46 protein-coding genes (2 of these 46 cut by a window edge) are annotated in these 57,671 nt (G+C 55.0%); 13 read left to right on the top strand and 33 right to left on the bottom strand.

Features of this window, described 5'->3' with window-relative positions:
* The 12 genes from hypF to hybO all read right to left on the bottom strand — a co-directional run.
* A protein-coding gene (gene hypF, locus WN53_RS18840) for a carbamoyltransferase HypF (protein WP_046808166.1) crosses the window boundary here: on the bottom strand, positions 1 to 574 show its beginning. Its footprint begins 1,763 nt before the window's first position; the window shows 574 of its 2,337 coding nt (coding positions 1–574); the start codon lies at positions 572 to 574; the stop codon falls past the left edge of the window.
* A gap of 220 nt (positions 575 to 794) precedes the next feature.
* Positions 795 to 1,763, bottom strand: coding sequence for a hydrogenase expression/formation protein HypE (hypE, locus tag WN53_RS18835; RefSeq protein ID WP_024486884.1), 969 nt, complete (start codon positions 1,761 to 1,763; stop codon positions 795 to 797).
* A gap of 59 nt (positions 1,764 to 1,822) precedes the next feature.
* Positions 1,823 to 2,938 carry a hydrogenase formation protein HypD gene (hypD, locus tag WN53_RS18830; RefSeq protein ID WP_024486885.1) on the bottom strand — a complete coding sequence of 372 codons (1,116 nt, stop codon included), beginning with the start codon at positions 2,936 to 2,938 and terminating at the stop codon, positions 1,823 to 1,825.
* The gene (gene hybG, locus WN53_RS18825; RefSeq protein ID WP_024486886.1) at positions 2,925 to 3,200 is read right to left on the bottom strand and encodes a hydrogenase maturation factor HybG; all 276 of its coding nucleotides are present in this window, start codon (positions 3,198 to 3,200) and stop codon (positions 2,925 to 2,927) included. The genes hypD and hybG overlap by 14 nt, the downstream gene beginning before the upstream one ends.
* The gene (hypB, locus tag WN53_RS18820; protein ID WP_024486887.1) at positions 3,200 to 4,165 is read right to left on the bottom strand and encodes a hydrogenase nickel incorporation protein HypB; all 966 of its coding nucleotides are present in this window, start codon (positions 4,163 to 4,165) and stop codon (positions 3,200 to 3,202) included. The genes hybG and hypB overlap by 1 nt, the downstream gene beginning before the upstream one ends.
* Before the next feature lie 19 nt (positions 4,166 to 4,184).
* Complete coding sequence (gene hypA / locus WN53_RS18815) at positions 4,185 to 4,526, bottom strand: hydrogenase maturation nickel metallochaperone HypA (RefSeq protein ID WP_024486888.1); 342 nt, start codon at positions 4,524 to 4,526, stop codon at positions 4,185 to 4,187.
* Complete coding sequence (gene hybE, locus WN53_RS18810; RefSeq protein WP_024486889.1) at positions 4,527 to 5,012, bottom strand: hydrogenase-2 assembly chaperone; 486 nt, start codon at positions 5,010 to 5,012, stop codon at positions 4,527 to 4,529.
* Positions 4,996 to 5,496 carry a HyaD/HybD family hydrogenase maturation endopeptidase gene (locus WN53_RS18805; RefSeq protein ID WP_024486890.1) on the bottom strand — a complete coding sequence of 167 codons (501 nt, stop codon included), beginning with the start codon at positions 5,494 to 5,496 and terminating at the stop codon, positions 4,996 to 4,998. The genes hybE and WN53_RS18805 overlap by 17 nt, the downstream gene beginning before the upstream one ends.
* Positions 5,496 to 7,190 carry a hydrogenase 2 large subunit gene (gene hybC / locus WN53_RS18800; protein ID WP_046808165.1) on the bottom strand — a complete coding sequence of 565 codons (1,695 nt, stop codon included), beginning with the start codon at positions 7,188 to 7,190 and terminating at the stop codon, positions 5,496 to 5,498. The genes WN53_RS18805 and hybC overlap by 1 nt, the downstream gene beginning before the upstream one ends.
* Positions 7,168 to 8,367, bottom strand: a complete 1,200-nt coding sequence (gene hybB, locus WN53_RS18795) for a Ni/Fe-hydrogenase cytochrome b subunit (RefSeq protein WP_021804782.1) — start codon at positions 8,365 to 8,367, stop codon at positions 7,168 to 7,170. Before hybB ends, hybC begins: the two co-directional genes overlap by 23 nt.
* Positions 8,354 to 9,364 carry a hydrogenase 2 operon protein HybA gene (gene hybA, locus WN53_RS18790; protein ID WP_046808164.1) on the bottom strand — a complete coding sequence of 337 codons (1,011 nt, stop codon included), beginning with the start codon at positions 9,362 to 9,364 and terminating at the stop codon, positions 8,354 to 8,356. Before hybA ends, hybB begins: the two co-directional genes overlap by 14 nt.
* A gap of 3 nt (positions 9,365 to 9,367) precedes the next feature.
* Positions 9,368 to 10,501: a hydrogenase 2 small subunit gene (gene hybO, locus WN53_RS18785; protein WP_024487114.1), complete on the bottom strand. Its 1,134-nt coding sequence runs from the start codon at positions 10,499 to 10,501 to the stop codon at positions 9,368 to 9,370.
* Between the two features lie 1,053 nt (positions 10,502 to 11,554).
* Here hybO and ynfF point away from each other — a divergent pair.
* Positions 11,555 to 13,993, top strand: a complete 2,439-nt coding sequence (gene ynfF, locus WN53_RS18780; RefSeq protein WP_024486301.1) for a selenate/tellurate reductase subunit YnfF — start codon at positions 11,555 to 11,557, stop codon at positions 13,991 to 13,993.
* Between the two features lie 74 nt (positions 13,994 to 14,067).
* Here the strand turns inward: ynfF and WN53_RS18775 are convergent, their stop codons facing one another.
* Genes WN53_RS18775 through WN53_RS18755 form a run of 5 tightly spaced genes read right to left on the bottom strand, consistent with a single transcriptional unit; the run spans position 14,068 to position 19,400 of the window.
* A complete protein-coding gene (locus WN53_RS18775) occupies positions 14,068 to 15,204 on the bottom strand; it encodes an alginate lyase family protein (RefSeq protein WP_024486302.1) in 1,137 nt (378 codons plus the stop codon).
* Positions 15,205 to 15,216: 12 nt separating this feature from the next.
* Positions 15,217 to 16,311: an ABC transporter ATP-binding protein gene (locus WN53_RS18770; RefSeq protein WP_024486303.1), complete on the bottom strand. Its 1,095-nt coding sequence runs from the start codon at positions 16,309 to 16,311 to the stop codon at positions 15,217 to 15,219.
* 10 nt (positions 16,312 to 16,321) lie between these two features.
* On the bottom strand, positions 16,322 to 17,161 hold the full coding sequence (locus tag WN53_RS18765) for a carbohydrate ABC transporter permease (RefSeq protein ID WP_024486304.1): 840 nt from the start codon (positions 17,159 to 17,161) through the stop codon (positions 16,322 to 16,324).
* Positions 17,162 to 17,170: 9 nt separating this feature from the next.
* Positions 17,171 to 18,058, bottom strand: a complete 888-nt coding sequence (locus WN53_RS18760) for a carbohydrate ABC transporter permease (protein WP_024486305.1) — start codon at positions 18,056 to 18,058, stop codon at positions 17,171 to 17,173.
* Positions 18,059 to 18,107: 49 nt separating this feature from the next.
* Positions 18,108 to 19,400: an ABC transporter substrate-binding protein gene (locus WN53_RS18755; RefSeq protein WP_024486306.1), complete on the bottom strand. Its 1,293-nt coding sequence runs from the start codon at positions 19,398 to 19,400 to the stop codon at positions 18,108 to 18,110.
* A gap of 522 nt (positions 19,401 to 19,922) precedes the next feature.
* On the opposite strand from WN53_RS18755, the gene WN53_RS18750 reads away from it, so the two are divergent.
* On the top strand, positions 19,923 to 21,143 hold the full coding sequence (locus tag WN53_RS18750) for an alginate lyase family protein (protein ID WP_024486307.1): 1,221 nt from the start codon (positions 19,923 to 19,925) through the stop codon (positions 21,141 to 21,143).
* Positions 21,144 to 21,169: 26 nt separating this feature from the next.
* Positions 21,170 to 23,188: a heparinase II/III domain-containing protein gene (locus WN53_RS18745; protein WP_024486308.1), complete on the top strand. Its 2,019-nt coding sequence runs from the start codon at positions 21,170 to 21,172 to the stop codon at positions 23,186 to 23,188.
* Positions 23,189 to 23,564: 376 nt separating this feature from the next.
* Here the strand turns inward: WN53_RS18745 and WN53_RS28705 are convergent, their stop codons facing one another.
* Positions 23,565 to 23,780, bottom strand: coding sequence for a hypothetical protein (locus tag WN53_RS28705; RefSeq protein WP_152526644.1), 216 nt, complete (start codon positions 23,778 to 23,780; stop codon positions 23,565 to 23,567).
* Positions 23,781 to 24,543: 763 nt separating this feature from the next.
* Between WN53_RS28705 and yahO the strand changes: the two genes are divergently transcribed.
* The 4 genes from yahO to xdhC all read left to right on the top strand — a co-directional run bounded on the left by yahO (position 24,544) and on the right by xdhC (position 28,822).
* Positions 24,544 to 24,813, top strand: a complete 270-nt coding sequence (gene yahO, locus WN53_RS18735) for a DUF1471 family periplasmic protein YahO (RefSeq protein WP_037413937.1) — start codon at positions 24,544 to 24,546, stop codon at positions 24,811 to 24,813.
* 359 nt (positions 24,814 to 25,172) lie between these two features.
* Positions 25,173 to 27,458: a xanthine dehydrogenase molybdenum-binding subunit XdhA gene (gene xdhA / locus WN53_RS18730; RefSeq protein WP_046808479.1), complete on the top strand. Its 2,286-nt coding sequence runs from the start codon at positions 25,173 to 25,175 to the stop codon at positions 27,456 to 27,458.
* Between the two features lie 12 nt (positions 27,459 to 27,470).
* On the top strand, positions 27,471 to 28,352 hold the full coding sequence (xdhB, locus tag WN53_RS18725) for a xanthine dehydrogenase FAD-binding subunit XdhB (protein ID WP_024485727.1): 882 nt from the start codon (positions 27,471 to 27,473) through the stop codon (positions 28,350 to 28,352).
* Complete coding sequence (gene xdhC / locus WN53_RS18720) at positions 28,346 to 28,822, top strand: xanthine dehydrogenase iron sulfur-binding subunit XdhC (protein WP_024485728.1); 477 nt, start codon at positions 28,346 to 28,348, stop codon at positions 28,820 to 28,822. Before xdhB ends, xdhC begins: the two co-directional genes overlap by 7 nt.
* 16 nt (positions 28,823 to 28,838) lie before the next feature.
* On the opposite strand, the gene WN53_RS18715 is transcribed toward xdhC, so the two are convergent.
* The 8 genes from WN53_RS18715 to ygfK form a co-directional block, all read right to left on the bottom strand.
* Positions 28,839 to 29,780 (bottom strand): Rpn family recombination-promoting nuclease/putative transposase, encoded by a 942-nt coding sequence (locus WN53_RS18715; RefSeq protein WP_037412847.1) that lies wholly within the window; start codon positions 29,778 to 29,780, stop codon positions 28,839 to 28,841.
* 176 nt (positions 29,781 to 29,956) lie between these two features.
* Positions 29,957 to 31,321 (bottom strand): NCS2 family permease, encoded by a 1,365-nt coding sequence (locus WN53_RS18710; protein WP_024485730.1) that lies wholly within the window; start codon positions 31,319 to 31,321, stop codon positions 29,957 to 29,959.
* Between the two features lie 101 nt (positions 31,322 to 31,422).
* Positions 31,423 to 32,739 (bottom strand): guanine deaminase, encoded by a 1,317-nt coding sequence (gene guaD, locus WN53_RS18705; protein WP_024485731.1) that lies wholly within the window; start codon positions 32,737 to 32,739, stop codon positions 31,423 to 31,425.
* Positions 32,740 to 32,823: 84 nt separating this feature from the next.
* Positions 32,824 to 34,239 (bottom strand): nucleobase:cation symporter-2 family protein, encoded by a 1,416-nt coding sequence (locus tag WN53_RS18700; RefSeq protein ID WP_024485732.1) that lies wholly within the window; start codon positions 34,237 to 34,239, stop codon positions 32,824 to 32,826.
* 250 nt (positions 34,240 to 34,489) lie between these two features.
* Positions 34,490 to 37,369 carry a molybdopterin-dependent oxidoreductase Mo/Fe-S-binding subunit gene (locus WN53_RS18695; RefSeq protein ID WP_024485733.1) on the bottom strand — a complete coding sequence of 960 codons (2,880 nt, stop codon included), beginning with the start codon at positions 37,367 to 37,369 and terminating at the stop codon, positions 34,490 to 34,492.
* Complete coding sequence (gene ygfM, locus WN53_RS18690; protein ID WP_024485734.1) at positions 37,369 to 38,142, bottom strand: molybdopterin-dependent oxidoreductase FAD-binding subunit; 774 nt, start codon at positions 38,140 to 38,142, stop codon at positions 37,369 to 37,371. The genes WN53_RS18695 and ygfM overlap by 1 nt, the downstream gene beginning before the upstream one ends.
* 54 nt (positions 38,143 to 38,196) lie before the next feature.
* Positions 38,197 to 39,525, bottom strand: coding sequence for a putative aminohydrolase SsnA (ssnA, locus tag WN53_RS18685; protein ID WP_024485735.1), 1,329 nt, complete (start codon positions 39,523 to 39,525; stop codon positions 38,197 to 38,199).
* 2 nt (positions 39,526 to 39,527) lie between these two features.
* Positions 39,528 to 42,635, bottom strand: coding sequence for a putative selenate reductase subunit YgfK (ygfK, locus tag WN53_RS18680; protein WP_024485736.1), 3,108 nt, complete (start codon positions 42,633 to 42,635; stop codon positions 39,528 to 39,530).
* 468 nt (positions 42,636 to 43,103) lie between these two features.
* Between ygfK and yqeC the strand changes: the two genes are divergently transcribed.
* Complete coding sequence (gene yqeC, locus WN53_RS18675; protein ID WP_024485737.1) at positions 43,104 to 43,880, top strand: selenium cofactor biosynthesis protein YqeC; 777 nt, start codon at positions 43,104 to 43,106, stop codon at positions 43,878 to 43,880.
* 28 nt (positions 43,881 to 43,908) lie between these two features.
* Positions 43,909 to 45,498: a selenium-dependent molybdenum cofactor biosynthesis protein YqeB gene (gene yqeB, locus WN53_RS18670; RefSeq protein ID WP_024485738.1), complete on the top strand. Its 1,590-nt coding sequence runs from the start codon at positions 43,909 to 43,911 to the stop codon at positions 45,496 to 45,498.
* Positions 45,499 to 45,558: 60 nt separating this feature from the next.
* On the opposite strand, the gene arcC is transcribed toward yqeB, so the two are convergent.
* From arcC to ygeW, 5 genes are all read right to left on the bottom strand, one after another.
* A complete protein-coding gene (gene arcC, locus WN53_RS18665; protein ID WP_024485739.1) occupies positions 45,559 to 46,491 on the bottom strand; it encodes a carbamate kinase in 933 nt (310 codons plus the stop codon).
* 185 nt (positions 46,492 to 46,676) lie between these two features.
* Complete coding sequence (gene hydA, locus WN53_RS18660) at positions 46,677 to 48,077, bottom strand: dihydropyrimidinase (protein ID WP_024485740.1); 1,401 nt, start codon at positions 48,075 to 48,077, stop codon at positions 46,677 to 46,679.
* 375 nt (positions 48,078 to 48,452) lie between these two features.
* Complete coding sequence (locus WN53_RS18655; protein ID WP_046808163.1) at positions 48,453 to 49,670, bottom strand: YgeY family selenium metabolism-linked hydrolase; 1,218 nt, start codon at positions 49,668 to 49,670, stop codon at positions 48,453 to 48,455.
* A gap of 200 nt (positions 49,671 to 49,870) precedes the next feature.
* Positions 49,871 to 51,064, bottom strand: coding sequence for a diaminopropionate ammonia-lyase (gene dpaL, locus WN53_RS18650; protein ID WP_024486333.1), 1,194 nt, complete (start codon positions 51,062 to 51,064; stop codon positions 49,871 to 49,873).
* Positions 51,065 to 51,137: 73 nt separating this feature from the next.
* Positions 51,138 to 52,325 (bottom strand): knotted carbamoyltransferase YgeW, encoded by a 1,188-nt coding sequence (gene ygeW, locus WN53_RS18645; protein WP_024486332.1) that lies wholly within the window; start codon positions 52,323 to 52,325, stop codon positions 51,138 to 51,140.
* A gap of 482 nt (positions 52,326 to 52,807) precedes the next feature.
* On the opposite strand from ygeW, the gene WN53_RS18640 reads away from it, so the two are divergent.
* The 4 genes from WN53_RS18640 (at position 52,808) to WN53_RS18625 (ending at position 55,839) form a co-directional block, all read left to right on the top strand.
* Positions 52,808 to 54,556 (top strand): sigma-54 interaction domain-containing protein, encoded by a 1,749-nt coding sequence (locus WN53_RS18640; protein ID WP_037413151.1) that lies wholly within the window; start codon positions 52,808 to 52,810, stop codon positions 54,554 to 54,556.
* A 272-nt stretch (positions 54,557 to 54,828) separates the two neighbouring features.
* Positions 54,829 to 55,194, top strand: coding sequence for a helix-turn-helix domain-containing protein (locus tag WN53_RS18635; protein ID WP_024486330.1), 366 nt, complete (start codon positions 54,829 to 54,831; stop codon positions 55,192 to 55,194).
* A 76-nt stretch (positions 55,195 to 55,270) separates the two neighbouring features.
* A complete protein-coding gene (locus tag WN53_RS18630) occupies positions 55,271 to 55,495 on the top strand; it encodes a SymE family type I addiction module toxin (protein WP_024486329.1) in 225 nt (74 codons plus the stop codon).
* Positions 55,492 to 55,839: a SymE family type I addiction module toxin gene (locus tag WN53_RS18625; protein ID WP_024486328.1), complete on the top strand. Its 348-nt coding sequence runs from the start codon at positions 55,492 to 55,494 to the stop codon at positions 55,837 to 55,839. The genes WN53_RS18630 and WN53_RS18625 overlap by 4 nt, the downstream gene beginning before the upstream one ends.
* Before the next feature lie 89 nt (positions 55,840 to 55,928).
* On the opposite strand, the gene WN53_RS18620 is transcribed toward WN53_RS18625, so the two are convergent.
* Both WN53_RS18620 and WN53_RS18615 read right to left on the bottom strand, forming a co-directional pair.
* The gene (locus WN53_RS18620) at positions 55,929 to 56,450 is read right to left on the bottom strand and encodes a hypothetical protein (RefSeq protein ID WP_046808162.1); all 522 of its coding nucleotides are present in this window, start codon (positions 56,448 to 56,450) and stop codon (positions 55,929 to 55,931) included.
* Positions 56,450 to 57,671, bottom strand: partial view of an AHH domain-containing protein gene (locus WN53_RS18615; RefSeq protein ID WP_046808161.1) — the end only. Its footprint extends 3,242 nt past the window's final position; only the last 1,222 of its 4,464 coding nucleotides appear in the window; its start codon lies off the right edge, out of view; it ends in the stop codon at positions 56,450 to 56,452. Before WN53_RS18615 ends, WN53_RS18620 begins: the two co-directional genes overlap by 1 nt.

Here is a 57,671-nt window from a genome sequence, read left to right as displayed (position 1 = left end):
ACTCCGGGCAGGCGGTAGGCTGTGCATGAAAACGACGGTCGGCAGGATCCTGATACTCCGCCAGGCACTGCGGGCACAGCGGAAAAGGCTGCATTGAGGTATTGGGCCGATCGTAGGGCATCCGGCGAATGATGGTAAATCGCGGGCCGCAGTGGGTGCAGTTGATAAACGGATAGTGATAGCGCCGGTTATGCGGCGAGTTCAGCTCTGCCAGGCAGGCATCGCAGGTGGCCGCATCCGCCACGATATGGGTATCCACTTGCCCCGCGCCGCTGCTGGCAATGGTGAAACTCGCTGGCTGTTGCGGCCAGTTAAACGGTGTAGAGGTGACGCTATCGATCCGCGCCAGGGGTGGACACTCTTGCGGCAGTACCCGCAAAAAATCCGTTATGGCAGACGATTGCCATAACTGGACGATCACCCCGGCGCCGTCATTGCTGACCTCGCCGCACAGGTTAAAGCGCCGGGCCAGCAGCCAAACGTAGGGACGAAATCCGACCCCTTGCACCTTGCCCTTGATCCGCAGGCGAAGGCCGTTGCTGCTGGCGATATTCTCCGGCTCAAAATCTGCCATGTTGTCTCGACTCTCCTGTTAGTCCAGCGATCAATCTGTATCTCCTATCTCCCTCACCCCAACCCTCTCCCCAAGGAGAGGGAGCCTGTTCGGCGTTGTGGTCAGATACGGTGATCAAATACTGACTCCAAAACTAATCACGAACTCGGTCGGTCCCCTCTCCCTGTGGGAGAGGGTTAGGGTGAGGGGCAAAACCACACTCAACCCCACAACCAAACCACTAGCAGATCCGCGGCAAAGGCTCATCCAGCGGCAGATCCAGCCGCCGGGAAACCCCGAACAGCCCGGTGAGACTCACCTGCTGGCGCTCGGTGGTATGGCCAATCACCGCCGCATCGCGGCCCAGCGGATGACTATGCAACGCAGCTAACACTTCAGCTTCAGCCTCGGCTGCCACCACCAATACCAGCTTGCCTTCGTTGGCAAAGTTGAGCGCATCCAGCCCCAGCAGTTCGCAAATCCCCCGCACCGCCGGTTTCAACGGTAACGCCGCCTCGGAAATCGCCATGCCACAGCCGCTAGCAGCGGCAAACTCATGCAGCACCGCCGTCACGCCGCCACGAGTCGCATCGCGTAAAGCGCGCACTCCGGCAATCGGTAATAGTGGAGCAATCAGCGGGGCCAGCAGCGCGCAATCGCTGCTTAATTCACTCTCCAACCCCAGCCCTTCACGCAGGTTCAGAATGGTTGCGCCATGATCGCCCAAGGTGCCGCTGACGATAATGCTGTCCCCCAGGCGGATGTTCGCAGCCCCCCAATTGACGCCAGCCGGGATGGTTCCCAAGCCGGTGGTATTGATAAAGATTTTGTCTGCCGCACCACGGGGCACCACTTTGGTATCGCCGGTCACAATCTGGATCCCGGCCTGCTGCGCCGTGCTAGCCATCGATTGGACGATGCGTTCCAGCGTGGCATAAGGTAACCCTTCCTCCAGGATCATGGCGCAGCTCAGATAACGCGGCTGGGCGCCACTGACGGCTACGTCGTTAGCGGTGCCGCAAACCGCCAGTTTGCCGATATCACCACCGGGGAAGAAAATGGGATCGATAACGTAACTGTCGGTCGATACCGCCAAGCGGTCGCCCGAGGTAGCAAGCTCATCCAGTGAGATTCGTGCCTGATCTTCTCGGGCATTTAATGCCGGATTGGCAAAGGCGGGTAGCATGAGTTCTTCAATCAGGGATTGCATGGCGCGGCCACCGCTGCCATGGGCCAGGGTGATTTCCCGCCCGTTGTTCTCTTCACGCATTATGCGTTCTCCCTGCGATACTGATAGTAAGCCGAGCAGGCCCCTTCCGAGGACACCATCAGGGCACCAAAGGCGTTCTCCGGCGTACATTGCTTGCCAAACAGCGGGCAGGCATCCGGTTTGCAGCGCCCGGTCAACACTTCGCCACAGCGTGAGCGCGGATCGTCAGCCACCCGCTGCGCCTGCGGTTTAAACCGCAGCTCTGCATCAAAATCCGCATACTCAGGTTTGATCTGCACGCCAGAGTGGGCAATCTCGCCCAGCCCGCGCCATTCGCTGCTGTCTTTCAGGCCAAACACCTCTGCCATCGCCCGCTGGGCCAGAAGATTGCCCTGTTCAGGCACGATGCGCCGGTATTGGTTTTCTACCGCACGGCGGCCATCACGCAGCTGTTCCAGCAGCATCACCAAACCTTGCAGAATGTCCAACGGTTCAAAGCCGGTCACCACCAGCGGCTTATGATAATCCGCAGCGATAAACTGATAAGGCGCGTTGCCGATCACCATGCTGACGTGGCCCGGCGCCAGGAAGCCGTCGATGCGCACATCGGGCTGCTGCAACAGGCTGCGTAAGGTGGGGATCAGAGTGATATGTTGGCAAAACAGGGTGAAATTTTTCAGCTGCCGCTGGCGGGCTTGCTGCAACGTCAAGGCGCTGGCGGGCATGGTGGTTTCAAAACCCAGGCCAAAAAATACCACTTCACGCTGAGGGTTATCCGCTGCCAGCTGTAGCGCATCCAGCGGCGAATAAACGACCCGGATATCGGCACCACGGCGACGGGCATCCAACAGTGACCCATTGCGGCCAGGAACCCGCATCGCATCACCGTAGGTGCAGAAAATCACCTCCGGATGGGCGGCAATCTCCAGGCAACTATCAATGCGCCCCATCGGCAATACGCAAACCGGGCAGCCGGGGCCGTGGACAAATTCCAGGCTGTCCGGCAACAGTTGGTCAAGACCAAACTTGAAGATCGCGTGGGTGTGGCCACCGCAGACTTCCATCACCTGTAGCGGCAGGCGCTGCGACTGGGGAATGGCTAACATCAACGTTTCGATGCGCCGTAACAGCGCCTGACATAGCGCCGGATCGCGGAATTCATCAACGTAGCGCATTGGCATCCTCGTCATCCCGTGCCAACCCGACGGCGCGCATATGCTGCAATGCCGCCAGCGTCTCCAGCGCTTCCTGTTCATCGAGCAGGCTCATGGCAAAGCCGACGTGCACCAACACCCACTGGCCGATCAGCTCCTGCGGTGAACCTTCACAGACCAGCGCAATATTGATCCTGACCGCCACTCCGCACACGTCGGCCCAGGCCAGTTGGTGGATATCCTCCCCCACTGCGGTCACCTTGCCGGGCACACCGAGGCACATTATTGTTCCCCCAGCCAGTTCAGCCAGAGATCCATTCCCTCACCGCTGGTGGCCGACAATGCGATCACCTGGATTGACGGATTAACCTGGCGGGCAAACTCGATGCATTTCTCTACAGAGAAATTAACGTAAGGCAGCAAATCGATCTTGTTGATAATCATCAGCGTTGCGGCAGCAAACATATGAGGATACTTCAGCGGCTTGTCTTCCCCTTCCGTCACCGACAGCACTGCGACCTTATGTCGTTCGCCCAGATCGAAGCTGGCCGGGCAGACCAGGTTGCCGACGTTCTCGATAAACAGCAGGCTGTGATCCTGCAAATCCAGGCGGTGTGCCGCGTCGTGTACCATCTGCGCGTCCAGATGGCAGCCCTTGCCGGTATTAACCTGAATAGCCGGTACGCCGGTGGCGCGAATACGCTCGGCATCGTTAGTGGTTTGCTGGTCGCCCTCAATCACCGCGCAGGGTAATTTGCCCGCCAATCGTTCCAGCGTGGCCGTTAGCAAGGTCGTTTTGCCCGAGCCGGGGCTGGAAACCAGGTTCAGCACCAGAATATGTTGCGCGGAAAAGTGTTCGCGGTTGTGGGCCGCCAGATGGTTGTTCTTGCTCAGGACATCCTGTTCAATCTGCACCAGACGGCGCTGTCCGATACCCGGTGCATGGCTCCCCGCCTCGCCGTGCCCATAGTGCAGGTCTTGCGAATGCGGTTGCACCTCTGGCGTAAAGCGTTCCGCCGCTGCGACACCCGCGTAATGGTGATGCACATCGCCCTGGTGGTAATAGTGATGATGGTGATGGATCACCACGCCTGCCGGTGCTTGATGTTCTCCGTCGTGGTGGTGGTGATGATCAGGATGATGGTGGTGAGCATCATGATGGTCGTGATGATGGTGGTCGTCATGGTGATGATGTTCGTCACCCTCGATGGTTTTTTCGCCACTGGCGCAACCGCAAGTCGTACACATCGTTATTCACTCCTCAAAATTATTCCACTTCCAGCTGCTTTAACCGCAGGCTGTCACCGCTCTCGACGCGCAGCTGGTGGCTGCCGCACTGTGGGCAACCTTCATCATGTTTTTCAATCAACACGCTCATGCTGCAACTCCAGCACCAGGCGCGGGCCGCTTGGTAGTCCAGCAATAGCTGGCACCCCTCTGCCAGCGTATTGCGGGATGCGGAGGCAAAGCTGAAACGCAGCGCGTGCTCTTCAATACAAGAGAGCGCCCCAATTTCCAGCCACACCGCCGTCACCCGTTTAGCTCCGTGCTGCCGAGCCTGCTGTTCTATCAATTCCATCGTGCTCAGGCACAGGCTGATTTCATGCATCTACGCCGTTCTCTGTGAAAGACCAAATAGCGCCCTGCGCCCCGGATTACTGGGGATGTTGCCATCCGCTACCGGTAGCGAAAGCGCCATCCGCGCGCTCTGTTGTGCCAACGCCAGCGCCTGCTCGGCCCCCAGATGGCGATCCAACGGAGACATCAGCGAACAGGCCAGGTATTGCCCGCAACCCACAATCTCACCGACGATAAACCGCACGCTGCCGCAAGGCAGGCTCAACGCCAGCTTGTCTCCCACCGCATAGGGTTGCCAAACCTGTTCAGGACCGGGCAACACCAGCAGGCTGAGCATCCACGGCGTGAGAATGGTGCCGACCCACTGCCGTTCAAACAGCTGAAAGCCACAGGCACGCACCGGAATTTGCGGTTGGAAAAACGGCAAACCCTGCATCTCACCATCGGCGATCGCCTGAAAGGCGGTTTCCAACAGCGCGCTGGGGTTGAGCTGAAAACCGTTAGTCACAGTCTGCATTGGCCACCTCTTTTGGCTCCGCCACCACGCCGCTCTCTTGCAGCGCCAGCAACACCTGGGCTAACGCTGGTTCAATCGCCTGGCTAACCACGGCGGTCAGACCTATTCCAGGCTCCAGCGACTCTGGCACCACGCCCACCAGGGTGAGCCGACGGGGAAACTCATCCGTCAGCCGCAGCGCCATCAGCACGTCGGAAAGCCCCAGTTGATGAGGCGAAACCTTACGGGTAAACAGCGCCGGGATATCTTCGTCATACAGCACGGCGACGCTACCCGGTGCAGCACCGGTCAACACCGCATCCGCCACAATCAGATGATCGCGATCGGCCATCATTTCCATCAGTTCCATCCCCGAGGTGCCACCGTCCAGCACCTCAACATGGGCCGGTAAGCGATAGCGCTGCTCAAGGGCTTCGACGATGCGCACGCCCACCGCTTCATCGCCCAATAACAGATTACCTATGCCTAATACCAAGATTCTCATTACAGCACCTTGACCCTGGTCACTTCATTGCCAGTGGTGTCTACAATATGTACCGCACAGGACATGCACGGGTCGAACGAGTGGATAGTTCGCACCACCTCCAGCGGTTTGCTCGGATCGGCCACCGGCGTGCCAACCAGCGAGCGTTCGTAAGGACCGGGCTCATCGTTAAAGTTGCGTGGCCCGGCGTTCCAGGTTGAGGGCACTACCGCCTGATAGTTGGCGATCTTGCCGTCCTTGATCACCACCCAGTGAGACAATGCACCGCGCGGAGCTTCGATAAAGCCCACGCCCCGGATCTCACCGGTCAACGGAATATTCGGTTGGATAAAGGTTTCGTGGTCGCCGCTGCCAATATTGCTCACCAACGCCTGCCACTGCTGGCCCAGGGTTTCATGCAGCACACAGGCATGTACCGTGCGCCCGACAATGCGGCCCAGGGTCGACGGCAACTGATCGGCGGTTAACGCTTTGCCGGTCAGGGCCTGGTAATTGCTGTTGACCTTGGCAAAATATTTCTGGGTTGGCGGGTGCTCGGCTTGCAGGGTACACATCAGCCAGGCCAACGGCCCCATCTCTACCGCTTTGCCGTAGAAGGTTGGCGCTTTTACCCAAGAGTATTTGCCATCTTCCTGCCAGCCGGTGTATTTAGGCCGGGTCAGCCCTTCCCACGGTGCCAGCGGTTCATCGTCCTGATACCAGGCGTGTTTACCGCTCTCCTGAATACCCTTGATCAGATACTCATCGCGCTGGTTGGCGATTGGCCGGAACTTGCCGTTCTCCAGATAGCCACCCGGCATCAGGAACTGGTCGCCTTTACGATCGATCGGCAGCTCCGGCACGCAGAGATAGCAGTCTGAGCCTTTGCCAAGGGTTAGCCACTCAGGGTAATGCGCCGCGATCACCGCGCTGTCCACCAGATAAACCTGCTCGATAAAGTCGCCCAGGCGATCGATAAAGGTTTTCAGGTACATCAGGCGCTCGAGGTTCAACACGCTAGGGGCATCGAGGTTGATCGGGTTAGCCACCCCGCCCACCGCCAGGTTCTGGATATGCGGCGTTTTGCCGCCCAGTATTGCCACCACGCGGTTGGCATCACGCTGGCATTCCAGCGCCTGCAGATAGTGGGCAACGGCGATCAGGTTAATCTCCGGCGGTAACGCCATGGCCGGGTGTCCCCAGTAGCCATTGGCGAAGATGCCCAGTTGGCCGCTGGCGACCAGATCCTTGATCTTCTGCTGCACCCGGGTGAACTCGGCAGCGCTGTTCAACGGCCAGCTAGACAGGCCACTGAGCAAATCGGCAGCCTTCTGCGGGTCGGCCTTCAGCGCCGAGGTGACGTCCACCCAGTCCAGCGCCGAGAGCTGGTAGAAATGCACAATATGGTCGTGAATGCTGTGGGCGGCGGCAATGATATTGCGGATATACTGGGCATTGACCGGGATCTCCATGCCCAGCGCATTTTCCACCGTCCGCACCGAGGCTAACGCGTGAATGGTGGTGCACACGCCGCAGATCCGCTGGACGATCATCCACGCGTCACGCGGGTCATTACCTTGCAGGATCTCTTCCATTCCGCGCCACATGGTGCCGGAGGACCAGGCTTTAACCACCTTGCCGTCTTCGATTTCACAGTCGATGCGCAGGTGGCCCTCAATGCGGGTGACGGGATCAATGGTGATGCGTTGGCTCATGCTCTACCTCTAACTGGTTGTTTTCATTCTTATGTTGATGCGCAGGCAGCACCGGTAACAACCGGATCAACAGGATGTACGCACAAACTTCAATTGCCACAAAGCCGATGGAGATCAGCAGTTCGCTGGCCGTCGGGAAATAGTGGTAGCCATTGCCAGGGTCGTAGGCCAGCAACGCGTAATTCAGCCGCCAGAACGAAGCTCCGCAAACCATGCTCAGCGCACCGAGAAACAGCAGGCGTGAGTTGCGGCGGTTGCGTTTCCAGCGGAACATCACCAGCGGCACCAACATCAACAGCGTTTCCACCCAGAACGAGATGGCAAACCGATCGAGATGCCACAGATAGTCCGTTTTGCCGCGCCAGATCAGTTCCCCAAAGCGCAGCACAATAAACAGCAGTAAGAACCCATCGATGATGTAGGTCATGCGGGCAAACAGCGGCGTTTCCTCTGGCCCTTTCCCCCGCAGCCCGGCCTGCACCAGCGAGCCTTCAAATATCACTATCGAGAAGCCCAGAATGCCCGCCGTCAACAGAGAGAACAGCGGTAGCATTTCGTAGCTTTGCCACAGCGGGTGGATTTTGATCCCCGCCGCAATCATCAGCGAACCCATCGAGGATTGGTGCATGGTTGGCAGCAATGCGCCCAGGGCGATCACCAGGAACATCACCTTGTTGAGCCGTTTGAGCGACACCTTCCAGCCCAGCCGTTCCAGCAGCGCCGGGGCAAACTCCAGCGCCACGATGCCGACATAGATCGTCATACAGACCGCGGTTTCAAACAGCACCGACGAGGTGTTGAAATGGCCGGGGATATAGAAGTAAGGCAGGTTCCAGTAACGGCCGACGTCGATGGTGATCGACAGCCCGCCCAGCGAATAGCCGAACAGGCTGGCCAACAGCGCAGGCCGCACCAGCGGGTGATATTCTCCCCGGTTGAACACATACACCGCCCAGGCCAACGCCCAGCCGCCGCAGGCTAAACCTGTGCCTACCAACAGATCGAACGCGATCCAGATCCCCCAGGGATAGCCGCCGTTCAAATCGGAAACATCGCCCAACCCCAACACCAGACGTTTGAGGATCAGCAACAGGCACAGCACCACAAACGGTGCCAGCATCATCACCGGCCAGCTCACCAGCCGCCCGCCGAGTGGCTGCGTTTTATGCGTCGTCATGTTTATCTTCCTTCTTGTCCTGACGCTCGTTACGCTGGTTGCGCTGCACCAGGAAGGTGATCCCGGCCAGAGCGGCAAACGGCAACACCATGCCTTTGTACAGCGTGTGCTGGATATGCTCGGAACGCGCACCGGTTGACAACTCCTCCAGTGCTGGCAAGCCGAGATCCTCGAAAGGCACGCCAGTCAGCACCAGCACCTGCGTTCCGCCGCCCTCATGCTCGCCATACAGGTGCGGTTGGTAATGCGGCACCGGGTGTTCGTAATGGTCGTTGCCTTGCAGGGTTTGGCGCGGGTAACGGTAATTTTCACCGGGCTTACTGGCCAGACGCTGTTTGGCTTCGGCCATTAATTGCTCGCGAGTGCCAAAGATCACCGCCCCGGTTGGGCAGACTTCGACACAGCCTGGCAACCCGCCCTGATCCAGCCGGGCAACGCCTTTCTGGTTACAGAGCTCGCATTTGTGGATCTTGCCGAACGGGTTGTCGTAGTCGTATTTCGGCACGTTGAACGGGCAACCCACCATGCAGTAGCGGCAGCCGGTACAGACATCCGGGTTGTAATGCACGATGCCGGTTTTGGCATCTTTGTGCAGCGCCTGAACCGGGCAGACGGATACGCAGTTGGGATCGACACAGTGCATGCACTGCTTTTTGATATAGGCGTAGCCGTTGTCCACCTGGTCTTTGTGCTTGCCGTCTCCGCTGGTCCACACCTGAATAATGTTGTTGGTATAGGGGCTGAGCTTGTCGTTGTTCGACCAGGTCGCTTCGGTACCCGCGTAAGCATAGGTTTCGCCATGCGGTTCATCGGTATGGTTGATACGTTGGCATTTGCTGACACAGGCCTGGCAACCCACGCACAGGGTCGAGTCATACAGCATGCCCAGCGAGTTGGGGATGGGCTGCTTGTTCTCCGGCCCGGCCTGCGCCGCAGGGGCAACCCCTGCCAACATCGCGCCACCGCAGGTCAGTTTTAGAAAGTTACGTCGATTCACGGCTTACTCCTTGCTTGGCGGCTGCTCATCGTCTTTACGCTGCGTTTTTTGCTGCCGCCCCAGCTCTTTCACCGCCATCAGGCTGACCCCGGCAACCAGGCCGACGACACCGCCAAGCAATCCCATCGCCGTTGGGCTGACATGCCCGCCTTCGACGATACCCACTTCGGGTTTGGCGTTTCGTGGGGTAGGATTTTCGACGCTAGCCAACTGGGCGATCCCTTTGGTAAAGCCGATGCCCTCCTCGTTACAGCCGTAGCATGGGTGGCCGATCCCGACCGGCCAGATGCCACCGCCCACGTCGCAGAACTCCAGCGTTGAGCAGTTGCCGTAGGTTTCTGGCCCCTTGCAGCCAAGGTGATACAGGCACCAGCCTTGCCGATGGCCGTCATCACCAAACTGTTTGGCGAAACGCCCGGCGTCAAAGTGCGGACGGCGCTCACAGTTTTCATGGATCAGGCGGGCATAGGCGAACTCGGGGCGATTTTTCGCGTCCAGCGCCGGTGGCCGTTGATAGGTGATGATATGGGCCACCGTCGCCAGGAAGTTGTGCGGGTTAGGTGGGCAGCCGGGAATGTTGATGACGGTTTTGCCGGGTAAAATATCCTGCAGGCTGACCGCGCCGGTCGGGTTAGGTCCGCTGGCCGCGACGCCGCCCCAGGCGGCACAGGAGCCGATGGCGATCACCGCAGCGGCGTGCTCTGCCGCATTACGGATATGTTCAACGATCGGCTTACCGGCCACCATGCAGTAGACGCCGCCATCCTTCATCGGAATGGAGCCGTCGACCACCAGCACGTATTTCCCTTTGTATTGCTCAATCGCGCGGTGCTTGTTTTCTTCCGCCTGTTCGCCGAACGCAGCAGAGAGGACTTCGTGGTATTCCATGGAAACCACGTCAAGCAACAGGTTCTCGATCGTTGGGTGAGTGGCCCGTAACAAGGACTCCGTACAGCCGGTACATTCCTGAGCCCCGATCCAGATGACCGGTGGCCGCTGTGGCGAACCTACCGAGTGGGCTATTTCGGCGGCGGCTTTGGTGCTGAGCCCCATGGTGGCGGCCAATGCCGCACATAACTTCATAAAATCGCGGCGATTCACGCCATCCCGGAAAAATGTTTGATTTTCCCTTATCATTATTATCTATCCCCTGTTGATGACCGACATGCAAGCCCGTAAACACAGTATGCGGGTGGTTAATATATTGTTATTTTCCGGCTACCCTGAGTTGATCTTTATCAACCTTTGCAGAGGTAACGGTTAATATTTGCGTAACATGAGAAAAATCGCTTCAGCAAAAAATATTTTTCTTGCATATTTTTCTGGCTAGATTTATTCGCGCACGCATTTAAATAACAATAACTCTCATTACCTTTTAAATAAAAATCCTAACCCCGTTAAATAAGCCACCGAGCAAACAACAAGAATAATAATGTATTCACCTGAATCGTTTTGTAACAATTAATATCCCCCCTGCCTCAGCATAAGCTTTACGACACAATCAAGCGTGATGAGTATAGAAAAGGCCGGGGCAGGAAAACACGTAATATGCCGTTTTAGTTTATAATTTTATTGCAGAGTCATCAGCGGGGTCGTGCTTGGTAATGGTGTTGCAAGATGTCGAACTTTTACCCGATTTTCCTACCACTGTGACGGCTGGCGGGGATTGGTCATCATGCAATACATCGGGGATTAAGCAATGAATGACTTTGCTAATCCCTCTAACACGCGCGTAACGGGGGGCTTATGTTGCACGAGGCCATAACAATATTGTATCGACGCTGGATTTAATTCACCAACATCCCTTAATCCTGCCAACCAAATATGCTATAGATTGAGATACCGGCCTCAACACAACGCTTGCCGCTGTGAAAAGAAACAACCAGCCCGCTTTATTCGCTTGCTAAAAGCTAAAACTTGACCTCAAGCAAACTTCATCTGCCCCGTGCACGAGTATACTTATTAAGAGGTAATCCAATTATCAAGCTCAGAGATAACTTTGCATGGCGAATATTACCAATGCAAATTCATTAATGCAGACGGTTCTATTCGCTACAGGTTAGCACTTTTAATAGTTCACGCCACCGTTGCCTGACTTAAAACGTCTTGCCAAGAGACATCATAGGTTAATAGCAAACCAGACATCAGGCGTTATCGGCACCGAAATAGGCCAGCACAGGGAGCACTATCATGAACGATAACAACAACCCGGACCTGCTTCATCACCCGTTCAGCCGTCGTAAGCTAATCAAAACCGGCTCGGCTACCGGCTGTTTACTGGCCGCCACTTCGGGGCTGGTGTTACCCTTCCGTAAAATCGCTGCCGCCGAGCCGCTGCCAAATGCCCAACAGCCGGAAGACAAGGTGGTCTGGAGTTCTTGCACCGTAAACTGCGGCAGCCGCTGTGCGCTGCGCCTGCACGTGCGGGATGACGAAGTCTACTGGGTGGAAACCGACAACACCGGCAACGATCAATATGGCAACCATCAGGTGCGGGCCTGCCTGCGCGGGCGCTCTATCCGCCGCCGTATGAACCACCCGGACCGTCTGAAATACCCGATGAAACGCGTCGGCAAACGCGGCGAAGGCAAGTTCAAACGCATCAGTTGGGAAGAAGCGCTGGATACCATCAGCGGCCAGTTGAAGCACACCCTGGCGCAATACGGTAATGAAGCGGTGCACGTGCTGTACGGTACCGGGGTCGACGGCGGCAATATCACCAACTCCAACGTGCCTTATCGCCTGATGAACTCCTGCGGCGGCTTCCTCAGCCGCTATGGCAGTTACAGCACCGCGCAGATCACCGCCGCCATGCCCTATCTGTACGGCGCACAGCAGGGCAACAGCCCGGATGATATCGCCAACAGCAAGCTGGTGGTACTGTTTGGCAACAATCCGGCGGAAACCCGCATGAGCGGTGGTGGCGTGACCTACTATCTGGAACAAGCCAGGGCTATCTCTAACGCCAAGATGATTGTCATTGATCCGCGCTATACCGATACCGCTGGTGGCCGTGAAGATCAATGGGTACCGATCCGCCCGGGCACCGATGCTGCGTTGGTTGCAGGCATCGCCCACGTGTTGATCAGCGAAAACCTGGTGGACCAGCCGTTCCTGGATAAATACTGCGTAGGCTATGATGAAACCACCCTACCCAGCAGCGCGCCAAAAAACGGCCATTACAAAGCCTATATCCTCGGCCAGGGTGACGATGGCATCGCCAAAACGCCAGAGTGGGCGGCTCGTATCACCGGGATACTGACCAACACCATTATCCAACTGGCCCGCGAAATCGGCATGACCAAACCGGCCTATATCTGCCAAGGCTGGGGGCCGCAGCGTCACGCCAACGGTGAACAAACCGCCAGGGCCATAGCCATGTTACCGATCCTGACCGGTAACGTCGGTATCAACGGCGGTAATACCGGCTGCCGCGAAGGTAGCTTCGATCTGGGCGTGGAATGGTTCGACATGCTGACCAACCCGGTGCAGACCAAGATTTCGGTGTTTACCTGGACCGACGCCATCATGCGCGGCCCGGAAATGACCGCCAAACGTGACGGCATCCGTGGCAAAGACAAGCTGGACGTGCCGATCAAGTTTATTTGGTGCTACGCCAGTAATACGTTGATCAACCAGCATGGCGATATCAGCCGTACCCACCAGATCCTGCAAGACGACAGCAAGTGTGAAATGATCGTCGGCATCGAGCACTTTATGACCTCGTCGGCCAAATACTGCGACATCCTGCTGCCCGATCTGATGCCAACCGAGCAGGAAGACCTAATCTCTCATGAGTCCGCAGGCAATATGGGCTATGTGATCCTGGGCCAGCCCGCCACCACGCGCAAGTTTGAACGCCGCCCGATTTACGAGATCCTTTCCGAGGTGGCCAAACGGGTTGGGCCACAGGCCGAAGCAACCTTCACCGAGGGGCGCAACCAGCAACAGTGGATCGAATACCTGTGTGAGAAAACCCGCGAACGCAATCCGGAGATGCCAAGCTATCAAGAGATGAAAAGCGCCGGTATTTATAAGCGCAAATGCCCGGAAGAGCACGTGGTGGCCTTCAAGGAGTTCAGAGAAGATCCGCAGGCCAACCCACTGAAAACGCCATCGGGCAAGATTGAAATTTATTCCGAACGGCTGGCGGAAATCGCTGCTACCTGGGAGTTGGCGCCAGAAGATGTGATCCACCCGTTACCTGTCTATGCCGCCGGGTTCGAAGGTTGGGAAGATCCGCTGAGCAGCCAATATCCGCTGCAATTGTTTGGTTACCACTACAAGGCCAGAACCCATTCCAGCTACGGTAATATCGACGTATTGCAGCAGGCTTGCCCGCAGGAGGTGTGGATCAACACGCTGGATGCGCAGGCGCGCGGCATCAAGAACGGCGATCGGGTGAAGGTCTTTAACGGCCGGGGCGAAACGCAGATCCAGGCGAAGGTAACGCCACGCATTATGCCCGGCGTCACCGCGATGGGCCAAGGCGCCTGGCTGGCGGCGGATATGTTTGGTGATAAGGTCGATCACGGCGGCAGCGTGAATATTCTGACCCACCATCGCCCTTCCCCGCTGGCCAAGGGCAACCCGCAACACACCAATCTGGTGCAGATTGTGAAGCTGTAGGTGGATTTGAGGCTGGTTGCAGGAGCCTGTTCGGCCTAGTGAGGGGAACAGCGACTCCCGACTTAAAAAATCGGCTAGCAACACCACATCAGCCGTTCGCGTAAGCCGAGCGTTTCTTCTGGGAGATCCTCCAGCACGGCTTTATAACGCGGAGCATCCTGCGGATAGCCACGGATCGATTGTAGCAACAGCCGCAGCGCGCTATCCCAGACAATTCCCTGCAAATCGCTATACGGCCAAAGTTCGGGATCGGCGATAAATGGCACCAGATAGTCGATCCCCAGCTTAACGCTCCTGCCGTCACGCACCTCGTTCCAGCGATCGAACTCCACATGCTCGGCATAACGGTTCAGCAACAGATGGGCTTCCAGGTTAAAAAGCGAATAGTGGAACGGCACCGGCCGCTCCAGCTCCATGGTCTGCTTGCCATCCTGGTCGATCTGCGCCGCCATCCGCTGGGTGATGCCCTGCTGGATAATCCGCGCCACCAGCCCTTTGTCACCATAAAACAACGCGTTCACCGTGCGCTGTGCGTCATACCAGGTACCGTGATTGTTGTGCCAGACATACTCGGAATGCCCGACCTCGCTGTGATACATCCAGTGGTTAAAATCCCGGAACCACTGATGCAGGCCGATAATATCGTCGGTATCCAGCACGCCCGCCGGGCTGATCAGGCCAATGGTGTCGATCACCATCCACATCAGCCGCGTGTCGATAAGCCCCGTGCCACGCCCAGAAACAATTCCCGGTATCGCCTGGCCGTAGTTCAGGTGCGGGTTCATCAGCGTTTCGCCATTGAGAAACCAACAGCGGATCTGTTCGGCGGCGGCCAGCGCATAATTGCGCTGGCCAGTGAAGTACCAAGCCAATCCCAACGTCAAACAGCGCTCACACATGCGGATGATCCGCGTGGTGTCGGTATCATTATTCTGACACTGCGGATTGGTATGCCCATCGCGCCGAATATAGGGCAACCCGTTGGGCCGCCGCGGGTTCGGCCACCAGTAGGTGCCCAGGCTGTAATAATCATGGGGATCGCCACTGACCGGGCGCAGCTTTTTGTTGATCACCGTTTCCAGCGGCTGCCTGCGCAGCTTGTCGGCATCGCTCACCAGTTGGCTCAGCGCAACCTGTAGCGGAGAAAAAGGCTGCTGCAACCGACGTTGAGCACTCTCCAGGCAGGCAATGTCCAGGGTATACAGCTTCATCCATCCCTCCTGTTAACTGACACGGTAAGGCACACGCAGCCCGCTTGCGGCGTCAAAAATATGGATCCCGGCGAGCTTCGGCTGTAGCCAGACCGTCTCCCCTTCCTGCACAGCAAGACGCTGCTTGAATACCGAAGTGAAGGCTCCGCCGCCAGTGTTGCAGAACAGCTGCATATCCGAGCCGGTATTTTCGATGGCGGTAATGGTCGCCTGTAACGCCCCGTGCTGCTCGTTCTCGCCCACCACGTTAACCTGCTCTGGGCGAATGGCGTACACCACCTTTTGCCCCACCTGTACCTGCAAGCCCGCAGGCAGGCGCAGATGCGAATCATCCGCCAGACGTAGCAGAGTTTCATCGCCCGCTATCACAATTTCACCCTTTAACTGATTGATTTCCGGCGAGCCAATAAACCCGGCCACAAACAGGTTAGCCGGACGATCGTACAGCTCCAACGGTGTGCCGACCTGCTCAATGCGCCCGTCGCGCAGCACCACAATCATCTGCCCCATCGTCATCGCTTCAATCTGATCGTGGGTGACGTAAACCGAGGTAGTTTTCAACCGGCGGTGCAGCTCACGGATCTCGCCACGCACCTGAGTGCGCAGTTTGGCATCCAGGTTAGAGAGCGGCTCGTCGAACAGGAATACCTGCGGGTTACGCACAATGGCCCGCCCCATCGCCACCCGCTGGCGCTGACCACCGGAGAGATCCTTCGGTAACCGATCCAGCAACACGCCAAGCCCAAGCAACTCCGCTGCATCTTCGACCTTGCGGTTAATCTCCGCTTTCGGCAGCTTGGCCATTTTCAGCGCGAAGCCCATATTTTCCCGCACCGACATCTGCGGATACAGCGCGTAGCTCTGGAACACCATCGCGATATCCCGCAGTTTTGGCTCTACGTCGGTGACGTCTTTTTCATTTATCGCGACCGTACCGCCGGTGATCTCCTCCAGCCCGGCAATCATCCGCAGCAGCGTCGATTTGCCGCAGCCACTGGGGCCGACCAACACACAAAACTCGCCTTCCGGGATAGTCAGAGAGACGTCTTTGATGACGTGCACATCGCCATAAGATTTACAGACATTATTCAGTACCACGGAACCCATAGGTCGCTCCTTATCCTTTGACCGCGCCGGACATAATCCCGCGGTTGAAATGTTTTTGCAGGCCGAGATAAACGATGATGCTAGGCAGCATCGCCAGTAAGGTGATGGCAATAAAGATGTTCGGGGTGATGCTCTCGTCGGTACGCAACGTGCCAAGGATCACCGGAATGGTGTTCAGACTGTCGCGGTTGATGACGATCAGTGGCAGCAGATACTGATCCCAGATCATGATGAAGCCGAAGGTCACCACCGTCCCCAGCGCCGGCTTCACTAGCGGTAAAATCACGTGGAAGAAAATCTGCCATTCATTGGCCCCGTCGATGCGCGCCGCCTCTTCCAGCTCTTTGGGGATAGCGGCCATAAACTCGCTAAGCACAAAGATGGAGAACGCCCAGCCCACTACAGGCATGATCATGCCGAGATAGGTGTTGTAGAGCGAAGCGTCGATCACCGGCAACTTCCAGTTGATGATCATATACAGCGGAATGGCGATCACCTCTTCCGGCAGCATCATGGTGGAAAGGATCACCAGGCTGACCAACGACACGCCAACAAACTTCTTACGTGCCAGCGCATAGGCTGCCAACGCGCTGACCGACACTTGCAGAATGGTGCCAAAGAACACCACCACCATAGAGTTCAACAGGTATTGCCAAACGCCAATGTCGTTCCAGGCGAAGATAAAGTTTTCCAGCGAAAACTGATTCGGCCATGCCAGCAATTCCCCCGGTTTAACCGGTGCGCCGCTGAACGCGGTGGCCACAATGCCCCAGAACGGGCCGACAAATACCACCAGCAGCAGAGCGTAAATCATCCAGCGGCCAAAGGTATCCCAACGTTTACCTAACATGAGGGCTCCTTAATAACGTGCGATGCGTTTTTTCAGCGTGAGATGACAAATGGTCAACAGCACGGTGAAGGCGAACAACAGGAACGACACCGCCGAGGCATAGCCGTAGTCAAACTGCTCAAAACCGAGCTTGTAGATGTGCGTCATGATCATTTCGGTGGAGTTGGAAGGCCCGCCGCCGGTGGTGGCATACACTTCGGCAAACACGCGGAACCCACGGATAAAGGAGAGCATCAGCACCACAGAAAGCGCCGGGATCATGCCAGGCAAGGTCACGTAGCGCAGACGGTTCCACCAGTTGGCACCATCAACATTGGAGGCGTCATACAGATCGCGGCTGATACCGGCCAACCCGGCGATAAAGATCACCATGTTGTAGGGGATCGCCTTCCAGATATGCAGCAGCATGATCACCCATAGCGCCTGATCGGAGCTCGCCAGGAACCCCTGATCGGCCACACCAAACCAGCTCAACACCTGGTTCATCACGCCGTTGGGGGTCGGGTTGAACAGGATGCGCCACATTTCGGCGACGATCGCCGCACTGGTGACCGCTGGCAGAAAGATAGCGGTACGGATAAAACGCAAGTGGCGTGCCGGGCCTTCAAGCAGCATGGCCAGGAAGAAAGCCAGCACTGCCGCCACCACCATCGTTACGATGACATAGAGGAAGGTATTGAACACCGCCGCATGCAGTTCAGCATCCGCAAAGGCGCGGGAGAAGTTGGCAAACCCTACCCACTCATTTTGTTGATTGAAATTCACCTTGTAGAAACTCATCACCAGGCCTTGCAGCATTGGGATGAACTTGAACCAGGTAAAAATGATCAGGGCCGGGGCCAGGAAGATCCACGGCACCAGGTTCCGTTTCTGGCGGGAAGTTAACATCGTTATCATCGCTCTATAGGATTAACAAGGCACCGCACAACCGCGGCACCCAGGAGGATCACTCGGCCAGCACTTGTTGTTTGGCCAGTTCGGCGTTGACCTTGTCGTTGCTGGATTTCAGCTCTGCGGCGATATCGCTGTTGCAGTCCGCCAGGATGCGGTTAAAGCCCTCTGCGGTGATCTGGCGGATTGGCGTCCAGTTCGGCACCTGCGGTACATAGCGGCCCTGTTCGGTATACAGCTTGGCGAAGGTGGCCCAGCGAGCATCGTCGTAAACGGATTGGATATCGACCTGCTGGTTCACCGGTAAGCGCACCACCGGCATATTTTTGCTGCCCTTGCCCATGCCGATCTCTTGCCCTTCTTTTGAGATCATAAATTCGATGAACTGGCGGGCGGCCTCTTTCTTCTGGCTGCTCTTCATCAGGAACACCGTGGTGCCTTCCGCCAGCGTGGCCCCACTTTGCGGCCCCTGCAGGGCGACCACTTCGAAGCTATCCTTGCCCGGATCCTTATCAAACAGCGCGATATGGTAAGGGCCGCTAAAGAACATGCCGGTCTGGCCGGAACGGAACGAAGGGATCACATCGGCGGTGGTGGCATTGATGGCACCCGGCTGCACTACCTTTTCGCACAACATGTTGCGCATAAACTGCAGGGTTTCTGCCGCCGCAGGTTCATCGAGTGAGGCTTTAAATTTGCCCTGCCCCGACTCACGAATAAAGTCACCACCGGCCTGCCACAGAAACGCACTCATAAACCAACTGGCATAACCACGGGTGGTGGATGCTGGCAGCAGGAAACCGTAGGTATCGCTTTTGCCATTGCCATCCGGATCTTGCGTGGTGAAGGCTTTGGCCAGCGTGGCCACGTCCTGCCAGGTTTTCGGCTGCGGCAGCCCCAGTTTTTCGCGCCAGTCTTTACGCACAAACAGGGCGAAGGTCTGCGCAGAAGTAGGCACGCCGTAATATTTGCCATCGGTATAGCGGGTACTTTCCCAGGCGATGGGGTAGAGGTTGTCATGCCCGGCAATGCTCTTCGGCTCAATTTCCTCAACGATACCGAGCTGGATAAACTGCCCGATGGCGACCGCATCGTTGAAGATCAGATCCGGTAAGGCGTTCCCCGCAGCGGCACGGGCCAGGCGTTGTTCGAAATCGGTGGTGGCGTTGAAATACTCAATCTTGATGCCGGTTTTCTTCTCGAAGGTTTCGGCCTCTTTGGTATAAATATTTTTGGAATCGTTACTGGCACGGATCCAAATATTAAGCGTTTCTGCTGCATAAGCCTGTGTGACTCCCAGGCCAAGCGCAGATAACAACAATAAGGATTTAATTTTGCTAACGGACATTTTATTCACATCCTTTTTTTAAGAGGTTTGATAATCACGAAAATGGAGTGAACCAGGGTATGGATATTTTAAATGAGTGCCTAGCCATTAAATCGAATGCCCTTTTTAAATACAACGCCATAAAATAGAAATCATGTTTCAAAATTAAAAACTTTGCTGTTGATCACAGAGGAAAGTGACAAAAAAGGTGACATCACGCGATAGTCATTTAAAAACATGTGGTTATAAAAAACAAATTATTGCTTAAAAAATCAAAAAACGTTGATAAAGGCGGTTTTTCGTGACCGCCAGCGGGTTTTTAACCTCAATTTACGCTTAGAAGGCTAAATTTGATGTGTATCACAAAAAAATATCCGTCTTCTCTTACACTGCGTCATCACTAGCTTGAAACAATATTTCAATTTATAAAATCATTTTAAAAGCCTAATCGCATTAACCAGCCATTTAGCTGGGAAATATTAAACACCTACTATTAATAACACTATCCTCAGATGAACGGAGAAAATCATGCTGCCGATTAAAATGGCTTTATTACCCCGTTTACCCTTGCTGGCATTAACTCTTGCGGCATTATTCCATGCGGGCGGGTCGTCTGCCGCCGAGGGGCACCCGCTGATCGTCAAACTGGATGACTTGCAGTACAGCCAACAGCAGTTGACAGCAAAAACCCCGGCGTTTGTCGGCGCCTATAACAAGTTGCTTTCCTCTGCCGATCGCGCCCTCAAGCAGCCGCTCTACTCCGTCATGGATAAAAGCCTGACCGCCGCCAGCGGCGACAAGCACGACTATTACAGCTTCCCGCCTTACTGGTGGCCAGACCCAAGTAAAAAGGACGGGCTGCCCTATATCCGTAAAGATGGCGAAACCAACCCCGATGCCAACAGCGATGCCACCGATAAAAAGCGCCTGGTCGCCATGAGCAACGATGTCTCTAATCTGGCGTTGGCCTGGTACTTCAGCCAAAACCCGGCCTATGCGCAGAAGGCGCGCGAACAACTGGTGAACTGGTTTATCAATCCGCAAACCCGCATGAATCCGAACCTGCAATATGCACAGGCTATTCCAGGGATTAACGATGGGCGTGGCATCGGCCTGATTGACAGCCGCGCGCTGGTGGACGTTATTGACGCCATCGAGCTGCTACGCCCGGCCAACGTCATCAGCGACAAAGAGTATCAGCAACTCAAACAGTGGTACGGCGATTTCTACCATTGGATGACGACCAGCCAGAACGGCTTTGAAGAGGATAACTGGCATAACAACCACGGCACCTACTTTGACTTACAAGCCGCCTCTTTTGCCCTGTTCAGCGGCCAGATCGCCGAAGCCAAACAACGGCTGCAAATCACCCAACTGCGACGCATTGCCAACCAGTTTGATAATCAAGGCCGCCAGATGGCCGAACTGGAACGCACCCGCCCGTGGCATTACAGCAACTTCAACCTTGAAGCCTATAACAAGCTTGGCCGCCTGGGAGAAATCACCGGCGTTGATGTATGGAACTTCAGCCTGGACGATCACAGCCTGCGCAAAGGCTACAGCTATGTTGCCGGGTTCGTGAATAGCGACACGCCATGGCCGTGGAAAGATATCGACAAAATGGATAACAAAAAAGCCTTGGTCAATATCGTCAGCGCCGCCCGCGCCTGGCCGGAAGACCCGGTATTTCGTGAAAAGGCACAGTGGCTGATGGCCAACTACCCCGACGATATCACCACGCTGATTACCCCATTAAAACCTTAAGCTCCGGGAAGAAGGATCCACAGCTAATGAAGCAGTTCACCACGCAACAACTTATTGCGTTGCGAGATCGTGCGGCCAGACAACCTTTGGTCATTGTGCATCTGCTGGCGGAAAACGCCGTGGTGCTCGATACGCCATTACAGGTGCCAGCTACCTCCGTCGCTACCTGGAATCTGTATTACTTTTGCCCGGATCACGGCGTACGGCTAGCCTGGCGGCACGACTCCCCCAAAGCCCATTGCTGCCCGGTAGACGGGCGGCGCTTTAGCGGTGAACCTTATGATGGTGCGTGGTGGCGCGAGATGAACGGCCTGAATGCCAAAGCCTGCCGCCAACTGGGGCTGTTGTGGCAGTTGACCGGTGAACAACGCTATCTGGCTAAGGTGCGCGATATTTTACTGCGCTACGCCCAATTTTATCCAGACTATCAGGAGCACGGCGGCATCCCCTACAACGGGCCAGGCAAGATGAACGCCCAAACCCTGTGTGAAGCCAACTGCCTGCTCGACTTCACCCTAGGCTATGACTTTATCTGCGAGGCGTTAACTGAGGAACAACGTCATTTCATAGAAGAAAGATTGCTGCGCTGCGGTGCAGAGTTTCTGATGGCGCACCGCACGCCGCAGTTGCATAACCATGAGGTTAAGATCAGTAGCGCCATCGGCGTGCTGGGATTTATTCTACAAGACGAGGCGCTGCTGGAGTTTGCCGTCAATCAGCCTTATGGGTTGCGCTATCAGCTTGAGCACGGGTTGTTCGCGGAAGGGTTATGGTTCGAGGGTTCGATTCATTATCACTTTTATGCGCTGCAAGGGTTTCTGGCGTTTGAAAAACTGGCGCTAGGCAGCCGCTGGAGCCTGCTAGCCACGCCCTACTACCGCAAAATGCTCAGTTTCCCACTGCAACTGTTGATGCCGGACGGCAGTTTTCCACGCATTAACGACTGCATTTATGGCCAGGAACGCCTCGATCACCACGATGTCTACGAATTTGCCTGGTCCTGCTATCAACAACCGGAGTATGCCGCCGCGCTACAAGCCATCTACCGCGACACGCCACGAGCCAATATTGATGCACTGCTCTACGGGGCCGCTTTGCCAGTACAAGCGCTGAACGTGATCCCCCAACAACATCTGCACGCGCCAGATTGCGGCATCACCATCTGGCGCGATCCGGCACAACGGCGGGCATTACTGGTGAAACATACGCCTTATGGCGGCGAACACGATCACTACGATCGCCTTAACCTGATTTTGTTCGACCACGGTAAGGAGATCTTGCCCGATCTCGGCACCACCGGTTATGGCGCGCGGATGCATTACGCCTACTACAAAAATAGCGCCACCCATAATACGCTGACCGTCAATCAGGCTAATCAGCCACCAGCGATCCCGCAGATATTACAATATCATCAGAGCGAGTCTTTTTGCTGGCTGGATGTGGAGGTCGATTGGCAGCAAAGCCCGCCGGAGTTGGATAGCCATACCCGGGTGGAATGGGATAGCCAGGCCTATCGCGATATTCGGTTCCGTCGTCGTTTGCTGTGGTTGCCCGGTGCGCTGATTGATATCAGCACTATCGCCAATCCGCATCGCCAGCAGCTCGATTGGACGCTGCATCTGCAAGGCAAAGCGCTGGATGCGGTGGGTGACACTTCACCATTTAGCCAACAAGGGCCGCTGACGGTAATGCACGACGCCTTGGTAACCAAGCTCACCAACAGCCAACCACGCCACTTTGCCACTTCCCGTAAAGGGCAAGCGCTGTGGCTGCATGGCGATGCGCTGCTGTGGCAAGGCTATGCTCCGGCCAACCCGGCAGTGACCGATCTGAGTTATCTGACATTACGCAGCCATCAGCCACAGGCGGAGTTTATTGGCGTATGGGATTTTGACGATCGGCAGCCAATAACCGATATGCATGTCAGCCGGGATAGCGGTGGTCTGCGCATTCAGTTGCGGCGCGGGGAATTAATGCTGACGGTGGAGGTGAACGACGGTAGCAACTCGCTACCGCAATGGCATACGATGCAAGGTGCGGTATGACTGCGATTTAACCATCAAAACAACGGCAAGATTGGCCCCAAACTGATTAACCGTTATGGGGCCAATATTTTTCCTTGATTAGGCTGGCTATCATTTTTCTTTCGACATTCGGGTCACTATCTTACACACCGCGTTGTAAACCAGATCGATCAAACGGTAGCAACCTAAAGGTATAACGAATACAAGAATTGTCTTAGTAAGCCATGAAGGGAGTTCGATGACAGAAACAGCTAAAATGCCAACACAATAAAACAGAGGGTTAATAATGAATAATACAAGAACAAAAATCCATATGCTATATAAAAAATTTGATTTAATCATCATTGTATAACCCTCTGTGTAGGTGATGCGATAGGTAACATGCTGGTATTAGTTTTTAGCCATGAATCACATTACCTGCTACAGCTGTTACCTGAACTTCCACCACAGCTGCTATTGCTACCCGTTCCGCCACCACCGCCATTGCCCGTATTGACACAACCATTAATCCCGCCCAAAGCACCGATAGCAGCTCCTGCGGCTGCACCGCCAAGGCCACCTCGCGAACCGCCAATCGCCCCAGCGAAAGCGCCAGAGGCAAGGCTACCGACACAATTGGCATCCATACCGGGAGATGAATTGCCGACAAAGCCATTGGCCTGCCCGCCATAGTTAGTGGACGCGCCTCTTCCCTTGTTGTTATTGCGACCGCCGTTATCCGACCGATCACCACCATTATTCCCTCGACCGCCAGAAATTTGATCAAGCATAGTATTATCAATAACTCTCATAAACAGCTCCTTTATTAATTAATATAAAACAACCTAGTTCGAAATCATTATTAACCCAGCGCAATTTAACATGCAACACATTATTTATTAGCGAATCAAGTAACACGTATAAATATAAACTTATTTATACGCGCCACATCCCTCTGATTTACCTGACTTTCAGGCTAATTACTCAACGCTGGAGAAAGCGTTTTACCTTGAAAATAAATTAAGGCATCCAACGGATATTATGTGGACCTCTTATTTATTCATTTAAACTTAAAAATAATGTTTTCAGCATCGGGTTGTTCCTCCCCGATAGTTGTACTGCTCACCCCTGCCGCTGCCCGAGTTAGGTGTTGTACGCTGCAGAGGTTTACCATGACAGGTTTCACCTCCCCTCACGTTGTAATCACGTCAACGCCGATTTAGAGCTCTCGTCAATTATTCGTCTATACTGGGTAGCAGGGACTTTACAATTGAAGCCTTTCACCTGAAAAGTACCTTATGCAGTTGCTTTAGCCTGATCATAACCACTTTTAATCCCTCGCATTAATGCGGTTTTATTTGAAATCATGCACTCAACTAGTCACAAGGAAACAAACTATGAAGAAACTGATACTGGCTCTTTTCGCAAGCACACTCGCCTTCAGTTCAGTCGCCGCAGAATTGATGGCAAAAGTAGATTTCGAAAAGGTGAAAGATCAATATGTTAACGTCGGCAGTATTTCCACCTCTGGCGAAACCTCTCAATCTGATGCAAAAGAGGAGCTTTCAAAAAAAGCGGATGAAAAAGGTGGGGATATCTATGTGTTGACCTCGGCTAACACGGATAACAAAGTTCATGGTACGGCGGAAGTCTACAAGAAAAAGTAGCCTTGCCATTGAGTTAGCGTTAGCCATCTCGCAACGAAAATTGCCCTGCTCTCTCCAAGGGCAATTTTTTACGCTCATTCTGATGCCCCCTCTTTGAGAGTGGACTGGTTTCGATATAGCTAGTATCAACCTGATAATCTTATCCTTATCAATATGATAAATTATCGTCGCACATCGTCTTTGCTATGCCGTCATTGGTGCGTCCTCCCCCCTCTTTGACCACCAAAAAACTATCACGCCCCCGCCATAAACCAGATTCAACTCACAAAACCCACATCCAGATGATTTTTCAACCCATTATGGCCTGTAAGTTGCTGCTGTTGGCTATCGCGACTTTTTCTCTCACCGAGGAGAGCAAGATGCCTGTAGGAACTTCGCCCGAACGCGTCGATGCACAAGCCAAAGTCACCGGCCGGGCGCGTTATACCGACGATATGACCATGCCCGGTATGCGTCATGCCAAATATGTCCGTAGCCCGATTGCCCATGGCCTGGTTACGCGTATCGACACCAGCAAAGCCCTGCAACTGCCAGGGGTGGAAGCCATATTCACTTATCAGGATGTGCCGCAGCATGGTTTTCCGACTGCCGGCCACGCCTGGTCGCTGGATGCCAATAAGCGTGACGTAGCGGATAAACAGTTGCTGACCCAGCATGTACGCCATCACGGCGATGGCGTGGCGATCGTGGTCGCCCGCGACGTGTTAACGGCAGAGAAAGCCGCCATGTTGGTTGAAGTGGAATATCAGGAACTGCCAGTGATGACCACAGCTAAAACCGCGCTGGCAGCCGATGCGCCGCTGTTACACGGCGGTAAAAGCAATCTACTGAAACAGCACCAGCTCAACGGCGGCGATCCCGTGGCAGCATTGGCTGCGTCAGAGGTCGTGATCGAAGGCAACTACAGCACGCAGGTAGTGCAACATTGTCATCTGGAAGGGGTGATTTCTTACGCTTACATGGACGAGATGGATCGCATCGTGATCGTCTCAAGCACCCAAATTCCCCATCTGGTACGCCGTGTGGTAGGCCAGGCGCTGGATCGGCCATGGTCATCCATCAGGGTGATCAAACCCTATATCGGCGGCGGGTTCGGCAATAAGCAGGACGTATTGGAAGAGCCGATGGCCGCATTCCTGACCTGGAAACTCGGCGGCGTGCCGGTCAAGGTTGAACTGAGCCGCGAAGAGTGCTTTTTGGCGTCACGCACACGCCACTCGTTCGCCATCAGCGGTAAGATGGGCATTAACCGCGACGGCATCCTGCAAACCTATAGCCTGGAGGTGCTCTCCAATACCGGAGGATATGCTTCTCACGGCCATTCCATTGCCTCCGCCGGGGCCAATAAAATCGCCTATTTGTATCCGCGTATCGCCTTCGGCTACAAAGCCACCACCTTTTACTCCAACCTGCCGAACGCCGGAGCCATGCGCGGCTACGGTGCACCACAGGTGACCTTTGCCCTGGAATGCATGATTGACGAAGCCGCCGCCCAACTGGGGATGGATCCGCTGGAACTGCGGCTCAAAAACGTCGCCCGCCAAGGAGATCTCAACCCACTCAATCATAAAGAAATCAAGAGCGCCGGGATTATCGAATGCCTGCAAAAAGGCCGGGAATTGTTTGACTGGGATGCCCGTCGTGCCGCCTGCCTGAACCAAAGTGGCCCCATCCGTCGCGGCGTTGGCGTGGCCTGCCTGAGCTATGCGTCCAATACCTATCCAGTTGGCGTCGAGATTGCCAGCGCCCGGTTGTTACTCAACCAGGACGGCACCATCCATCTGCAAGTCGGCGCGACAGAAATTGGCCAGGGATCGGATACCGTGTTTGCACAAATGGCAGCGCAAACCATCGGCGTGCCCTTCTCTTCCCTCTACGTTATCTCCACCCAAGACACCGATATTACCGCCTACGATCCCGGTGCCTTCGCCTCGCGGCAAAGCTATGTCGCAGCCCCAGCCATCCGCCAGGCCGCTACCGAACTACGCGCCAAGATCCTGACCCATGCGGCCTATATGTGCAACCAGCCCGAATGGGCGCTAGATGTGATCAACGGCGAGGTGGTGCTGAAGGAGATGCCGGAAAAAGTGTTGTGCTCGGTGCAAGAGGTCTCCATGAGCGCCCATTACGATCAGGAGGTCGGCGGGCAGATTATGGCCGAGGTTTCCTGCAAAACCCGCAGCAATCCACCCGCCTTTGGCTGCACCTTTGTTGACCTCACCGTCGATATTGAGCTGTGTAAGGTCACCATCAACAAGATCATTAATCTGCACGATTCCGGCCAGATCCTTAACCCACTGCTGGCCGAGGGACAGGTGCATGGCGGCATGGGGATGGGCATCGGCTGGACGCTGTTCGAAGAGATGATCATCGACGAGCAAAGCGGCATCGTGCGCAATAACAATCTGCTGGATTACAAGTTCCCTACCATTCTCGATCTGCCAGAGTTGGACTGTGCGTTTGTCGAAACCTATGAGCCGCAATCCGCCTATGGGCACAAGGCGCTGGGTGAACCGCCGCTGATCTCTCCCGCCCCGGCGATCCGTAACGCCATCTGGATGGCAACCGGCGTGAAGATAGATGAGTTACCGCTGACGCCCAAAACGCTGTATCGCTACTTTTCGCAGGCGGGCCTGATCGAGTAACTGGAGAACACTATGTACGATATTGCACACTATTATCGGGCGACCAGCATAGACGATGCCGTGCGGCAATTAGCCGCCGATCCGCAGGCCCGGCTGATTGCTGGAGGTACCGACGTGCTGATCCAGCTCCATCATATAAACGGCAAATACCGCCATCTGGTGGATATTCACGGCCTGAACGAGCTGAACGGCATCAAGCTGCTGCCGGATGGCACACTGCGTATCGGCAGTGGCACCACCTTTAGCCAGATTATCGACTCACCGTTGGTGCAACGCCATATTCCGATCCTGGCAGAGGCAGCCGCGACAATCGCCGGACCACAGGTGCGGAATATGGCCACGCTGGGCGGGAATATCTGCAACGGTGCCACCAGTGCCGATTCCGCCTCACCCTGTGTGGTGATGGAAGCCGAGCTGGAAATCGCTACCCCCACAGGGTTACGCCGCACGCCTATCCAGGGATTCCACACCGGCCCAGGCAAAGTCGCGCTGGGGCAAAATGAGGTCGCCGTAGCGTTGCTGTTCAGGCCCCAGCACTATCAGCACTTTGGTGCCAGCTATTACAAATACGCCATGCGTGGTGCGATGGATATTGCCACCATCGGCTGCGCGGCGGCCTGCAAAATTGAAAATGGCCACTTTAGCGCGGTGAAAATCGCCTTTGGCGTAGCGGCCCCAACGCCGATCCGTGCCCCAAATGCCGAGGCCGCAGCTCTGGGTCAGCCATTCAATGCGCAAACGCTCGCCGCCGTGCGTGAGGCGGTCATACGTGACGTGCTGCCACGTTCATCCTGGCGCGCCAGCAAAGAGTTCCGTATGCAAATCATCCGTACGCTGGCAGAGCGCGTGCTGGCCCAGGCGGCCCAACGTGCTGGAGGAGAGTTATCATGTTGATCAATTGCACCATCAATGGCCGCCCCTATCAGTTCGAGGTCGATCCCCGCCTGTCGCTGATGGAGTTATTGCGCCAGCAAGGGCTTAACAGCGTCAAACAAGGGTGTAGCGTGGGCGAGTGTGGTGCCTGTACCGTACTGATCGACGATGTGGCTACCGATACCTGCATTTATCTGGCGCTCTGGGCCGATGGCAAAACCATCCGCACCACCGAGGGCGAGGTGAAACAGGGCAAACTGTCTGCCGTACAGCAGGCTTATGTGAATGTGGGGGCCGTGCAGTGTGGTTTTTGTACGCCGGGGTTGGTGATGACCAGTACCTCAATGGTGGAACGCTTTCGCGGCCACCGCCTCACCGAGCAGGAGATCCGCCGCGGCCTGGCCGGGAATTTATGCCGCTGCACTGGCTATACCTCGATCGTCAAGGCGGTGGAACAGGCGCAGCAGCTGGATGAGGAGATGCCGAGTTGAGAAACGCGAGTAAACGCTAGTGGTGGATTTGCGCCAGCTCTTCTTCTGAAAGGCCGGTCAGCTGTATGACTATGGCGTGATCGAAGCCCTTAGCCAGCATGGAGAGCGCTATCTTCAAGATGGCCTCTCGCCCTTCCTTTCGCCCTTCCTCAATACCTTTCTCTATACCTTTCTCTATACCTTTATCGAAACCTTTCTGCTCGAGATATTCTGCAATAGTCATCAATTCCTCCTCATGCTGCGGCGCGCGTCTGGCCAATTCACGGAGCAGTCTCTCCGGTTTGGTCGTACTCCCCATCTGCAGCATATAGTTAATCAACGATATCAGTTGTTCTTTAGTAGTGTATCCGGCCAACAATAATGTGACCAGTCGTTCCTGTAGTTCGAACAGGTCGCGATGGCGCACATGTTTTTGTAACAGCTCCAGAATGGCCATACGGCGGTGTTGCATGATCTCATCGTCGGGAATGACGGTAACGTCAACTAAAGGAAAGTGTCCCGCATAAAGTTGCCTGGCCAATTCTGGGTCACTGAACTCCTCTAGCCAACTCATCGAATACGGGTAAGGTGTGATCTGTCCGTGGTAAAAGAGCATCGGAATAACTAATGGTAGCCGATCGTGACCCGCCTGAAGATGGCGCTGCATTGCGGCAATGGCATAACGTACCAAACGGAATGCCATATGCTTGTCGGGCGAACTTTGGTGCTCAATCAGAGCATAGACATAGCCGTCATCCTTACCGGTTTTCAGCGAGTAAAGCACATCGGAGTAATAAGCACGCAGGTCGCGCTCGATAAAACTACCTGGCTCTAGTTTTAACGTATTCAGATCGCAACTTTGCAGCAAATCTGGCGGCAAATGCATTTCCAGAAAGTCGCGGGCGGTTTCGGGATCGGTGAGGAACTGCTTAAAAATCGCATCATGCGTAGTAGGGGTAGGTTTTTTCATGTCGGTCATCCTGGACAAAACATGAGCAAAACCTACTACAAGCTGAACGTGGTTAAAATTACCTGCGTGCAACCTCTGGAGTCAACTCGCAAAACGAGGTTGAACGCTGATAGTGGGCGCAGCATGCAGCGCCCCTACCTTTAGCATCGAGTGCGAGTTGGTCAGCAATCTGCTCGGTTACTCCATCAAATCGCCCAGCCACCAGCATAGAATGCCACCAGCGCCACTGCGATTATCACCGTACCAATATTCAGCTTACGCCACTCGTTAGAAAACACGCGGCCAATCACCAACGTGCTGAAGCCCAGCATGATGCCGGTGACAATGTTACAGGTCAGCACGATAAATACCGCGCACACCAGGCCGGACATGGCATCGACAAAGTCGTCAAAGTCCAGCTTGGCCACGTTGCTCAGCATCAGCAGGCCCACATACATCAGCGCCGGTGCCGTCGCATAGCCGGGGACCAGATAAGACAGCGGTGACAAGAACAGGATCAGCAAGAACAGTACGCCCACAACCGCCGCCGTCATGCCGGTTTTACCGCCAGCAGCCGTTCCCGCAGCAGACTCGATATACACCGCAGCCGGTGAGGCCCCAACCAGCGCAGAGAACATGCTGCTCATGGAGTCGGCGGTTAATGCCCGGCCACCGTTGATAATCTGCCCATCCTTGTCCAGCAGGTTAGCCTGCCCGGCTACCGCCCGGATGGTGCCGGTAGCATCAAATACCGCCGTCATGACCAACGCCAATACGCTGGGCAGTACCGCCGGGTTCAACGCCCCTTTGATATCCAGGCTAAAAATCAGCGAGCTACCGTCCGGCCCAGACAAGCTCGGCAGCGCAAACAGCCCCTGATATCTTACGTTCGGGTCAAAGATCAGGCCGACCAGGGAAATACCGATGATCACCAATAAGATCCCGCCTGGTACGCGCAATTTCTCCAGCCCAAGGATCATCGCCAGACCGAGCAAAGACATCATCACCGGGAAAGACACAAACGACCCCAGCGCCACTGGCAAGCCGTCCAGCGGGTTCTTGATCACCATGCCGACGCCGTTGGCAGCGATCAGCAGCAGGAACAGACCGATACCAATCCCGGTGCCATGCGCTATGCCCATCGGCAGGTTTCGCAGGATCCATGAACGCACTCCAGTTACCGAAATGGCAGTGAATATCAGCCCCATCAGGAAAATAGCCCCCAGGGCGACGGGTATGCTGATGTGCTGGCCAAGCACCAGGCTGAAAGCGGTAAACGCCGTCAAGGAGATGGCGCAGCCAATAGCCATTGGTAAATTAGCCCACAGGCCCATCACCAGTGACCCCACACCGGCAACCAGACAAGTAGCGACAAACACCGCCGCAGGAGGGAAACCCGCCTTGCCCAACATGCCAGGCACCACGATCACCGAATAGACCATTGCCAAAAAGGTGGTCAACCCTGCCAACACTTCCTGCCGTACGCTGCTGCCCCGCTCGCTAATCTTAAAATAGCTGTCTAGCGAGCTGGCCGCTTTTGCTGACGTCGCCTGCGATAAATTATTAGACATATCAATGCCCTCTGAAGGTTTACACTCACCTACCCCGCTGGCTTGCCGCTACGGCACTCGCTTGGGGTAACGCCAATCCTGGCAAATTGCAGTGCGGTTGGTTAAGTACGTTCATACACCAGCCGGCCATCGACATAGGTGCGATAGATCGACCGGTCATCCCCTAGCGTCATCATGACAAACAGCTTATCCATCAAGGTTTTTGAATTGTCGTAGCGCAGCTGTTGCAGCGGCGTGGCCGTCGGCTCCAGCACCACAAAGTCCGCCTCTTTCCCCAGGTTGAAGTTACCAATGGTGTCCGCCAGCCCCAGAGCATCGGCTCCTCCCAACGTCGCCAGATAGAACGCCTCATATGCCGAGAGCCGGTAACCCTGCAGCTGCATGATTTTGTAAGCCTCATTCAGCGTTTGCAGCATGTTAAAGGTGGTACCCGCGCCGATGTCGGTGCCCATCCCCACCCGCACCTTTTTCCGCCAGGCGTTGGGCAAATTAAACAGGCCGCTGCCGAGATACAGGTTGGAGGTCGGGCAAAAGGCGATGGAAGATTGGGTCTGGTGCAGGCAATCCCATTCGGCGTCCTCCAGATGTACACAGTGGGCAAATACGCTTTTTCTGCCGGTCATGCCGTAGTGATGGTAAACATCGAGATAATTTTTGTGCTCTGGATACAGGGCTTTCACCCAAGCCACTTCATCCTTGTTTTCCGACAGGTGGGTATGCAGGTAAACATCCGGATATTCCTGGCGCAGGCGTTGCACCATCTCCAGCTGTTCCGGCGAGGAAGTCGGCGCAAAACGCGGGGTGATGGCATACAACAGGCGGCCATTGTTATGCCAGCGCTCAATCAGCGCCTTGGTTTGGCTATAGCTGCTTTCTGCGGTATCCAGCAGGTAATCGGGCGCGTTGCGATCCATCATCACCTTACCGGCGATCATCCGCATATTGATATGACGCGCCGACTCAAACAGCGCCTCTACCGATTCGGGGTGTACGGTGCCGAACACCAGCGCGGTGGTGGTGCCATTACGCAGCAACTGCTTGATGAAAAACGCCGACATCTCGCGGGCGTATTCCAGATCGTTATAGCGCTTCTCCGCCGGGAAGGTGTGCTTGTTCAGCCAGTCCAGCAGCTGTTCGCCATAGGCTCCCACCATTTCACATTGTGGATAATGAATATGGGTGTCGACAAACCCTGGCACGATCATTTTACCGCTGTAATCACGCACCCGGATGCCGTCGGGGATCTGGTGGTGTCCCTCTTCCCAGTTGCCAAACCACTCCACCCGGCCATCACGAATGATCAGTAGCCCGTCTTTAATAAAGCGCAGATGACCCTCGATTTCTTCCGGATGCTGTACGGTGCGGGTGATATCGAGAAAACTGCCCCGCACGGCCTTGATTGATTGTTCACGCTCCATACTCAAATTCCTTATCACCATAAAACGGATGTTGCCAGGCGGGCGCAGCATGCAGCGCCCCTGCGTAACCTTTATCAGCAAATCTCAATCGGTGTTTTTTTCCGCTGGAACCCCTTCGAACTCGTCCTCCTGGACGCCAGGTTTCTCACTCTTGTTCTGCGGTATCAGCAAATTGAGGAAAATGGCCGTGAGCCCACCGGCGCAGATTGGGTTTTCCACCAGCACATAAATCGACTCGGGCAAAATACGAAACACTTCCGGATCGTAAGAGACGCCAAGGCCCAGCCCCAGCGAGGTGGCGACGATGATGGTTTCACGACGGTTTAAGCCGTCGGAGAGAATGATGCGTATCCCGGCGATGGCGATCATGGAGAACATCAGCGTCATCGCGCCTCCCAGCACTGGCGCCGGGATAGTGGTAAAGAAGCGGCCAATGACGGGGAACAGCCCCAGCACCACCAGGATCACGGCGATATATTTGCCGATATGACGCGAGGCGACACCGGTCATCTGGATCACGCCGTTATTCTGGGAAAATGTCGTCAGTGGCAACGAGCCCAGCATGGCGGCAATCACCGATACCAGCCCATCGGCCAGCACTCCACCGCTCAGGCGTGCGGTATATTCATCCCCTTTGATGGGCTGCTCGGACACTATTGCGGTAGCGGTGATACTGCCGACCGCCTCCAACACGCTGAGCAGATAGATGACGCCAGCCACCAGGAAGGCATGCAGATCGAAAGAGAAACCGTATTTAAAGGGAACGGGAACGGTCATTATCGGCAGGTTTTGCATCCCCGAGAAATCCACCATGCCCAGGCACAAGGCCACGACATAACCGACAATCAAGCCGATGGCGATGCCCCCCATGCGCAATAATGCGTTCTGGCAACAGTTAAACCCGATCACCACCAACAGCACCAACAGGCCGATACCGATATTTTCGTAGTTGCCAAAGGTGCCGCTGCTTTTCGCTGAATAACCGCCGCCAAAATCTATAATGCCCACCTTGATCAGGCTCAGGCCAATCATCAGCACCACAATGCCGCTCACGGTGGGTGTGATCACCCGTTTCAGATAGGGCAGAATAAACGAGGATCCCACCACCAGGAATGCCCCAACAAAAGAGATGCCCAGCAGAGTGGACATGATCGCTTCCACATGCATGCCATCGGCTTTCATGGTGCTGCCCAAGGCGACCATCACCGTCACAAAGGAAAAGTTGACCGATTGAATGGACAATAAGCCGGAGCCTACGCGGCCATAGCGATTCACCTGCAGCCAAGTGCCAATTCCTGAGGCAATCATTGCCATCGAAACCAGATAGGCCGTGACGTCCGGCGGCAACCCCAGTGCGGTGCCGACAATTAATGCCGGGGCCACCATCGGCACAAAAATAGCCAGTAAATGGGTAATCGCCCCCACGATGCATTGGTCAAAAGGTGGTTTATCTTCCACCCGATAAATAAGGTCGTTATTTGAAGTAGGCATATCAGACATCTCTTTACTCCATTCCAGTAAATTTGATCATCTGATTCAATAAGCTCCACGCCCTGCACTTTCGCCATGTTAAATCCACGGGCTAGCCTGAGCCTTTATCTTTAGCTCATCATTTTTGTATGGCGGCAATAACAGATTAGCCTTTGGCTAATATATTGAATCGTTTATACCCGCCGCCGGTTTAACTCGGCAGGTATAGCAGGATAATGACCGTCATCAGCCATTATCCCGGTACGAATTATTAGAGAATCTACGCTGACAACTTATTTAACCCCCTCAAGATTTTCTCTGGGGTGAAATGCCATTCGCGCAGCCAAACGCCACAGGCATCGTGGATCGCCATGGCGATGGCCGGAGCCGCCCCGTTGACGCCAATCTCGGAGATCGACTTGGCCCCATATGGCCCTACCCGATCGTCGCTCGGCACCAGGAACGCCTGGAAGTCCAGCGGGATATCACCAATCTTCGGCGCGCCATAGCTTTGCAAATCACGAGTGATCGGCGAGCCTTGGCTGTCATAGATAATCTCTTCCGTCATGCTGTGGCCGATAGCACGCATTGAAGCCCCATAGATCTGCCCCAGCGCCAACTCCGGGTTAACCGGGGTGCCGCAATCGAGCAAGGCATAGAACTTATCCAACCGGATCTCACCGCTGCGCACGTTGACCGCCACTTCGGCAAAGTTGGCGCCAAACGGAAAGGCAAAGTCAGAGGAGATATAGCTGGCGGTGGCCACCAGGGTGCCAAAGCCGGTGCCCGTCTCTGCCTTATGGGCAATCTGCGCGAACGTCACTTCGCCCTGTTTACCGCGCACCACACCTGGAACCTCCAGCGTGACGTCGCTTTCTGGCTCACCCAGCATCTGCGCGCCGTGGAACAGGATTTTCTTCCTGAGATTTTCCGCCGCATTCTTCGCCGCATTGCCGGAGAAGCAGGTGCCGGAAGAGGCGTAGGCCCCTTTATCAAACAGGGCATGATCGGTATCACCGGAGATCACATGTACCTCGGAGAACGGGCAGCACAGCACTTCTGCCGCGAGTTTGCCCACAACCGTATCCAGCCCAGTGCCGATATCCGCCCCGCCGGAATGAACGATAAAGGTACCGTCCGACTCCAGCTTGATCATGCAGTTGGCCTGATCGATATCCGGAATACCGGATTTTTGCATGATAATGGCCACGCCACGGCCAATCTGCCAGTCTCCCTGGCTGACTTTCGGTGAGCTCCACTGGATCAGCTCACGCCCTTTACGCAAAATCGGCTCCAGCGCACAGCTGGCGGCACTTGGCACCGAGGTCGGCATTTTGCCTTCGCCAATCGCCCCGAGGATTTTCAACTCTTGCCCTTCAACTACCCGGTTGCGCTCGATGATATCCAGCGGATCCATCTGCAGTTGTTCCGCCATCTCCGCCAGGATCATGGTCAGGGCGAAGTTGCCTTTTGGCGCACCGTACCCCTGATAAGCGCCGTTCGGGCAGATATTGCTGTAATAGGTGGTCACCTGGAAATTGACGTTATCGCAGGGATAAAGCGGCAGCGACAGCGCCGGGCCGTTGCTGGGCACCGTCAGCGCATGGTTGCCATAAGGACCGGTATTGGCCAGGAAGTTCATGTCGATCGCCGTCAGGCGGCCGTCCTTTTTCGCCCCAATCTTCACCCACACCTTGGCCACGTGGCGCGAGGTGTTGCTGATAAACTCTTCTTCGCGGGTATAGTGGAAATAGACCGCACGGCCGGTCACGCAGGTAGCCCAGGCACACACCTCTTCCAACAGGATATCCTGCTTGGAGCCAAAGCCGCCGCCGACCCGCTCTTTGATCACGTGGACCTTATGCTGCTTGAGCCCGACGATCCTGGCAACCTGACGGCGCAGGTGCCAAGGCACTTGGGTTGACGCGTGGATCACCAGCCGATCGCCATCCATGTAGGTGTAGCAGACGTGCGTTTCCGCTGGGCACTGTTGCACCTGTTTGGATTCGTAGGTGCGCTCCAGCACCACGTCCGCCTCGGCAAAGCCCTGTTCTACGTTGCCAATGCGTCCATGTACCGCGGCGGCAATATTACTGTGGGGTTTGGCGCCAATCGGGAAGTTGATCGTCACATGCTCGGTGCCACGCTGCGCACTGCCCTGGTTCTGCTCGGCCAGGTCGTCAGGTGCGCCGTGGACGTAGACTATTGGCTCGTCGTGTACCAGCGGTGCTCCTTCCGCCATCGCCTCATCAATCGACATCACAGGTTTAAGCACCTGGTATTCGACATCGATCAATGCCAGCGCAGCCAACGCAATCTCTTCGCTCTCGGCTACTACCGCCGCCACCCGGTCACCTACGTGACGCAGTTTTTGACCAAACATCCGGCGATCGAGCGGTGAAGGTTCTGGCGCGCTCTGCCCACCTGGGGTGTAATAGATATCCGGGCAGTTGCGATGGGTGATCACATGCACCACCCCAGGCAACGCCTCGGCTTTGCTGACGTCCAGATGCGTGATCAAGGCATGGGGATGCGGGCTACGCAGCATCTTGATGATACAGGCATTACGGGCCACGCGGTCTTCCACATAGCAAGGCTTGGCCTGTACCATTTTCGCCGCGTCCACTTTAGGGCACAGCTTACCAACCACGTTCAGATCGCTGCGGAATTCAGGGGCGGCAAGCGACTGAAATTCTGGATCGTTACGGCGAGCCACCGCCAGCGCTACGACCTGATAGAACTGCTGATAACCGGCGTCACGGCTGAACAAGCCCGACAACGCATCGTCGATCTGCGCACGCGTTGGTTCCTCGATGCGGGCCAACAGATCCGTCAGGATCAGCGCCGCCGCCGCGTCGTTGTAGCCGGACTGGACGATCCCCACGTCCACCATCGCCTGTTGCACCAGGCTGAGCTGATTCCAGCTCCCCAGCGCTTCGGCCGTGGTCACCACGCCATTATCCAACTGGGCGGCGATCAGCAACGAGGCGTTGACCACCACGCCGTTAAACAGGATCGCATCCGAACCGGCAAACCCGAAGCCGTCATCACTATTGCGGACCGAATGCATTCCCAACGTAAACAGCAGTTGCTGGACGTTTTCACCGGGCTGGCACTGCATCTCCTGCGGGATGTCGTTAAGCGTAAAGCGAATATTCATCATGCTTTCTCCCCTGATGCCAGGCAATCCGCCAGCAGGTCTGCCACCACCACACCGGTGATATAGCGCTTGTAAACGCTGCTGCCACAGATGTCATCTGGCGGAGACACCATCTGCGCCACCACCTGCTCCAACGCCAAGCCGCTCAGTCCACTGTTCTCTGCATCACGCAGGCGGCCAGGTGCCATCACGCCGCTCAGGGCGATACGAATTTTCGCCTGCGCATCGCGGGATACCGCCGCAGTCACCACCGGCAATCCCGCCGCTGAACGGGCAATTTTACGGGTAGCGCAGGTACGGTAAGGATCCGGCAGCACCACCGCCAGCAGTAGTTCACTGCCGCCGCACAGCGGATAGTCTTCCAGCGCCATCGTCTTACCGCTGCCCACCACCACTTGGGCACTCAATGCCAGCAGCACCGGCAGCAGCACCGAGTCTTTCGCCGCCGAAACAACTTCACCACCCAGCGTGGCCTGATTGCGAATATGGCGGGAATAGACAAAACCCAGCGCCTCACGCAGGGCCTGCGGGATAAGCTGGGTATCCATTAAACGCTGTAAGGTAATGGTGGCACCGATATGCAATGCCCCCTGCTGCCAGCTCACCTGATCCAGGCCTAGCTGCGACAGCGCGATGGCAATCTTTTGCCGTGTTTTAGTGGGTGTGGCGTTTAGTTTGCTGCCGCCGGCGAAATAGACGGCATCCTGCTGGAACTGGCGTTTTAGCTCTAGCGCCTGCTGTACCGATCCTGGTCGATATAATTGCTCAATCATGTTGCACCCTCATCAATGTCAGCCGCCCTCGGTGTTCGCAGAGCGGCGACCGGTTTAATTCAAGGCATCCATACGCTGCCACAGCTTGGCCGCTACCTTGCGAGCCTCTGCGTAGATCGGTTCCACATCGAACGGGAACTGGCGATCCTGATAGACCATGCGGCCCTCCACCATCACGCTGTTGACGCTGCCAGCCCCCATGCCGAAGGCCAGGTGTCCGCCAATATTTTGCGCCGCCAGCGGCGTGGGTGACGGGTAGTCACAGATGGTCAGATCCGCTTTGTAACCGGCGGCCAGGCACCCGAAGTTGGCTCCAAAGTTGCGCGCCAGCAGTTGATTACCGTTAGCCAGGAAGCGAGCAAAGCTATCCGGCCACAGCGGCCCGCCAGCATCGCGGTGTTTGAAGAAGGCAAACTTCAGCTCTTCAAACATGTCTGAGCCGATGCCATCGGTGCCGAGCGCCAGGTTGCGGTACTGCGCCAACTGATGGTTATAGCCCACGTGGTTGTTCATATTGGAACGAGCGTTGTGCACCAGGAAGGCATCCTGCTGGTTGATCAGCTCGATGTCCGCCGCAGACAGATACAGACCGTGGGCGACCAACGTTTTTGACCCGATCAGGTCGTATTGCGCCAGACGCGCGATCAGATCCTTGCCATACTTGTCGTGGCTGTGGGATACGTCGTAGCTGTCCTCGGCGGCGTGGATATGCAGACCACGGCCAGTAGTTTTAACCGCCGCTTGCAGCATCTCCAACCCGGCATCAGATACCGTGAACGGTGCGTGAGCGCCAATATGCGCCTCCACCAGGTAAGGCTCCTTACCGGCTTTTTTGGCGACGTCGATCAACTGGGCAAAGGCAATATTCTCCTCCACGCCAGCACGCAGTTCGCGCTCCCCGCCGTTGCGATCGGTGGTTTCAAAACAGGTCATACCGCGTAGACCGGTCTCGATAAAGCCTGCGCGCAGGGTCTTCAGCGAACCGGCTATAAAGTTGGGTGAGGCGTGGTGATCGATCACCGCCGTACAGCCGCTCTTGATGGCCTCCAGCGAGCAGATCAGGCCGCTGTAATACAGCGATTCCTCATCCAGCGCCCGATCCAGCCGCCACCACAGGTTCTTCAGGGTGGAGATAAAGTCCGGGCTTGGCGCGATGTTGGCCATAATCCCGCGCGATAACCCGGAGTAGAAATGGTTGTGGGCACACACAATCCCTGGCATCACCCATTTGCCGTGCATATTTCGCACTTCGGCCTGGGGATATTTGGCCGCCAACCCTTGGCCCACCTCTTTGATCAACGTCCCTTCAATGACGATATCGATACCGGGCTGTACGCTGGCGGGGTCGAGCTGCACGCCGGTTGCATTGGTTAATATCAGCATGATTACACCTCCACCTGGCCAAGGAGATAATGATGATGAGTGTGCACATGGCTGATAATGCGGCACATCTCCTCCAGTTCCGACGGCACGTGCTCAAGCTGGCCGTCTCTATCGATCTGCAGTTGGTAAAGCTTGCCGCCCTGCCGTACGCTGACCTGCGCGCCATCCACCAGGAACCCTGGATTGGTGCTGTTGGCAAAGTCCTGCGGCAGGCTGTAGATCGTCACCTTGTCTTTGTATGGCTTACCCTGCCATGGGCAGAACTGGGCGCAGTTACCGCATTCGTTGCAGTAGGCGTCCAGGTGCAGGGTCTGGAAACGATCCTGGAAGCCCGGTATGGCAATCGACACGTTGGCGCGGTTCGGGCAAACGTCGACGCATTTGCTGCACACGTAGTTACATTCCAGGCAGCGCTGGGCTTCTTGGGCAACAAAGGCTTCGCGCTCGGTTTTATCCACCATCGCGACTGAAATAGTGCCTTTGCGGCGATAGATTTCCGCCGGATCGACGTTGGACCAGTATTTGTCGGCGTGATGGGTTTTGACGTTCTCCCGCGCCAGCACGGTTTCGGCGGCGTTGCGGGCGCTACCGATGGCAGCAACAATGGATGACGGGCCACGCTGCACGTCGCCGATCAGGAAAACGTTAGGCCGGGTGGTTTCGCCGGTGGCGGTGTTGACCTGCGGATAGCCCGCATCATCCAACGGTACGCCCAGCTTATGCAGCACTTCCTCATCAGCCTGCTCGCCAATGGCGGTGATCAAGGTATCCATCTGCAGCGTCAAGGTCTGTTCGGTGGCGACCGGGCGACGGCGCCCCTTCTCATCCGGCTCTCCCAGCGCCATCGCTCTGGCCGTCAAGGTACCGTTGGCATCAAAGTGTTCCGGGTTGGTGAGGAACATAAACTGCACGTTGTCCTCTACCGCCTCCTGATACTCTTCGCGGTAGGCTGGCATCTCTTTGAGCGTGCGACGGTACAGCACGGTGACGTCCTGCACACCAGGCACTTTCAACGCGGCCCTGGCACAGTCCATTGCCGTGTTACCGGCACCGACCACGGCCACGTGTTTGCCCAGGTTCATCGGCTTACCGAGGTTGAAATCGCGCAGGAACGGCAAAGATTTGTGGACGTTGCGGTTATTGCCCGCCAGCTTCACGCCGCTGTTTTTATCGGTGCCGATACCGATAAACACGTAGTCAAAGCCCTGTTGTTGCAGCTTGTCGACGGTCAGATCGGGATCGCAGCCATAGACCATCTTCACGCCGTGTGCAGCCACGAAGTCGATATCGTGCTCGATAAGCTCCGCCGGGATGCGGAACTGTGGAATGATGTTTTTCACCACCCCGCCCGCATTGGCCTCGCGCTCAAACAACGTAACCTGATACCCGGCCCGTGCCAGGAAGTACCCAGCGGACAGACCCGCCGGGCCAGCACCCAAAATGGCGACCGGACGTTTGCTGCCAGAGCCTGCCGGTTTATGCCAGCGGCGCTGATACTCATCCCAGCCCTTCTCCAACGCCACTTTTTTCAGTTCGCGGATGTTCAGCGCGCTGTCGTAATCAAGACGGGTGCAGTTGTACTGACACTGGTGATCGCAGATATGCCCGGTAATGGCTGGCAAGGCGTTACGCTGATAAATCAGCTCCAACGCATCGGCATAGCGCTGTACGCCCAGCAGCCGGATATATTCCGGGATATCCTGTTTAATGGCGCAGGCGGTGACGCAAGGAGCCACGTAACAGTCAATCATCGGCAGTGGGCCACCAGCGTCGATGCGATCCGTTGATTTCCAGTGTTTCTGGGTGTATTCCATGCTGACGGCTTTGTCTGCCAGCGCTTGCAGCTTATCGACATCGATGCGCGTCATCTGCCAGCTATCGGAAGCGTCCAGCTCTTGCATGCATTCCGTCAGGCGTAAATAACCGCCGGGCTTGAGCAGATCGGTGGCCATGGTGATTGGCCGGATGCCGGTGTCAAAAATCTCGCGAACGTTAAACTTGCTTGCCCCGCCGGAATAGGAAATCGGCAGTTCCCCGTTGAATTCACGGGAGAGAACCGCCGCCACGTTGATGGAAAGCGGGAACAACGCGCGCCCGGACATATACATCTCTTCGCCCGGCAAGGCGCCTTTATGGTTGATAGCCCCCAGGGTATTGGTCAATTTGACCCCGAAGCCCAACTGGTGCTGTTTCCCCAGGGCGGTCAGGCGGTGCAACATCGCGATCGCCTGCTCCAGTTTGAGATCGTGCTCGAAAGATTCTTCTTTCAGCCCGACATAATCAAATCCGCAGTTGTCCAGAATGGAACGCACACGCGGATAACCCAGCAGCGTCGGGTTTAATTTTACAAAGGTATTGAGCCGTTTTTCCTCCAGCATATAGCGGCAGATGGCTTCAATTTCATCTGGCGGGCAGCCGTGCATGGTCGAAAGGGTAATACCGCTGACCAGTTGCGCTGGAATATGCTCTGGCAGCTGTGCCAATGCCCCACGTTGGTTGGATAAGGCGAACTGGCTAATAAAGCCCTCGTCCTTAACCCATGCGGCAAGAATATGTTGATACTCGGCATATTTCGGGTGCTGTGCAGAATCCATCATGTTATGGATAAAGTCCTGCATCGGCGGCTGTTTAATCCCGTCGAGGTTATAACCCACGCTCATATTGAAGATGAAGGATTTACTTTCCCCCTTGGCCCGTGGATCAAACATCTCCTCCAGCAGGTGCAGGGCAAACCAGGCTTTTAAATATTCATCATAGGCTTTGAGCAGCGTGAACTCGGTCGACCATTCGGTGTTGAAGCATTCGTCTTCGGCATCGATACAGGGCTTTTCCAACTCCAGCCGATCGAGGATCTGCACGGTTTTCAATTCGATAAAGCGCCCACCGGTCAGCCAGGAGACGATAATATTCTGCGCCAACTGAGTATGCGGGCCCGCGGCCGGGCCAAGCGGCGTTTCACAACTTTCGTTGAAGACGTTAATCCGCCGATCGTCATGTTTACGATAAAACTGCTTTTCTGGAATACCAAAAATAGACCGGCTCTCATGATATTCATCGAAAATCCGGGTTAACAGCGCCTTGAACGGAACGGGACGCATTAAATCTCCCATAGCTTTATCTCCTTGCGACGAAATGCCTGAATGATGAGTGAGTAAAAACCTGAGGACGGTTTTTCACATCGGTTATGCATAACGCAGCAACAATCAGGCCAAATCTCCCCACGGGGTTGGGCAGCGGTTAAATTCGTGAGGCAGTTCTAATTGTTAATTTTATTTGTGAACGGGCTCACAATCGCAAGTGAGAATAAAAATCAGTGCCGGTAGTCACTTAATCATCACGGCTACGCTAATGGAATCAATTATCAAAAAAACATCGCCAGCTATCACTTTGATACGGCCAAATAGCACTTTGGTTAAAAACGAGACCGCAATCGATAAAGTATGAATGTTTGCCAAATAGCGATTACATCAAGGTTGTTTGCGATTAAATCGGCAATCTATCCTGAAAAAACCGCATATTGGTTATCGGTTAAATCACCGTTATATCTCCCGCTTTCTGACTCACAAAACAGGCTATTTATGACGCCCAGCTTCAAAGAATTATTCAGTGAGGAATATCACCGCCTTGAGCAAGGGCAACCGCTGCTGATCGCCCTGATTGGGGCCGGGGGGAAAACCAGCACCCTGCACTGGTTGGCGCAAGCCTTTTATCACCAGGGCAAGCGCGTGCTGTTCACTACCACCACCAAGATGTACCGGCCTACCGCTGCCAACTACCACCACCTGTTGATAGGCCAACCACCCACCACCAGCAGCACCCCGGCCATTACCGCCTGCTTCGGTCATTATCAGCCGCAGGATAACAAGGTTATCGGGTTAACCTCCGAGCAAATCGACGAAATCAAACAGCATGGTGCCTTCGATGTGATCCTGGTCGAAGCGGACGGCTCCCGAGGGTTACCCCTGAAAGCCCCGGCAAGGCATGAACCTTGCATCCCCTCCCGTAGTGATTGTGTTATCGCGCTAACCGGAGGCCAGGTGATCGATCGTCCCGCAGACCCACAGCAAATTCACCGCTGGGCGATTTTCTCAGCGCTGACGGGGGTCGGTGCCGGTGAAGTACTGGATCATCGGGTATTCGACACCCTGATCGCTCACCCTGACGGAATGTTCAAAGGTACGCCGCCGCAGGCACGACGAGTTTGGCTGATCAATCAGGCTTCTCATTGTGATAATCAACCGGCTTCCCGCTGGCAACCGCTGCTGCGGCCAGAACTGGCGCTCAGCGCCATCTGGTTTGGCGCAGTGCAGGAGACCCCTGCGATCCACCACCTGATACGGCGCTTAACACGATAATATTTCTGAGGTTATTGACGAGGTCATAATGAATATCTTCGCCGAAGCTGCACGTTTAGAAGAAGAAAACCGGCCCTTTGCGCTCGCCCAGATTATCGAAAGCCGTGGCTCTACACCGCGCCATTCGGGGCAAATGCTGGTGATGGCCGATGGTGGCTGTATTGGCACTATCGGTGGTGGCATGATCGAACGCCTGGTGATCGAACAGGCAATTGCCGCCATTGCGGAGCGCAAGGCCAGGGTGTTTCACGGTCGCATGGCGCGCACCGGGCAGGATGCGGTAGGCTCGGACTGTGGAGGCGCAATGTCGGTGTATATCGACGTGCATGGCCTGCGCCCGCGCCTGATATTGATCGGTGCCGGGCACGTCAACCGCGCCATCGCCAACGCCGCCAAGCCGCTCGGCTTTGATATTCACGTTGCCGATATCTACCCGGCCAGCCTCGACCCGGCGCTATTTCCAGTGGGCACCACTCTGGTTCATGGCGAGACCTTCCCGGCGGCCATCGACAAGATGAATATTGATCCGGCCAACTTTGTGATTATCGCCACCAACAATCAGGATTGCGAGGCACTCAACGTGCTGATCGAGCAACCGCTGCGCTATCTTGGTTTGCTCGCCAGCCGCCGCAAGGTACAGACCTTTACCCAACAGTTGCGCCAGCGCGGTGTGGAAGATGAGAAGCTTGCCAGGCTGCATGCCCCGGTCGGCTATAACATCGGCGCAGAAACGCCAGAGGAAATCGCCATCAGCGTGCTGGCAGAACTGTTGCAAGTGCGCAACCAGTCCGCTGGCGGGCTGATGAAAAATGACATCCGCTTAACGCGCGACAAACTGGTGGTGATCCGTGGTGCAGGCGATATCGCCACCGGCGTGGCGCTGCGGCTGTTTCATGCCGGTTTTCAGGTCATCATGCTCGACATTGCCCAGCCGACCGCCATCCGCCGGACGGTGGCATTTGCCCAGGCGATGTTTGACGGCAAAACCTGCGTGGAGGGCGTCACCGCCTGCCTGGCCAACGACGTCAACGAAGCCTTCGACATCATCAACCGCGGCGAGATCCCGCTGTTGGTTGACCCAGAGACCCGCAGCCTGGAGCAGCTCAAACCTCGCTTTCTGGTGGATGCCATTCTGGCCAAGCAAAACCTGGGGACCCACCGCAATATGGCGCCGTTCACCGTGGCCCTTGGTCCTGGCTTCAACGCCGGGCAGGATTGCGATGCGGTGATCGAAACCAATCGCGGCCACGCACTAGGACGAGTAATTTATCAAGGTTACACCCATCCCAATACCGGTATTCCCGGCAATATCGCTGGCCACACCACCCGCAGGGTGATCCGTGCACCAGCCGATGGCGTTATGCAATGTCGCGTCGCTTTGGGGGATTTGGTACAGGAGGGGGATGTAGTGGCCAACTGCGGCGAGGTGCCGGTGATTGCGCCGCTTTCCGGTATGGTGCGCGGTTTGTTGCATGATGGGCTGGAGGTTAAGACCGGTACTAAAATCGGTGATATCGACCCACGCGGTACGCTGGCGGATTACACCACGGTGTCAGATAAAGCTCGGGCCATCGCCGGGGCGGTGCTTGAAGCCATTATGAAACTTGGGCGCAGATAGCGATTGTTGACTCACAAGGGGTGCAGTATGCAGCGCCTCTTGTGAGTCTGGTGTCTGTGATTAATGGCTAATCACCGTGCCGGTTTTGCCTTCAATGCCCTGCTGAGCCTTGCTCAATACCGTGATTAACGCCTGACGCCCTGGCTTGGATTCGGCAAACGCCACCGCCGCCTCTACCTTCGGCAGCATTGAGCCTTTGGCAAAGTGCCCTTCTTCGATAAAGCGCTGGGCATCGGCAATGCTCAACTGCTCCAGCCATTGCTCATTCGGTTTGCCAAAATTGATCGCCACCTTTTCCACCGCGGTGAGGATGATCAGCATATCGGCATCGATCATCTCTGCCAGTTTGGCACTGGCCCAGTCTTTGTCGATCACCGCGCTGGCTCCCCGCAGGTGGTTACCTTCGCGGATCACCGGAATACCGCCGCCCCCCACGGTGATCACCACCTGCCCGGCCTCCATCATGGCGCGTACCGTTTCTTTCTCCACGATGTCGATCGGCTTGGGCGAAGCCACAACCCGACGGTAACCACGGCCCGCATCCTCTACCATGTTGTAACCGTTCTTGGTCAGTTGACTGGCTTCGGCCTTGGTAAAGAACGAGCCAATCGGCTTGGTGGGATTGAGGAACGCCGGATCGCTGCCGTTAACGATCACCTGGGTGATCAGCGTGGCTACCGGCTTGACGATATTGCGATCGAGCAACTCTTCACGCAGGGCGTTTTGCAGGTCGTAACCTATATATCCCTGGCTCAACGCGACGCACACCGACATTGGCAACATCGGCGTATGGGCCTCACTTTTTGCCGCCGCCTCAAACGCCAGATTGATCATACCCACCTGAGGGCCATTGCCGTGGGTGACCACCACCTGATGGCCGTGCTCGATTAAATCGACAATCGCCTGCGCGGTGGTTTTGACCGCCTGCATCTGTTCCTCCAGGCCCTCACCCAATGCGTTACCGCCCAATGCCAGAACTATTTTCTTGTTCATTTTGATCCTTATTGATTAGTGCAACGTATGACTCCCCTCACCCTAACCCTCTCCCCAAGGAGAGGGGACCGTCCGTGCCACGTTGTTATTGCGGTGTCTCACTTCAACATTTTACTGGACACAACACCGTACAACTCCCTCGCCCTATGGGAGAGGGTTGGGGTGAGGGGCAACACAAGACTCTGTTACCCCATTTTTGCCGCGATCTGGGCATTGAAAGGTCGACGACGCAAGAACTGCCCGTATCCCTGCCGCCCGGTAAATTCGCCATTGCGAGCTACGATTTCACCTCGGCACATCGTCAGCACCGGCGCGCCCTGGCACTGAAAACCTTCATAAGGCGAATAGTCCGCATTGTCATGAAGCCGCGCGTGGTTGATAACCGTGGATTGGCGCGGATCAAAGATCACCACGTCGGCATCAGCGCCTGGGTTTAGATTGCCTTTACGCGGCCACAAGCCGAACAACCGCGCCGGGTTGCTGCTGGTGAGCGCCACAAAGCGTGAAGGGGAAATCCGCCCGCTCATCACCCCATGAGAGAACAGCAGCATCATGCGATTCTCGACCCCAGGCAGGCCGTTCGGGCAGCGGGTAAAATCCCCCGCCGCCATTGCCTGCCGTTGGTGATAAGGGAAAGTGCAGTGATCGGTGGCGACGGTATCGATAGAACCGTCGGCAATGCCTACCCACAGACGATCCAATTCACGCTGGTCGCGCAGCGGTGGGCTGAGGATGTATTTCGCCCCATCTTCGCGCAGGTAACATTGTTCATTGAGCAGCAGATACTGCGGGCAGGTTTCTACCCACACCGGTTGGCGCTGTTGGCGTGCCAGACGTAAATAATCCAGCCCCAGACCATTAGATAAATGGACGATGTACAGCGGCGCGTTGTCTGCCAGATGGGCCAGATTGATCATCCTGCCAATCGCTTCTGCCTCACATTCCAACGGGCGGCTTAATGCATGGTGGATCGGTGCTGTTTTACCGGTAGCCACCAGCGCAGCACGGCGCAGAGCAATCGCTGCATCGTTTTCCGGGTGGACAGTAGTTAATGCCCCAACCTGCCGCAGTTGCCCCAAGGCCCGCAGCACGTCGGTATCATTAATCTTGTAGAAGTAGGTCAGATACAGCTTAAAACTGCTGATCCCTTCGTCATGCACCATGCTGGCCATCTCTTTGAGAATGCCGTCGTCGATATGCTGGATCACGCCGTGAAAGCCGTAATCGATCGCCGCATTGCCGGCCGCATACTGGTGGTAGACGTTGAGCTGATGATGGAGGTTGCAGCTCGCCGGACCAAATCCCATATGATCGATAATGGTGGTGGTACCGCCGCAGGCCGCCGCGCGCGTGCCACTGAAAAAATCGTCGCAGCTGCGGGCGATGCCGACATCGATATTGAAATGGGTATGGACATCGATACCACCGGGCATGACGTAACAACCGGACGCATCGATAACTTCACACTGGCTATCGGCTTCGATCGCCGTGTCGCGCTGGCAGATCACCCCGTTTTCAATCAACAAATCCTGAGCGTACTGCCCGTCGCTATCAACCAGAATGCCGTTCTTAATTAGCTGCTTCATTGCTGGCACTCCATAAAAAAATCCGGCGGAGGGTGCCGGGTATATTGCTGTGTGATGCTTGCTGGGTGCTGGATAGGCCCCTCACCCTAACCCTCTCCCACAGGGAGAGGGAACCGATCGAATTCGCGGATGTTTTAGCGTTCTTCCTGGAGAAGCAGAGGCTCGCCTACTACATCACCCTCGTTACAGATGAAATTTGCACATTTGAAAACCACTCGACACCAGCTCCCTCTCCCTGTGGAGACCGATCGAGTTCGCTGATTTCTATGTGTAATATCTTTCCTCTTGTACCCCACTTTCCGAAGCTGCACGGACCAATCACAGGCTCCGGACAGCTCCCTCTCCCTGTGGGAGAGGGTTGGGGTGAGGGGTCGCTTATTTATCCAACTCTTCCAGATAAGCCAAAGGCACGGCGGCATACATAGCCGCGCAAGTCACCAGATGGTCTTTCCAAGTTTTCTCGTTCGGCGCGTGGGCTTCAGGCTCTTTGCCCGGGCCAAAACCGATCACCGGAATACCGTGACGCCCCATGATAGAGACCCCGTTTGTAGAGAAGGTCCACTTATCCACCACCGGCTGCTTCTTGAACAGACCTTGATAGGCCTTGCTCAGGGTTTTCACCGTGATGTGATCTTCTTCGACCTTCCAGGTTGGGAAGTAGCATTCGGTTGGATACACCAGACCGGTGTAGGACGGACGGCTATAGTCATACATCGACACGACCGCCTTGGCAGCCTGTACCGCTGGCAACGCACGGATCTCGTCCAACGCCCCTTCCCAGGTTTCGCCCCAGGTCAGGCGACGGTCGATGGAGACCGCACAGCTGTCTGCTACCGCGCAGCGGCTAGGTGAGGTGAAGAAAATCTCTGAAACGGTCAACGTGCCTTTGCCCAGGAAATCGTCATTGCCCAAGTTGCCGGACAGCTGTTGCAGTTCGTTGAGGATTGGGCCCATTTTGAAAATGGCGTTATCACCGCGCTCCGGTGCCGAGCCGTGGCAGCTGATACCTTGCACATCCACGCGGATTTCCATACGGCCACGCTGGCCGCGGTAGATCTGGCAGTCGGTCGGTTCGGTGCTGATCACGAACTCTGGGCGGATGTTGGATTGCTCAATAATGTACTGCCAGCACAGGCCGTCGCAGTCTTCCTCCTGCACGGTGCCGGTCACCAGCAGCGTATACTGATCTTCCAGCCCCAGATCCTTGATGATTTTGCCCGCGTAAACCATGGAAGCCATGCCGCCTTCCTGATCCGATGCGCCACGGCCACCGATGATCTCGTCGTTTTCCATCCCCTGATACGGGTCAAAGGTCCAGTTCTTGATGTTGCCGATGCCGACGGTATCGATATGCGCGTCCATCGCAATCAGGTGTGGGCCGTGCCCGATATAGCCCAGTATGTTGCCCATCGGGTCAATCTCAACCTTGTCGAACCCGACCTTCTCCATCTCTTTCTTGATGCACAGCACCACCAGCTTTTCGTCACAGCTTTCACTCGGGATGGCGATCATGTCCCGCAGGAAGCGCGTCATCTCATCTTTGTATTGGTAGGCTTTCTCTAACACCAATTCGAAAGGAATTTGCTTTGCCATTGTATTTTTTTCTCCAATTTTTTATTACCCCTCGCTACTGCGAGAGGTTGAGTAAACTCAGAATTCGGCCTTGATGCCCTATGGATTTCGAGTTGCAGCTAGGCGCCAAGCTATCTCATCCCCAGGAGCTTACTTTTGTAAGTGACTGGGGTGAGATAGTGCAGGTAACAACGCTGCAGCTTGAAAGACGACGGGTATGCTCAGACGGGATGCTTCCCTTCCCACACCACTTCGCGATAGTGCTTCACGTCGGTATCGCCCTCGGAGCTGATCAACAGCACTACCGACTGGCTATCCAGACCGAGTTTTTGCATCAGTTGCGCACGTTGCGGACTGTGATGCACCGCTGCCAGTACGCCCAACCCCACGGCACCGGATTCGCCGGAGATAATGCGCGGGTCGTTACCCAGCGGATTACCCAACACCCGCATCCCTAACGCCGCCACGCTGTCCTGGCAGGAAATAAACTGCGTGGCGCAGTTACGTAGCAGCGGCCAGCCCAAGGGGTTAGGCTCACCACAGGCCAGACCGGCCATGATGGTGGCCATATCGCCGCCCACGTTGACGATTTCCCCTTTTACCCCTGAGCGATAAACGCAATCGGCCAGCTCGGGTTCGACGATCACCGAATGCAGCTTATCCGCACCAAACACATCGACCAGATAGCCCAGCACGCCTGCTGCCATCGCCCCGACACCGGCCTGTAACAGCACATGGGTTGGCCGCTCGATCTGCATCTGCCGCATCTGTTCGGCCGCTTCGTCTGCCAGCGTGGCGTACCCCTGCATGATCCAGGTTGGGATCTTGGTGTAGCCTTCCCAGGCGGTGTCCTGCACCACCTGCCAGCCGCGTTCCTGGGCCGTTTTCATGGTCAGGCGCACGGTATCGTCGTAGTTCATATCGGTGACGATGCACTCGGCACCCAGGTTGAGAATGTGATCCACCCTCTCCTGTGCCGAACCTTTAGGCATATACACCACCGCATGCTGGCCCAGCTGTTGCGCCGCCCACGCGACACCCCTACCATGGTTGCCGTCGGTGGTGGTGGCGAAGGTCATCTTCTCGGTCGCCGTGGTTTTAAACTTTTCAAAAGAAAACGCATTAATATCAATCTGGTACTTTTCACACAGCAGCTGGGCAATGGCGTACGCACCGCCGAGCATCTTGAAGGCGTTTAAGCCAAAGCGTTTGGATTCGTCTTTGACCAGGATTTTCCGCACGCCAAACAGCTGAGCGAGATCGTCCAACGCGCATAACGGCGTTGGCTGATAACCCGCGATCTTTTTATGAAACTCGCGCGCTTTCTGCGCTTGCGCCTTAGAGAACAGAGGGGAGGTTTCGCCGTTAAAATAACGGTTATCCTCTATCGCCACTTTCAATGAAAAAACCGACATAACCGCTACCTCTTCTGGTCGCATTAATCTTCACCGTGCAGGGACACCGCCCGGTATCCCTGACCAGGTAAATTTATTTAATGCGTTTTTCTGCTTCTTTCAGTAATTGATCCAACACCAGACCTGGGTTGGAGAATTTGCGCGCCATAATCATCGCCGCGATGATATAAGGCTTCCAACTGGCTTCCTTATAGGTGGCAATACGGTACTTCTCGAATACGCTGGCACAGACTTCCCCTTCACTGCAGGATACGTCGGTGATGTCCGCTGGCAGGCAGTGCATATAGAGCGCTTCGCCGCCTTTGGTCAGCTTCATCATCTCTTCGGTGCAGTGCCAGTTTTTGTAGTAGGCGTTTTGCGCCAGGCACTGTTGCTCCAGCGCCTTGAGGCCCGCGTGATCGTCGGCACGCAGTAGATCGGTACGCTGCTCCATAACCTTGTACGGCGCCCAGGATTTCGGATAAACGATATCCGCACCCTGGAAGGCTTCGGCCATCGAGGTCACCTGCTGGAAGCTGCCACCGGAAGCGGCGGCGTTGTTCTTCGCCACTTCGATCACGTCCGGGATCAGGTCGTAACCTTCCGGATGGGCCAGCGTCACCTTCATGCCAAAGCGGGTCATCAGGCCAATGATGCCCTGCGGCACCGACAGCGGTTTGCCATAGCTGGGTGAATAAGCCCAGGTCATGGCGATCTTCTTGCCTTTCAGATTTTCCAGGCTGCCAAAGTGCTCCTGTAACCACGCCAAATCAGCCATCGCCTGCGTTGGGTGATCGATATCGCACTGCAAGTTGACCAATGCCGGGCGCTGTGGCAGCACGCCCTTCTCGAACCCTTCATCCAGCGCGGCACCCACCTCACGCATATAGGCGTTGCCGGCTCCCAGATACATGTCGTCACGGATACCGATGGCATCCGCGCAGAAGGAGATCATGTTGGCCGTTTCACGCACCGTCTCCCCATGGGCGATCTGCGATTTACCTTCATCCAGATCTTGCTGCACCAATCCCAGCAGGTTGAGCGCTGAGGCATAAGAAAAACGGGTACGCGTGGAGTTATCACGGAAGATGGAGATGCCTAAGCCACTGTTGAAAATCTTGGTGGCAATGTTTTCTGAGCGCATGGTTTTCAGCGATTCCGCCAGCTTGAGCACCAGTTCCAGCTCGTCACGGCTCTGTTCCCACGTCAGTAAAAAGTCCTTTTGATGTAAATTGGACTTTAACGCGCTTATTTCCTTAATTAACTGGTTAACTGTTCTCATCTTTGCCCCTAAATAGAGAGTGTGGTGGTGATCCGTTAAAACAAGTGCCTAACCTCGGAATAACAAATACGCTTTTTCAGCGTCTGGCTACAGGACAATCAATAAGCGTGCCAACAAGGGGAAAGTTAAGCTACGTAACATAAAACTGCGGATTATTATGATGACGATCACATAAAACGGGAGTTTCGGGGCGGTTAAGGTGAATTTTCCAGCCAGGATATTGCTGGCAAGGGATAATTCCCTGTGGCGTGAATCTGCCATTTATAATTATCAGCCTTTCTCGCAACCCAAAATGATAGGAATTAGCGTACAGTATCATTTTGATAATAAAATGTGATGCTAACAGCAGAATCTCTATTCTCTGTGGGATTAGCTTGATGACTATCAAATTATATCTGGTCGTAGTGTATTATCGTTTCTTTTTCAATGACGATAACGGGAGACGCGTGATGATAGCACCGGCCACTGCCCAGTCGGCTCTTATGCAGATCCAACCGACAATTTTGCGCTTTACCAAGATGCTCTCCAGCGTGTTGCTGCTGGAGGTAGAGATTGTCGATGCCAACCTGGTACGCGTGGCAGGCACTGGCCCGTATGGCAAACAATTTGGCATCAAGCTCGGCAGCAACTCCTGGTTGTTGAAATATGTGCTTGATACTAAAAATGAAAAAATAGTCACCCACTCCCGTTACGACCCGGTGTGCGAAGGCTGCACCAGCAAAGATGAGTGCCAGGAAAAGGCCTTCCTCGGCATTCCTATCCTGTTCCAAGATACCTGCATCGGCGTGATCAGCCTGGTGGCCTTCACCCTGGAGCAGCAGCAAAGGTTGCGGGATAATCTGCAAGAGTTCTCGGGTTACGTGCGCAATATCTCCAACGTTTTCGTTTCCAACTTATTGGAGACGCAAGGCGGCAGCGGTGGCTTAAATAAAGTGCTTTTCAGCCTGATTGAAAATATGGATCAGGGGGTATTAATACTCAATGAAAAGAACCAGGTTAAGTTCGCCAATATGATGGCTTTGAAACAGCTCAATATGCCGCAGGAAAATATTATCGGCAAAACCTTTACTATTCGCGCCCTCACCTTCCAGCAAAATTACACCAGCGGACATCTGCAACATATTCTCTCCTTTGACGATAACCAAGAGATTATGATTGGCCAGTTGCATCAGGTTCAGGATCATCAATTATTTTTAATGGCCTTCCATCAGTCACATTCTTCATTTGACGAAACGCTGAGCCTGCAAGACCCGCGTATTGAGCAACTGGCGGGGGAAAGCAAACCGATGCGCCTGCTGAAAAATTTAATTACCCGTATTGCCCCCAGCCCTTCCAGCGTATTGGTGGTTGGCGAAAGCGGCACTGGCAAAGAGGTGGTGGCGCGGGCGATCCACCGGCTGAGCAACCGCAGCGATAAACCCTTTATCGCCATTAACTGCGCCGCCATTCCGGATCAACTGTTGGAGAGTGAACTGTTTGGTTACCTGAAGGGCGCATTTACCGGCGCTTCGGCCAATGGCAAGGTGGGGTTGATCCAGGCGGCCAATCAGGGGACGCTATTCCTGGATGAGATCGGTGATATGCCGCTAATGTTGCAGGCCAAGCTGCTGCGCACGGTGGAATCCCGTGAGGTGTTGCCGATCGGCTCCAGCAAGCCGATCCCGGTCGATATCCGCATTATCTCCGCCACCAATCAGAACCTGGAACAGTACATTGCCGAAGGCAAGTTCCGTGAAGACCTCTATTACCGCCTGAACGTTATCCCCATCACCCTGCCACCGCTGCGTGAGCGCGAAGGCGATATCGAACTGCTGGTGCACTACTTCCTCAGTTTGCACACCAAGCGGATCGGCATTATCTACCCCGGCATCTCGGCAGAGGTACTCGAGCTGCTACGCCGACACCGCTGGCCAGGCAACGTGCGCGAACTGAGTAATTTGATGGAGTATCTGGTTAACGTGGTGCCGAGCGGTGAAATCATCAATACCTATCTGCTGCCGCCTAATCTGACCCGAGGGCAGCATCTGGAGGCTCGCGCCAGCGTATCTACGTATAAGGCCACAGAGAGTTGCGCAAACCACGATATGGCGGGTTTGGAGAGTATGGAGAAGCTGATGATTGAGGAGGCGCTGAGCCAGCATGCGAACAAGAAGGTGGTGGCGGAGAAGCTGGGGATTGGCATCGCGACGCTGTATCGCAAGATAAAGAAGTATGAGCTGTCTTCTCATTGAGGGGGAGATTAATTGTGTGCCGGGCTGGCGCGTTTAGCTGGCTAGCCCAAGACCGTCCTTGTTTCTGCTATCAATATCTCTTTTCAAGGCGTATTAGCGCTCTTATCTCAATCTGCGAAATGCATCGCATTATTTTTGCTTCAAAAAACCTCAATTTACATATGAAAACAACTGGACCCAATAAAACCACATATTGTAGTATTTACATCATATCGTAGTAAAATGTACGGTATGTTATGGTTGTCTTGTGACATTCAGGAACCAAGGCAACTATGGCGATCAGTAGCGAAGAACGTGATTTTTTCATTGCGTTGGGCAAACGCATTACCAGACTGCGCAAAGAACGCACCATTACTCAGACCGAATTGGCTGAGCAGTTGGGAGTTTCCCAACAGACAGTGCAAGCATGGGAGGCTGGCCGCCGTCGTATCAAGGTGTCTTCACTCCCTGCCGTAGCAAACATTTTTTCGGTTTCACTAGAGGAATTGTTTGGAGCAACGACGGAGTCTTCCCTCCACGAGAGTGTCCCGACTCCGAAGTGGCAGCAGCAGATAGAAGCGATTGCTAATTTGCCGCAGGAAAAACAGCAGATAATTTCAGAGATGTTAGGCGCCATGATTGCACAGGTGCGTAACTAACTGACAAGTAACGCGGCGATAACGGGTTGCAGCCCACTATCGCCGCTCACCACAACAACTATTCGAGGTAGTTATCATGGCTAAGCGTGATTCTAAGTCAGGCACCACTGTAAATAAAGAACCCAAGGCAACACGCCGCTACACCGTGGGCTATTCGCCCAACCGAGGTATCAAGAAGCCCGCGCCACAGCTGATTATCAAGGGTTATTGGCTGGAAGAACTGGGGTTTTTAACCGGCCAGCCGGTGACGGTAAATATTGAACAGGGAAGATTGATTATTCAGGCGGAGGGGAATGTATGAACGGGACTCATAGTATACAGGCAACCACAGGCGGATTTATTCCTGAGCTGATTATCGATGGTGAGGATATTATCAAGGCGGGGTTTACGCCGGGGTCGGTATTTAAGATAGAACCGTATCGGGATGGATTGATAATAAGCCTGATCTCTGATGACGCAGAGATCCAGAGGCTATTATTGGAGGTAGACATTCATCCCCATATCGGCGTGGACTGGGTACGGGATAACGGCGAGCTGTATCTGGCGGGGGACTGGCTGACGCAGTGCGGTCTGACCGGGCAACAACTGACGATCAACGTGATGCCCAGCAAGGTGATGATTAAGGTTCGACAGGGTAATCTGTGACGTAACAACAGATAAAAAAATAGCCGGGAAGATCCAAAGAGGCCCTTCCCGGCTTTTATTTACACATTCAATCTAAAGAGTTAATAATATTAACTAAGCGATGCTGGGTCAAAAACCAAGATAACACTTCCTTTCATACCACACGGCCACGCACCTGCTTTGTAAAGTGCATATATATCTTCAAGAAAGGAGTCTTTTATAAAGTTATCTAAGTATCTATTGATCGCTACTGTAGACAATACAAAAAACGCATCTTCTTTAGCTTCAGAGAAAATAAAGTCATCATGAGCGGTATTCGTTTTCTTTATTCTCTTCTTTCTAAACTCAATAAGTGATGATGCATTTTTAACCTGTAAACTTTCAAGATTACCATTAACAAAATCATAAGCCTCTTGGAACTTCTTATTTTTCCTTAAAGATTTACGACATTGTTCAATCGTATCATTCCAAACTTTATAACCCGATGGGAGGTTCTGCTCAAACGCATACTTATAAGCATCATCAACATTATTGATAACAATAACCTTCTGGCTTATAGCTTCAGACAACCCTTTAAAGAGATCATTTGTAAATGCAAACTCAATAGGTTCGATTATGTATCTTTGATCCATTACCAGCCACCTTTAGTGAAAATATTAGTCCAGACAGCATTAACCTTTCCATTTCCTAATGCACCACCTGCTTTATCCATATCAAGTGGTCTGATTGGGTAGCCATTCTCTAACCCTTTCCGAGAAATTCCTTGGATTTCTTTCACTTGATTTAAAATAGCGTCTTTAGATTGATTAAGATCTATTTTATCCAAAGCATTTTTAACTGCTTGTGTATATCCATCATGACTTCCCTGATGCCTTGCCATCGCACTAGTGCCATCATCGACTCTTCTGAGGAAGATACCGTTTCCGGCATCATCAATATAATATTTGATCTTCTTTAATGCTGGATGGTTAGCTAATTCTTTCGGGATTATATGGTGGGCTTGATGCCCAGTCCATTTCGTAGAACGCGGCAGTCCCATCGCCTCCATCATGTTCCTACCAAGTGTGGTAGAGCATCCGGCTAAGCCTAATGGATCGACCCATGACAGGGGATTATGTACATATCCGTAAGTATTCTCTCCCCCCGCCAGCCCTATCGGGTCCGGCGTCAGATAACAGCCCGCCTCGGCCAGGTAGTAACGATACCGGTTATAAAAGAGCCCGCTCTCTTCATCCAACAACTGACCTGCAAACTTCAGCCCCGGATCCAACTGCACATTCACCGTGGCCTTGCTCAGCGCCATACCCCACAGTGATGCCGCAGGCTTGCGCCATTGTGCTTTTCCTTCAGTGTTAAAGAGCGCCAACGGTTGACCGTTGGGGGCACATACCGCATAGAGGGTAGTATAAACCCGCGCTTCGCTTTCGTCAGCCACGGCCCTACCATCAAACGGCAGTACGTTCGGCTGGGTCCATTCCTGCTGGGCCAACAACTCCCAACCATCAAACACCCAGTGGCGAATGCGCTGTAATTGCGCGTTTTTATACTCCCTTATCTCCGCGATGCTATCACCATCCCACAGATAAAGCGTTCGCAACCCTTTCTGTTCGCAGACTTTCTCTGTCCTGCGGCCAAAGGGATCATAACGATAGTGCCACACTTCGCCATGCGGCTTTTTCAATGCTATTAACTGATTACGGCTGTCCCAGCTATAGCGTGTTTCCTCTGGTCGGTAGCCCCCTTTATGCTGCCATCGGGCAATCATCCTACCCGCATCATCATACTCAAAGCTACTGTCACCCGCCTGACTCAGCCTATGCCCCCGCAGGTAAACATCCTCATTCGAAACCGAG

The organism is Serratia fonticola (assembly GCF_001006005.1).
Taxonomy (GTDB): domain Bacteria; phylum Pseudomonadota; class Gammaproteobacteria; order Enterobacterales; family Enterobacteriaceae; genus Chania; species Chania fonticola.
This window is presented reverse-complemented; position numbering and strand designations above follow the sequence as displayed.

Excerpts from the sequence above, each read along its gene's own strand:
- WN53_RS18640 (WP_037413151.1), top strand. The coding sequence starts at position 52,808 with ATGCAGATCCAACCGACAATTTTGCGCTTTACCAAGATGCTCTCCAGC.
- yqeB (WP_024485738.1), top strand. The coding sequence starts at position 43,909 with ATGAATATCTTCGCCGAAGCTGCACGTTTAGAAGAAGAAAACCGGCCC.
- xdhB (WP_024485727.1), top strand. The coding sequence starts at position 27,471 with ATGTACGATATTGCACACTATTATCGGGCGACCAGCATAGACGATGCC.
- WN53_RS18625 (WP_024486328.1), top strand. The coding sequence starts at position 55,492 with ATGAACGGGACTCATAGTATACAGGCAACCACAGGCGGATTTATTCCT.
- WN53_RS18695 (WP_024485733.1), bottom strand. The coding sequence starts at position 37,369 with ATGAATATTCGCTTTACGCTTAACGACATCCCGCAGGAGATGCAGTGC.
- ygfM (WP_024485734.1), bottom strand. The coding sequence starts at position 38,142 with ATGATTGAGCAATTATATCGACCAGGATCGGTACAGCAGGCGCTAGAG.
- hybO (WP_024487114.1), bottom strand. The coding sequence starts at position 10,501 with ATGATAAGGGAAAATCAAACATTTTTCCGGGATGGCGTGAATCGCCGC.
- WN53_RS18630 (WP_024486329.1), top strand. The coding sequence starts at position 55,271 with ATGGCTAAGCGTGATTCTAAGTCAGGCACCACTGTAAATAAAGAACCC.
- xdhC (WP_024485728.1), top strand. The coding sequence starts at position 28,346 with ATGTTGATCAATTGCACCATCAATGGCCGCCCCTATCAGTTCGAGGTC.
- dpaL (WP_024486333.1), bottom strand. The coding sequence starts at position 51,064 with ATGTCGGTTTTTTCATTGAAAGTGGCGATAGAGGATAACCGTTATTTT.
- WN53_RS18700 (WP_024485732.1), bottom strand. The coding sequence starts at position 34,239 with ATGTCTGATATGCCTACTTCAAATAACGACCTTATTTATCGGGTGGAA.
- hybC (WP_046808165.1), bottom strand. The coding sequence starts at position 7,190 with ATGAGCCAACGCATCACCATTGATCCCGTCACCCGCATTGAGGGCCAC.
- ynfF (WP_024486301.1), top strand. The coding sequence starts at position 11,555 with ATGAACGATAACAACAACCCGGACCTGCTTCATCACCCGTTCAGCCGT.
- hydA (WP_024485740.1), bottom strand. The coding sequence starts at position 48,077 with ATGAAGCAGCTAATTAAGAACGGCATTCTGGTTGATAGCGACGGGCAG.
- WN53_RS18710 (WP_024485730.1), bottom strand. The coding sequence starts at position 31,321 with ATGTCTAATAATTTATCGCAGGCGACGTCAGCAAAAGCGGCCAGCTCG.
- hybE (WP_024486889.1), bottom strand. The coding sequence starts at position 5,012 with ATGCAGACTGTGACTAACGGTTTTCAGCTCAACCCCAGCGCGCTGTTG.
- WN53_RS18775 (WP_024486302.1), bottom strand. The coding sequence starts at position 15,204 with ATGAAGCTGTATACCCTGGACATTGCCTGCCTGGAGAGTGCTCAACGT.
- ygfK (WP_024485736.1), bottom strand. The coding sequence starts at position 42,635 with ATGGGAGATTTAATGCGTCCCGTTCCGTTCAAGGCGCTGTTAACCCGG.
- WN53_RS18750 (WP_024486307.1), top strand. The coding sequence starts at position 19,923 with ATGGCTTTATTACCCCGTTTACCCTTGCTGGCATTAACTCTTGCGGCA.
- guaD (WP_024485731.1), bottom strand. The coding sequence starts at position 32,739 with ATGGAGCGTGAACAATCAATCAAGGCCGTGCGGGGCAGTTTTCTCGAT.
- WN53_RS18655 (WP_046808163.1), bottom strand. The coding sequence starts at position 49,670 with ATGGCAAAGCAAATTCCTTTCGAATTGGTGTTAGAGAAAGCCTACCAA.
- WN53_RS18765 (WP_024486304.1), bottom strand. The coding sequence starts at position 17,161 with ATGTTAGGTAAACGTTGGGATACCTTTGGCCGCTGGATGATTTACGCT.
- arcC (WP_024485739.1), bottom strand. The coding sequence starts at position 46,491 with ATGAACAAGAAAATAGTTCTGGCATTGGGCGGTAACGCATTGGGTGAG.
- ssnA (WP_024485735.1), bottom strand. The coding sequence starts at position 39,525 with ATGCTGATATTAACCAATGCAACCGGCGTGCAGCTCGACCCCGCCAGC.
- WN53_RS18760 (WP_024486305.1), bottom strand. The coding sequence starts at position 18,058 with ATGATAACGATGTTAACTTCCCGCCAGAAACGGAACCTGGTGCCGTGG.
- WN53_RS18745 (WP_024486308.1), top strand. The coding sequence starts at position 21,170 with ATGAAGCAGTTCACCACGCAACAACTTATTGCGTTGCGAGATCGTGCG.
- WN53_RS18770 (WP_024486303.1), bottom strand. The coding sequence starts at position 16,311 with ATGGGTTCCGTGGTACTGAATAATGTCTGTAAATCTTATGGCGATGTG.
- xdhA (WP_046808479.1), top strand. The coding sequence starts at position 25,173 with ATGCCTGTAGGAACTTCGCCCGAACGCGTCGATGCACAAGCCAAAGTC.
- hybB (WP_021804782.1), bottom strand. The coding sequence starts at position 8,367 with ATGACGACGCATAAAACGCAGCCACTCGGCGGGCGGCTGGTGAGCTGG.
- hybG (WP_024486886.1), bottom strand. The coding sequence starts at position 3,200 with ATGTGCCTCGGTGTGCCCGGCAAGGTGACCGCAGTGGGGGAGGATATC.
- yqeC (WP_024485737.1), top strand. The coding sequence starts at position 43,104 with ATGACGCCCAGCTTCAAAGAATTATTCAGTGAGGAATATCACCGCCTT.
- yahO (WP_037413937.1), top strand. The coding sequence starts at position 24,544 with ATGAAGAAACTGATACTGGCTCTTTTCGCAAGCACACTCGCCTTCAGT.
- hypB (WP_024486887.1), bottom strand. The coding sequence starts at position 4,165 with ATGTGTACGACTTGCGGTTGCGCCAGTGGCGAAAAAACCATCGAGGGT.
- WN53_RS18715 (WP_037412847.1), bottom strand. The coding sequence starts at position 29,780 with ATGACCGACATGAAAAAACCTACCCCTACTACGCATGATGCGATTTTT.
- WN53_RS18805 (WP_024486890.1), bottom strand. The coding sequence starts at position 5,496 with ATGAGAATCTTGGTATTAGGCATAGGTAATCTGTTATTGGGCGATGAA.
- ygeW (WP_024486332.1), bottom strand. The coding sequence starts at position 52,325 with ATGAGAACAGTTAACCAGTTAATTAAGGAAATAAGCGCGTTAAAGTCC.
- hypD (WP_024486885.1), bottom strand. The coding sequence starts at position 2,938 with ATGCGCTACGTTGATGAATTCCGCGATCCGGCGCTATGTCAGGCGCTG.
- WN53_RS18635 (WP_024486330.1), top strand. The coding sequence starts at position 54,829 with ATGGCGATCAGTAGCGAAGAACGTGATTTTTTCATTGCGTTGGGCAAA.
- WN53_RS18620 (WP_046808162.1), bottom strand. The coding sequence starts at position 56,450 with ATGGATCAAAGATACATAATCGAACCTATTGAGTTTGCATTTACAAAT.
- hypE (WP_024486884.1), bottom strand. The coding sequence starts at position 1,763 with ATGCAATCCCTGATTGAAGAACTCATGCTACCCGCCTTTGCCAATCCG.
- hypA (WP_024486888.1), bottom strand. The coding sequence starts at position 4,526 with ATGCATGAAATCAGCCTGTGCCTGAGCACGATGGAATTGATAGAACAG.
- WN53_RS18755 (WP_024486306.1), bottom strand. The coding sequence starts at position 19,400 with ATGTCCGTTAGCAAAATTAAATCCTTATTGTTGTTATCTGCGCTTGGC.